The 57,671-nt window shown below is 33.6% G+C and carries 49 protein-coding genes, 2 tRNA genes and 1 other RNA gene (2 of these 52 only partly in view); 17 read left to right on the forward strand and 35 right to left on the reverse strand.

Annotated features, from left to right (window positions below):
• Window positions 1–56, reverse strand: the 5' portion of a protein-coding gene (locus HQN62_RS11070; RefSeq protein WP_173504396.1) for a hypothetical protein. 118 nt of this gene lie to the left of the window's left edge; the window shows 56 of its 174 coding nt (coding positions 1–56); its start codon is at window positions 54–56; its stop codon lies beyond the left edge, outside the window.
• 23 nt (window positions 57–79) lie between these two features.
• Window positions 80–553, reverse strand: coding sequence for a Dps family protein (locus HQN62_RS11075; protein WP_173504397.1), 474 nt, complete (start codon window positions 551–553; stop codon window positions 80–82).
• Between the two features lie 313 nt (window positions 554–866).
• Between HQN62_RS11075 and HQN62_RS11080 the strand changes: the two genes are divergently transcribed.
• Window positions 867–1,472 carry a 2,3-bisphosphoglycerate-dependent phosphoglycerate mutase gene (locus HQN62_RS11080; RefSeq protein ID WP_173504398.1) on the forward strand — a complete coding sequence of 202 codons (606 nt, stop codon included), beginning with the start codon at window positions 867–869 and terminating at the stop codon, window positions 1,470–1,472.
• A 222-nt stretch (window positions 1,473–1,694) separates the two neighbouring features.
• Here HQN62_RS11080 and HQN62_RS11085 read toward each other — a convergent pair whose 3' ends face one another.
• The 17 genes from HQN62_RS11085 to HQN62_RS11165 all read right to left on the reverse strand — a co-directional run bounded on the left by HQN62_RS11085 (window position 1,695) and on the right by HQN62_RS11165 (window position 29,683).
• Window positions 1,695–1,889, reverse strand: coding sequence for a hypothetical protein (locus tag HQN62_RS11085; RefSeq protein ID WP_111411367.1), 195 nt, complete (start codon window positions 1,887–1,889; stop codon window positions 1,695–1,697).
• Between the two features lie 187 nt (window positions 1,890–2,076).
• Window positions 2,077–2,511 (reverse strand): response regulator, encoded by a 435-nt coding sequence (locus HQN62_RS11090; RefSeq protein ID WP_173504399.1) that lies wholly within the window; start codon window positions 2,509–2,511, stop codon window positions 2,077–2,079.
• Window positions 2,508–5,399, reverse strand: coding sequence for a PAS domain S-box protein (locus tag HQN62_RS11095; protein ID WP_173504400.1), 2,892 nt, complete (start codon window positions 5,397–5,399; stop codon window positions 2,508–2,510). The genes HQN62_RS11090 and HQN62_RS11095 overlap by 4 nt, the downstream gene beginning before the upstream one ends.
• A 58-nt stretch (window positions 5,400–5,457) precedes the next feature.
• Window positions 5,458–6,003, reverse strand: a complete 546-nt coding sequence (locus HQN62_RS11100; protein ID WP_077377454.1) for a helix-turn-helix domain-containing protein — start codon at window positions 6,001–6,003, stop codon at window positions 5,458–5,460.
• 238 nt (window positions 6,004–6,241) lie between these two features.
• The gene (locus HQN62_RS11105; protein WP_173504401.1) at window positions 6,242–10,582 is read right to left on the reverse strand and encodes a CheR family methyltransferase; all 4,341 of its coding nucleotides are present in this window, start codon (window positions 10,580–10,582) and stop codon (window positions 6,242–6,244) included.
• A 195-nt stretch (window positions 10,583–10,777) separates the two neighbouring features.
• The gene (locus HQN62_RS11110; RefSeq protein ID WP_173504402.1) at window positions 10,778–11,455 is read right to left on the reverse strand and encodes a peptidoglycan DD-metalloendopeptidase family protein; all 678 of its coding nucleotides are present in this window, start codon (window positions 11,453–11,455) and stop codon (window positions 10,778–10,780) included.
• Between the two features lie 84 nt (window positions 11,456–11,539).
• Window positions 11,540–13,948, reverse strand: coding sequence for an alpha-ketoacid dehydrogenase subunit alpha/beta (locus tag HQN62_RS11115; RefSeq protein ID WP_173504403.1), 2,409 nt, complete (start codon window positions 13,946–13,948; stop codon window positions 11,540–11,542).
• A 187-nt stretch (window positions 13,949–14,135) separates the two neighbouring features.
• The gene (locus HQN62_RS11120; RefSeq protein ID WP_254454432.1) at window positions 14,136–16,862 is read right to left on the reverse strand and encodes a gluzincin family metallopeptidase; all 2,727 of its coding nucleotides are present in this window, start codon (window positions 16,860–16,862) and stop codon (window positions 14,136–14,138) included.
• A gap of 239 nt (window positions 16,863–17,101) precedes the next feature.
• Window positions 17,102–17,830, reverse strand: coding sequence for an LOG family protein (locus tag HQN62_RS11125; protein WP_173504404.1), 729 nt, complete (start codon window positions 17,828–17,830; stop codon window positions 17,102–17,104).
• A gap of 282 nt (window positions 17,831–18,112) precedes the next feature.
• Window positions 18,113–18,535 carry an endonuclease domain-containing protein gene (locus HQN62_RS11130; RefSeq protein WP_173504405.1) on the reverse strand — a complete coding sequence of 141 codons (423 nt, stop codon included), beginning with the start codon at window positions 18,533–18,535 and terminating at the stop codon, window positions 18,113–18,115.
• Between the two features lie 113 nt (window positions 18,536–18,648).
• Window positions 18,649–21,480, reverse strand: coding sequence for an excinuclease ABC subunit UvrA (gene uvrA, locus HQN62_RS11135; protein WP_173504406.1), 2,832 nt, complete (start codon window positions 21,478–21,480; stop codon window positions 18,649–18,651).
• A 299-nt stretch (window positions 21,481–21,779) separates the two neighbouring features.
• Window positions 21,780–23,573 (reverse strand): chloride channel protein, encoded by a 1,794-nt coding sequence (locus tag HQN62_RS11140; RefSeq protein ID WP_173504407.1) that lies wholly within the window; start codon window positions 23,571–23,573, stop codon window positions 21,780–21,782.
• A gap of 57 nt (window positions 23,574–23,630) precedes the next feature.
• Window positions 23,631–24,791 carry a S1 family peptidase gene (locus HQN62_RS11145; RefSeq protein ID WP_116798257.1) on the reverse strand — a complete coding sequence of 387 codons (1,161 nt, stop codon included), beginning with the start codon at window positions 24,789–24,791 and terminating at the stop codon, window positions 23,631–23,633.
• A gap of 147 nt (window positions 24,792–24,938) precedes the next feature.
• Window positions 24,939–25,607 carry a DNA alkylation repair protein gene (locus HQN62_RS11150; RefSeq protein ID WP_173504408.1) on the reverse strand — a complete coding sequence of 223 codons (669 nt, stop codon included), beginning with the start codon at window positions 25,605–25,607 and terminating at the stop codon, window positions 24,939–24,941.
• Between the two features lie 110 nt (window positions 25,608–25,717).
• Window positions 25,718–27,403, reverse strand: coding sequence for a gamma-glutamyltransferase (gene ggt, locus HQN62_RS11155; protein WP_173504409.1), 1,686 nt, complete (start codon window positions 27,401–27,403; stop codon window positions 25,718–25,720).
• A gap of 13 nt (window positions 27,404–27,416) precedes the next feature.
• Complete coding sequence (gene ggt, locus HQN62_RS11160) at window positions 27,417–29,102, reverse strand: gamma-glutamyltransferase (protein WP_173504410.1); 1,686 nt, start codon at window positions 29,100–29,102, stop codon at window positions 27,417–27,419.
• Window positions 29,099–29,683, reverse strand: coding sequence for an acyl carrier protein phosphodiesterase (locus HQN62_RS11165; RefSeq protein WP_173504411.1), 585 nt, complete (start codon window positions 29,681–29,683; stop codon window positions 29,099–29,101). Before HQN62_RS11165 ends, ggt (HQN62_RS11160) begins: the two co-directional genes overlap by 4 nt.
• A gap of 231 nt (window positions 29,684–29,914) precedes the next feature.
• On the opposite strand from HQN62_RS11165, the gene glmM reads away from it, so the two are divergent.
• Complete coding sequence (gene glmM / locus HQN62_RS11170; RefSeq protein WP_173504412.1) at window positions 29,915–31,303, forward strand: phosphoglucosamine mutase; 1,389 nt, start codon at window positions 29,915–29,917, stop codon at window positions 31,301–31,303.
• Window positions 31,304–31,344: 41 nt separating this feature from the next.
• Here the strand turns inward: glmM and HQN62_RS11175 are convergent.
• A tRNA-Pro gene (locus HQN62_RS11175) sits at window positions 31,345–31,418 on the reverse strand.
• 277 nt (window positions 31,419–31,695) lie between these two features.
• Here HQN62_RS11175 and HQN62_RS11180 point away from each other — a divergent pair.
• A complete protein-coding gene (locus HQN62_RS11180; protein ID WP_173504413.1) occupies window positions 31,696–33,183 on the forward strand; it encodes an aminotransferase class V-fold PLP-dependent enzyme in 1,488 nt (495 codons plus the stop codon).
• 130 nt (window positions 33,184–33,313) lie between these two features.
• Here the strand turns inward: HQN62_RS11180 and HQN62_RS11185 are convergent, their stop codons facing one another.
• Together HQN62_RS11185 and HQN62_RS11190 are read right to left on the reverse strand one after the other, a co-directional pair.
• Window positions 33,314–34,192 carry a lysophospholipid acyltransferase family protein gene (locus HQN62_RS11185; protein WP_173504414.1) on the reverse strand — a complete coding sequence of 293 codons (879 nt, stop codon included), beginning with the start codon at window positions 34,190–34,192 and terminating at the stop codon, window positions 33,314–33,316.
• 91 nt (window positions 34,193–34,283) lie between these two features.
• The gene (locus HQN62_RS11190) at window positions 34,284–35,159 is read right to left on the reverse strand and encodes a lysophospholipid acyltransferase family protein (RefSeq protein WP_173504415.1); all 876 of its coding nucleotides are present in this window, start codon (window positions 35,157–35,159) and stop codon (window positions 34,284–34,286) included.
• A 120-nt stretch (window positions 35,160–35,279) separates the two neighbouring features.
• On the opposite strand from HQN62_RS11190, the gene HQN62_RS11195 reads away from it, so the two are divergent.
• Entirely contained in the window at window positions 35,280–35,918 is a 639-nt protein-coding gene (locus HQN62_RS11195) for a rhomboid family intramembrane serine protease (RefSeq protein WP_173504416.1), read from the forward strand.
• A 31-nt stretch (window positions 35,919–35,949) separates the two neighbouring features.
• On the forward strand, window positions 35,950–36,639 hold the full coding sequence (locus HQN62_RS11200) for an SIMPL domain-containing protein (protein WP_116798247.1): 690 nt from the start codon (window positions 35,950–35,952) through the stop codon (window positions 36,637–36,639).
• Between the two features lie 52 nt (window positions 36,640–36,691).
• Here the strand turns inward: HQN62_RS11200 and HQN62_RS11205 are convergent, their stop codons facing one another.
• From HQN62_RS11205 to HQN62_RS11230, 6 genes are all read right to left on the reverse strand, one after another.
• Window positions 36,692–38,137 carry an amino acid permease gene (locus tag HQN62_RS11205; protein ID WP_116798246.1) on the reverse strand — a complete coding sequence of 482 codons (1,446 nt, stop codon included), beginning with the start codon at window positions 38,135–38,137 and terminating at the stop codon, window positions 36,692–36,694.
• 80 nt (window positions 38,138–38,217) lie between these two features.
• A tRNA-Tyr gene (locus HQN62_RS11210) sits at window positions 38,218–38,298 on the reverse strand.
• A 172-nt stretch (window positions 38,299–38,470) separates the two neighbouring features.
• Entirely contained in the window at window positions 38,471–38,809 is a 339-nt protein-coding gene (locus tag HQN62_RS11215) for a TlpA family protein disulfide reductase (RefSeq protein ID WP_243412131.1), read from the reverse strand.
• 66 nt (window positions 38,810–38,875) lie between these two features.
• Window positions 38,876–39,631, reverse strand: a complete 756-nt coding sequence (locus HQN62_RS11220) for a DUF4369 domain-containing protein (RefSeq protein ID WP_173504417.1) — start codon at window positions 39,629–39,631, stop codon at window positions 38,876–38,878.
• Between the two features lie 606 nt (window positions 39,632–40,237).
• Entirely contained in the window at window positions 40,238–40,678 is a 441-nt protein-coding gene (locus tag HQN62_RS11225) for a KTSC domain-containing protein (RefSeq protein ID WP_116798244.1), read from the reverse strand.
• 167 nt (window positions 40,679–40,845) lie between these two features.
• Entirely contained in the window at window positions 40,846–41,091 is a 246-nt protein-coding gene (locus HQN62_RS11230) for a hypothetical protein (RefSeq protein ID WP_116798243.1), read from the reverse strand.
• A 496-nt stretch (window positions 41,092–41,587) separates the two neighbouring features.
• Between HQN62_RS11230 and HQN62_RS11235 the strand changes: the two genes are divergently transcribed.
• Complete coding sequence (locus HQN62_RS11235; RefSeq protein WP_173504418.1) at window positions 41,588–42,133, forward strand: hypothetical protein; 546 nt, start codon at window positions 41,588–41,590, stop codon at window positions 42,131–42,133.
• On the opposite strand, the gene HQN62_RS11240 is transcribed toward HQN62_RS11235, so the two are convergent.
• Both HQN62_RS11240 and HQN62_RS11245 read right to left on the reverse strand, forming a co-directional pair.
• A complete protein-coding gene (locus tag HQN62_RS11240; RefSeq protein WP_116798241.1) occupies window positions 42,130–42,525 on the reverse strand; it encodes a response regulator in 396 nt (131 codons plus the stop codon). The two genes, HQN62_RS11235 and HQN62_RS11240, sit on opposite strands and share 4 nt — an antisense overlap.
• Complete coding sequence (locus HQN62_RS11245; protein WP_173504419.1) at window positions 42,522–45,218, reverse strand: PAS domain S-box protein; 2,697 nt, start codon at window positions 45,216–45,218, stop codon at window positions 42,522–42,524. The genes HQN62_RS11240 and HQN62_RS11245 overlap by 4 nt, the downstream gene beginning before the upstream one ends.
• 410 nt (window positions 45,219–45,628) lie before the next feature.
• On the opposite strand from HQN62_RS11245, the gene HQN62_RS11250 reads away from it, so the two are divergent.
• From HQN62_RS11250 to HQN62_RS11275, 6 genes are all read left to right on the forward strand, one after another.
• Window positions 45,629–45,781: a hypothetical protein gene (locus HQN62_RS11250; RefSeq protein ID WP_116798239.1), complete on the forward strand. Its 153-nt coding sequence runs from the start codon at window positions 45,629–45,631 to the stop codon at window positions 45,779–45,781.
• Window positions 45,774–46,022 carry a hypothetical protein gene (locus tag HQN62_RS11255; protein ID WP_254454433.1) on the forward strand — a complete coding sequence of 83 codons (249 nt, stop codon included), beginning with the start codon at window positions 45,774–45,776 and terminating at the stop codon, window positions 46,020–46,022. The genes HQN62_RS11250 and HQN62_RS11255 overlap by 8 nt, the downstream gene beginning before the upstream one ends.
• Before the next feature lie 18 nt (window positions 46,023–46,040).
• The gene (locus HQN62_RS11260) at window positions 46,041–46,421 is read left to right on the forward strand and encodes a YchJ family protein (protein WP_173504420.1); all 381 of its coding nucleotides are present in this window, start codon (window positions 46,041–46,043) and stop codon (window positions 46,419–46,421) included.
• Between the two features lie 29 nt (window positions 46,422–46,450).
• Window positions 46,451–47,239, forward strand: coding sequence for an META domain-containing protein (locus HQN62_RS11265; RefSeq protein WP_173504421.1), 789 nt, complete (start codon window positions 46,451–46,453; stop codon window positions 47,237–47,239).
• 244 nt (window positions 47,240–47,483) lie between these two features.
• A complete protein-coding gene (locus HQN62_RS11270) occupies window positions 47,484–48,602 on the forward strand; it encodes a vWA domain-containing protein (RefSeq protein ID WP_173504422.1) in 1,119 nt (372 codons plus the stop codon).
• A gap of 226 nt (window positions 48,603–48,828) precedes the next feature.
• The gene (locus tag HQN62_RS11275) at window positions 48,829–50,292 is read left to right on the forward strand and encodes an AAA family ATPase (protein ID WP_173504423.1); all 1,464 of its coding nucleotides are present in this window, start codon (window positions 48,829–48,831) and stop codon (window positions 50,290–50,292) included.
• A gap of 138 nt (window positions 50,293–50,430) precedes the next feature.
• Here the strand turns inward: HQN62_RS11275 and HQN62_RS11280 are convergent, their stop codons facing one another.
• Window positions 50,431–51,375: a nuclear transport factor 2-like protein gene (locus tag HQN62_RS11280; protein WP_173504424.1), complete on the reverse strand. Its 945-nt coding sequence runs from the start codon at window positions 51,373–51,375 to the stop codon at window positions 50,431–50,433.
• A 156-nt stretch (window positions 51,376–51,531) separates the two neighbouring features.
• On the opposite strand from HQN62_RS11280, the gene HQN62_RS11285 reads away from it, so the two are divergent.
• Entirely contained in the window at window positions 51,532–52,125 is a 594-nt protein-coding gene (locus HQN62_RS11285; RefSeq protein WP_173504425.1) for a 2OG-Fe(II) oxygenase, read from the forward strand.
• Window positions 52,126–52,128: 3 nt separating this feature from the next.
• Here the strand turns inward: HQN62_RS11285 and HQN62_RS11290 are convergent, their stop codons facing one another.
• The gene (locus tag HQN62_RS11290; RefSeq protein ID WP_116798232.1) at window positions 52,129–52,923 is read right to left on the reverse strand and encodes an RMD1 family protein; all 795 of its coding nucleotides are present in this window, start codon (window positions 52,921–52,923) and stop codon (window positions 52,129–52,131) included.
• 287 nt (window positions 52,924–53,210) lie between these two features.
• Between HQN62_RS11290 and HQN62_RS11295 the strand changes: the two genes are divergently transcribed.
• Window positions 53,211–53,564 carry a hypothetical protein gene (locus HQN62_RS11295; RefSeq protein ID WP_173504426.1) on the forward strand — a complete coding sequence of 118 codons (354 nt, stop codon included), beginning with the start codon at window positions 53,211–53,213 and terminating at the stop codon, window positions 53,562–53,564.
• 95 nt (window positions 53,565–53,659) lie between these two features.
• Here HQN62_RS11295 and HQN62_RS11300 read toward each other — a convergent pair whose 3' ends face one another.
• Window positions 53,660–53,956 carry a hypothetical protein gene (locus HQN62_RS11300; protein ID WP_116798230.1) on the reverse strand — a complete coding sequence of 99 codons (297 nt, stop codon included), beginning with the start codon at window positions 53,954–53,956 and terminating at the stop codon, window positions 53,660–53,662.
• A gap of 227 nt (window positions 53,957–54,183) precedes the next feature.
• Here HQN62_RS11300 and rnpB point away from each other — a divergent pair.
• The 3 genes from rnpB (at window position 54,184) to HQN62_RS11315 (ending at window position 55,914) form a co-directional block, all read left to right on the forward strand.
• An RNA gene (rnpB, locus tag HQN62_RS11305) (RNase P RNA component class A) lies at window positions 54,184–54,509 on the forward strand.
• A 41-nt stretch (window positions 54,510–54,550) separates the two neighbouring features.
• On the forward strand, window positions 54,551–54,958 hold the full coding sequence (locus HQN62_RS11310) for a DoxX family protein (protein ID WP_173504427.1): 408 nt from the start codon (window positions 54,551–54,553) through the stop codon (window positions 54,956–54,958).
• Between the two features lie 11 nt (window positions 54,959–54,969).
• Window positions 54,970–55,914, forward strand: a complete 945-nt coding sequence (locus HQN62_RS11315) for a ketopantoate reductase family protein (RefSeq protein ID WP_173504428.1) — start codon at window positions 54,970–54,972, stop codon at window positions 55,912–55,914.
• On the opposite strand, the gene HQN62_RS11320 is transcribed toward HQN62_RS11315, so the two are convergent.
• Complete coding sequence (locus tag HQN62_RS11320) at window positions 55,898–56,587, reverse strand: response regulator transcription factor (RefSeq protein WP_173504429.1); 690 nt, start codon at window positions 56,585–56,587, stop codon at window positions 55,898–55,900. The genes HQN62_RS11315 and HQN62_RS11320 overlap by 17 nt on opposite strands.
• Window positions 56,588–56,597: 10 nt before the next feature.
• On the reverse strand, window positions 56,598–57,671 hold the 3' portion of the coding sequence (locus tag HQN62_RS11325; RefSeq protein ID WP_173504430.1) for a sensor histidine kinase. It continues 285 nt past the right edge of the window; the window shows 1,074 of its 1,359 coding nt (coding positions 286–1,359); its start codon lies off the right edge, out of view; the stop codon is at window positions 56,598–56,600.

Genomic DNA, 57,671 nt, shown 5'->3' on the forward strand with positions numbered 1-57,671 from the left:
CCCACTTTGCAATGACTTTTGGAACTGAACCCTAATTCTTTTTCTACTTTATACATTTTTATAGTTTTTTTGTATTGACTTAACTTAAGTATCTTCTAAGTTTCCAGGCCATTGTTTCGTGCTCTTCCATTAAGCCAGTCAAAAAATCTGCTGAACCAGCATCATTATTTTCTTCAGCACAGACTGTTACATCTTTGCGTTGTTCAATAATAATGGTTTCATGATCTTCTAATAGTTCCAGTAGCATATCCTTTTGTGAAGGATATTTATTTGGATTTTCTTTAAGTCTTGTCAGTTCTGAAAATTCTTTCATGGTGCCAATAGCTTTGCCTCCCAATTTACTGATGCGTTCAGCAATTTCATCAATTGAAGATTCTAATTGTTTGTATTGGTTTTCAAATAATATGTGTAATTCCATAAAACTATTGCCAGATACATTCCAATGGAATTTTCGTATTTTTATATATAAAGTCATTTCATCTGCTAAAACTGAAGATAAGATTGCAATGCTTTTTTGTAAATTTTGTTTCGTAATTCCAATTTGTGGTTCCATGTTTTCTAGTTTTTAATGCTGTTTTACGACTATTTTTTAAAAAAAAATTCTGATCTAGATTATTCAAAATCAGAAACCTTTAGAGTACAAAGATGGAAACTTAAGTATGAAATACTGTTGTATAACTTTTGATAATAGTTATAGAATTTACAGACATTATTCGTTTTTATTTACTTATAAATCTATATTTTAGATTCTAAAAATAGAATTTATTTATCCTGCATTTCATAGAAATTTTACCGAAATTAGGATGTTGAATTCTCAATCAAATTCGCTGGTATTTCGGGTTTAAAAATGTAATAAAGAAATAAGTATGGCAATATTGACACTTATTCGGCACGGACAGTCGATTTATAATTTAGAGAATCTATTTACCGGTAATGTAGATGTGGCACTTACTCCTTTGGGAAAAGAAGAAGCAAAACAAGCAGGAATCAAGTTGAAGAATTTTGAATATAATATTGCATACACTTCTGTTCTAAAACGAGCAGAGGAATCTTTGAGAATAATTTTGGAAGTAATTCACCAAACTACGATCCCTATTATAGCAGATAAAGCTTTAAATGAAAGAAGATATGGAAGTTTGCAAGGACAAAACAAAGACGAAGTCTCAAAAAAATACAGTTCTGAACAAGTAGAAATTTGGAGAAGAAGTTATGATATTCGGCCGCCAGATGGCGAAAGTTTAGCCGATACTTACGATAGGGTAGTCCCTTATTTTAGAAAAGAAATAGAACCAAAACTTAGAACTGGACAAAATGTTTTGATAGTCGCTCACGGCAATAGTTTAAGAGCTTTAGTAATGTATCTGGAAGGTATCAGCAAGACTGAAATTGTCAGTTTTGAAATCCCTACAGGCTTACCAAGACATTATGTTTTTGATGCTAATCTAAAGATAAAGTCAGTTAAATATTTATAAAAAGCCGCAAAATATGCAATGGTTTAAAGCAAAGGAGAATATTTTTAACTGATTAACGGTTATCAAGCTCGTGTACCATTTCGTTGGTCATAGATGTAAGGTTGGAAAACTCCTATGTTCTTGATGCCGTTGCGCCAACCTGGCAAATCAGTAAAAAACACTATTGTTTTTTTTGATGGGAAATATATTTATAAAGAATTTTTTAGTTTGTGTTATACAAATCTAAGATTCATCTTTTGTAGTACGCACTAAACTAATTCCTGCTATAAAGAAAACAGTTCCTAAAATTCCATAGATGATTAATGCTTTAATGTCCCTTTCACTGCCAGAAGTGTTAGTAAATATTACTGCATCATAAATAAGCCCACCGATACCGAGTGCTGTTAATAATGCGCCGAAGATTCTTTTGATATTCATAATGTAGATATTTATTGATTATTATTGGTTGTATGTAATTCGCATATCGTCATTAGTGTTTATCTCATCGGTTACTATTTTATATTGGTATTCGATGATTTTCAATTGCGACCAATTTACGTTAATGCTCATTTCATGATTTTTATTTTTAAAATTTATAGTGCGATAGAATTTGAAATTATTTTAATTACATCCTGTCCATATACCAGCTTAGTTCTTTTTTCATTTTTCTAAACTCGTAAAGAGATGATATTATTTTTTGCAAACGAACAAAAGCCGTTTCGCTTTTAACCACATAATCAAAGGCCTGATGATGCATACAATCGATAGCTACATCAATTTTATCCTGAGAAGACAGCATAATCACAGCAATTTCAGGATTGAATGCTTTTATTTTGTCCAAGGTTGCGATACCGTTTATCGCATTTTTATCAATACCATCCAGATGATAATCCAAAATAATAACATCTGGGTTATTGGATAAATTGGCAAGGCAAAGTTCACCGGTAGAGTAGGTTTCTATTTCAAAATCAGCATGATCCAAAAACTCAATTTCCAAAGACTTCAAGAATAAGGCGTCATCATCGACTAAGAACAGTTTTATTTTGTTTGTGCTATTCATTTTAGGGATTTTTTTAGTGTTTCTAATTCTAGCTCTAATTCTTTACAGGCCTGCGTACATGCATCTTCAAGTTTCAATACCATACTTTCCATTTCATCATTTTGTTGTTGTATTGCCACAAATTCCTGAATTTTTTTTGCCATATTTTCAAAATCGGAATGCATTCCCATAATTGAAAATGAGGGAATCATTTTGTGAATGGCAGCATTTAGCATATTCCAATCTTGATCCAACAAACTTTGTTTTAATGTACTGATTAGCTCAGGCGTTTGTTCCAGATATAGCCCAATCATTTCAATCATCAATTTTGGATTGGATTTGGTGCGGTGGTTCAAGTAATCTAAATTGATGTATTTTACTTTTTCCACTTCTGAACCCCCTGTTTTGATAGTATTCTTTGGTTTTAAATTTTTAGGTTTTTGTATTAAACCTACAATTTTGCTGTATAATACTCTTTCATCAATGGGTTTTGCAATATAATCGTTCATGCCCACAGCTTTACATTTAGCCAAATCTACAGTTGTGACGTCTGCCGTCAGAGCAATTATTGGGATTGTCAATTTCAATGTTTCTCTAATGTATTCTGTGGCTTCAAAACCGTTCATTTCAGGCATTTGTAAATCCATCAAAACAACATCGTATTGATTTGTTTTGAGTTTTTCGATGGCAATTTTTCCGTTTTCGGCGATATCACGTTCAAAGCCAAAATCATCCAATACCGTTTTCATCAACAATTGATTGAGAGCCATATCTTCAACAACCAAGACTTTGATGCCTTTGATTTCATTGTCCAATTCCATAATTTCATTTTCTAGTTCTGCATCTTCTTTCGTTTTTAGAAAAGGTAAAGTAAAACTAAAACGGGAATACTCGTTTATTTTACTTTTGACCCTAATACTTCCTCCTTGAGATTCTACCAGTTGTTTTACAATAGCAAGTCCAAGACCTGTACCTCCATATAATCGGGAAGTTCCACTTGATGCTTGTTGGAAATTTTCAAAAATTCGGTCAATTTTATCTTCTCCTATTCCTATTCCGGTGTCTTTGACTGCAAATTCAATAATTACTTTTTCGTCGTCTTCAAACATTAAATGAACGCTTACGGTAATGACCCCTTTATTTGTGAATTTTACTGCATTACTAACCAAATTTAAAATAATTTGGTGCAAACGAATTGCATCTCCAACTAAGACTTCTGGAATTTTATCGTCGTATTCAGAAACTAATTTTAAGTTTTTTTCCTGAATTTTTGTTTCAAATAAATGAAGCATAGAAGATAATGATTTTTTTATTTTGAAAGGACTTTGCTCAAAAGTCATTTTTCCTGCATCTACTTTTGCTAAATCCAAAATGTCATTTATAAGCACGATTAGCGCATCGCCACTCATTTTTATGGCCATCAGATATTCCTTTTGTTTGGCTGATAATTCCGTTTTTAAGACCACTTTCGTAAATCCAATTATGGCATTCATCGGTGTCCGAATCTCATGACTCATGTTCGATAAAAATTGCTGTTTTGCTTTTACGGCATTTTCAGCAATTTTAGTAGCCAATTCTGCTTTACTTTTTGCTTCTTCGGCTATTACTGTTGCCAATTCAGCAAAGACTTTGGCTTCAAATAATTCTGTTGCAATTCGCTTTTGTTCGGTAATATCTCTGGCAACCACAACTGCACCAACCACATTTCCTAAATCATCTTTGTAAACCGAGCCGTTAAACAAAACATCGGTAAATTTTTCGTCTTTTATAGTTAGCGGATAATCGACGACAAAACCTTTTGAAAAAACTTTTTTATATCCATCCCGAGCTTTTTGAGGCTCTGTGAAATAATTAATAAAATCAGAACCTATAAGTTTTTCTCTGGATACACCAGTAACTCGAACTGTTGCATCATTGGTGTCCGTAATTTTTCCGTTTGGTGAAATGGTAAATAATGGATCCCGACTGGCTTCAATCAAACTCAAAGAATATTGGGAAGCCAATTTAAGGGAATAACTATGGGCTTCTAGTTCTTTGTTTGCGATTTCACGTTTCTCTTTCTCTTTGTTTTGAAATTCAAGTTCAAGATCTGCAATTACGAGTTCGGCTGCTCTGTTTTCTTTCTCACCTGTTTGAAAAATAAGCTCTTTGTTGGCAATGTATAATTCATCTGCTCTTTTTTCTTTTTCATCATTTTGAAAAGCCAATTCTTTGTTGGCAATAACTAACTCAGCAGCTCTTTTTTCTTTGACTTTATTTTGGTAGGCCAGCTCTTCATTTGCAATAACTAACTCTGCGGCTCTTTTCTCTTTTTCTGTATTTTGAAAAGCCAATTCCTTATTGGCAATTCCTAATTCATCTGCGCGTTTTTCTTTTTCATCATTTTGGTATGCCAATTCTTTGTTGGCAATACCTAATTCGGCTGCACGTTTTTCTTTTTCTTCGTTTTGAAAAGCTAATTCTTTGTTGGCAATGCCTAATTCATCTGCACGTTTTTCTTTTTCATCATTTTGAAAGGCCAATTCTTTATTAGCATTTCTCAATTCCAGCGCCCATTTTTGTTCGGCTATATCTCTTGCTACAATTACTACTCCCTTTATATTGCCATGATTGTCACGATATACAGAACCATTAAATAACACTTCTGTAAGTTTTCCATTTTTGTGGCGAAGTGTAAGCGGAGAATCAGAAACTGAGCTTTTAGAAAAAACTTCTTGATAAACATCGTGTGCTTTTTTTGGCTCAGTAAAATAATCTTTAAAATAAGTCCCTGTCAATTCCTCTCTCGATATTCCAGTAATATGAGTCAATGCTTCATTCATATCCGTAATCTTGCCTTCGGTACTAATGGTAACCAAAGGATCCAAACTGGCTTCTATTAAACTTCTGGCATATTGTGATTCTTGCATTAGGAAACGTGGTATTGTTGGTTAAATTTATAGTGGAATTTTAAAGATGAAGTTGTACTTAATTCCCAATTTCCTCAATTGGGCTTCGTCTTTTGTCTTTTAATTGTTTAAAGTGGGTAGGAGATAGGCCTGTTACTTTTTTGAACTGACTCGATAAGTGAGCTACGCTGCTATATCCCATTTTCCAAGCAATTTCAGTGATATTGAGTTCGCCATAAATAATCAATTCTTTAATTCTTTCGGTCTTGTGCGAAATGATAAATTGCTCGATTGTAGTTCCTTGCACTTCCGAAAAAAGATTGGACATATAGGTATAATCGTGATTTAATTTTTCATGCAAATAGTCGGAAAAATTAATTTTAATGTTTTCATCAGTATGATGTACCAATTCAATAATTACATTTTTTATTTTTTCGATAAGCATGGCTCTTTTATCATCCATCAATTCGAGTCCCGAATCGATTAAGCCTATTTTGAGTTGCTCTCTTTGATACATAGAAATAGTTTCCATGATTTCCACTTCGCCTAAATCAACCACAATAAAGTGCAGACCAAGTTTCTTCAATTCTTCTTTTACCGCCATTTTGCAGCGATTACTAACCATGTATTTGATGTATAATTTCAAGTTGTTCTTGTTTTAAAGGATAGAGTAAAGGTCGTCTAGAAATCAACAATCGATGTTATAGAATTTACAAGATTGTTGTATAATTCACTGATTGTTGCCTTTTTAAATATAAGCCATTAGCAAAATTTTAATTGCAAATCAAAAAAACTAGATGCATATAATTTTGTCTAGCATCTAACCTTTGTCAAAGTTGTAAACTTTGACAAAGGTTAGAGTTCTATTTCTTAGGAAGTGTTTTTTTAAGCTGTTTGACTATTTTCTCATACAAAAGCTTTTCATCAATGGGTTTTGAGATATAATCATTCATTCCCACGGTTTTTGATTTTTGTACATCTACGGTGGTCACATCTGCAGTAAGCGCAATGATAGGAATTTTGGAATTCATTGTATTTCGAATGAAATCTGTAGCCTCAAACCCGTTCATTTCAGGCATTAGTATATCCATTAAAATAATGTCATAGCTATTCTCTTTTAGCTTTGCAATGGCTACTTTACCATTTTCGGCAATATCACATTGAAAACCAAATTCCTCTAAAATGATTTTTATCAAAAGTTGATTCAACGGTACATCTTCTGCGACCAAAACTTTTACATTTTCTAATCCTTCGATTGTAGTGTAAATATTTTCTGTTTCTGCAGGAATTTCATCGCAGAATTTTTCAAAATCCATGACAAAACCAAATGTGGAGCCGATACCTTCTTCACTTTGTACAATTAATGTACCTCCTTGATGCTCTACCAGTTGTTTGACAATGGCAAGACCTAAACCGGTTCCGCCATACAATCTTGAAATTTCGGTAGAAGCTTGTTCGAAATTATCAAAAATAGTTGCCAGTTTGTTTTTTGGAATTCCAATACCTGTATCGGTTAATTTGAATTCTATTGTGGTTTTTTCTGAATCTTCTTTCAGCATTTGAACACTCAATATTATTTTTCCTTTTGAAGTAAATTTGATAGCATTGCTTATTAAATTTAAAATAATTTGTCGTAAACGCATACAATCGCCTACAATAAATTCAGGAATTCGACTATCATATTGTTGTTCTAATTTTAAATTTTTCTCTGAACATTTAGATTCAAACAAATAAAAGATATCGCCAATAGATTCAAAGATGTTGAAGTTTTTTTTGTCAAAAGTCATTTTTCCAGCATCTACTTTGGCAAGATCAAGAATATCATTAATTAAAACAATCAATGCGCTTCCCGAAGATTTAATAGCTGTGATAAATTCTTTTTGCTCTTTATTCAATTCAGTTTTCAAAACCACATTTGTAAACCCAATTATGGCATTCATCGGAGTCCTAATCTCATGACTCATATTCGACAAAAATTGTTGCTTAGATTTTAATGCATTTTCGGCAATTTTTGTGTTTTGTTCCGCTACGCGCTTTGCTTCGATTAATTCATACTTTAAATTAATATGAGCTGTAACTTCGTAAGCAATAACGGTTACCCCCAAAATGGTTTCATCAGCATCGAGATAAGGTTGATAAACAAAATTAAAATAAACATCCTCAAATTGGCCATTGCGTTTTATGGGAACAAGGAGTTCATATCCTTCTTGAGGAATACCTGTTGTATATACCTCGTCTAGCATTTTTGGGATCGGACCATCTTTTAATTCGGGCAAAACGGTAAGAATTGGCTTGCCTTCGATATCATTGCCTTTTCCCCAAATTTCTTTAATACTATCATTGGCAAGTTTGATGACCATCTCTTTTCCTTTTAATATGACAAAAGAGAAAGGAGAATGCATGAGCATCATACTATACCGTTTATTGCTGTCTTCAATGGCTTTAAGTGCTTTTTTCTCTACTTCAAGTTGTACTTCCAGTACTTTTTTCTCTTTGATTTGGAGTTCAATGGCAAGATTTCGAACATCGGTAATGTCAATAATCGTAAGAACAATTAATTCTTCATTTTCTCGTGCTTGGATGATCCGGTGTGCGTTGAGTAACATTATTTTTTTTCCAATAACCGGAAAAACATGTTCTACTTCAAAATCATGAAAGTTCTTGTTTTCAGAAACAATTTCTTCTATTAGCTTTCTTAATTTTGGAATGTTCCATTGGTTATTCCCTAATTTATATAATGATTTTCCAATGCATTCTTCTTCGGTTACATGAAATGTTTTGCAAAATGATTTATTGGCTGATTTTATTTTTATGTCTTTATCAAGAATGAGCACAGGTTCATGAACTGTAGAGAGTATGGCTTCATTATATTGGTTTAATTCTTCGACTTGCTGAATTCTGGAATGTAATTCCTGATTACTGGTTACCAATTCCTCATTGGTTGATTCAATCTCTTCCTTGGAGGTTTCGAGTTCTTCATTCAAGCTTTGCAATTCTTCATTACTTGAGACTATTTCTTCGTTGGCACTTTGCAGTTCTTCATTGGCGGCTTCCTGATCATGGGTGATAGATCCCATATCTGCACGCGCTGCAGCAAGTTCGTCTTCAAGTTTTTTTATTCGACGATCTTTAGCAATCGTGTTGTTTTCTTGCCCTTTTATTGAGTCTTCCTCTGTTTCATGTTCGATGTTTCCTGTAAAAATAACAATCAATAAAGGCTCTTCTCCTTCAATGTTAAGCGGAATAACCTCGAGATTTACAATTTGAATAGTTTTGTCTATCGGGTTTCGATTCATTTCAATCCCAATTTTTTGGATCGGAAGTTTTGTTTTAATGGCATGATGAATGGCATTTCGCAACTCAAATGTGATTTCTATATGTGCCATTTTCAAAATATTAAAACTGGCCTTACCAGGGGAATGCTGTAAATACAAAGAAGTAGATCCCCTAAATTGGAGAATTTCTAAATCGTAGTTGATAATGACACTGGCAGGTACATGATGTTCCAATAAAACGGCATCAAAAGCCATTCCGATAGTGCCGTTTACAGATGCAGATACTTTTTTGAATGTAGTAGGTGGTGTAGTGTTTTTATCAGGCATGGTAGAATGGGATAGACGTGAAGTAAGGTCAGGATTGGTGCGTAAATCTGAATTTTTTTTTCGGGAATAAAATTTGAATTTTTTATCGAGAATCGAAAAAAGCTGTGCTGTTGTTCCAATTGTTTCCGATTTTCCCAACATCAAACAACCTCCATCGTTTAAGGCATAATGAAAAGTGGAAATTGCTTTTTTCTGAGCAGTTGTGTCCAAATAGATTAGCATATTCCTGCAACTAATGAAATCCATTCTTGAAAATGGAGGATCCCGCAAAATGTTGTGTTTTGCAAATACACAAACATCTCTTAACTGTTTTGAAATACGGTATTTATTTTTGGATTTTACAAAAAAGCGAACTAATCTTTCTGGTGAAATTGTTGCCAATTGCGAAGCAGAATATTCACCAATTCGAGCAATCCGAATGGCTTCGCCACTGAGATCGGAAGCGAAAATTTGAAAAGGAATACTGTTAGGATTGTTTTCTTGTAATTCGAGTAATAATATCGCTATCGAATAAACTTCTTCACCGGTGGCACAAGCAGCAACCCATAAGCGAAGAGTCTCACCTGCAGTTTTCGCTTCGATTAATTTAGGCAGAATTACATTTTTTAAATACAAAAACGGTTCAGCATCTCTAAAAAAAGCGGTTACATTAATTAATAGATCCTGATAAAGAATATCGACTTCATTGCTTCGATTAGTAAGTATTTCGATGTATTCTTTTAAAGTTTTAATTTTATGAACTAACATCCTGCGAAGCATTCGTCTTTTGATAGTATTCATTTTGTAGTGACTGAAATCTACATTTTTTCTTTTGTGTAAAAGTTGTAGAATAACCTTCAACTCTGGATTGCTATTTTCTATTTCGGCTTCAGGGATTTTTTTTATGGCAGTATTGACTATTAAAGGATGCTGACTGATTCGTGTTAATTCAATTCCAATCTCTTTTGGAGATAATACAAAATCAACAATACCTTCAGCAATTGCAGAATTGGGCATGCTGCCAAATTTCGCCGAGTCATCCTGGGCGAAAGTAATTCCTCCGGCCTGTTTTATTTCTTTCAATCCTCGTGTGCCGTCGTTGGCAGATCCAGACAGAATAACACCAATAACATTTTCATGATGGGTTTCTGCCAAAGAAGAAAAAAGTAAGTCGATTGAGAAGTTTGAAGTTCTGTTTTTAGGTCGGGGAGTCAATTTTATATGTCCATCAATAACCTCAATTTCTTTATCATTGGGAATAACATAAAAATTATTGGGTTTCAGTAATTCCATGTTATCAATCAACTGGACCTTCATTTGAGTCACTTTAGATAAAAGTTTGTCAAGTAAACTTTTATGATCTGGACTTAGGTGTTGGACATATATAAAAGCCATACCTGTGGTAGGAGAAATGTTTTTCAATAATTGGGTTACTGCTTCAAGACCACCTGCAGAGGCACCAATAGCTACAACAGTAAAAGATTTTTTTTTGAGCTCCTTCTTTGAAAACGGTTTTTTTTTTGCAGGGACTTTCGAGACTTTGATTTCTTTCGTTGCTATTACTTTATTATTGGGTAGTGATTTAAGTAAACTATTATCTTCTATGGTCAAAATTGATTTCATGGTACCAATATTTACTTTGGACAGCAGTATTAAAAAGTAATATTCTTCTTAATACATCCATAAATAGGGTATATCCATATCAAATGTAGGTATAAATACAACCAATAACTATTAATATGGGATTTATCTTTTGGGAACAGAGATATATAAGTAGTCTGTTTATTCGTCTGAAAGATAATATTTAAAGAAACTTTATTAGTAAATTTTCAATAGCAGATTGGGATCTGGACAATTTTCCAAATAATAATCCAATTTGCTTTTACTGCAAACTCCTGGATAATCACCGAAATTTTCTTTTATGTCTTTAATAATCTGGAAATGCAAATGTGGGGAATAATCACCATTTACACTTGCATCGCCCAATGTTGCCAATTGTTGTCCTTTTGAAAAAAAATCACCAACTTTCAGATTCGCAATACTTTCTAAAGACAAGTGACCATATAAAGTATAAAAAACATGGTTTTCCAATTTGTGTTGTAGAATTATGGTAGGACCGTAATCACCCAGGTTATTGTTGTATTGAAAACTATGTACTTTTCCGTCTAGAGCAGCCAAAACAGCAGTGCCAGCTTTAATCCATAAATCCAATCCGATGTGAATGTTTCGTTCCTCTGTATTTAGATCATTAAAGACAGCACTTCGTTTATACAAATTACGAATTTCATTGTAACCACCATATGTGACTTTTGCTTTGTTTTTAGCTAATAAATGTTCGATATAAGCTTCAAATTGTGAAGAATCAGTAATATTCAGTTGATTCAATTCCAGATTGGAAGCCGATAAATCTAATGGTGTGTATTCCGAATAGGGAATAGCGCTATCGATTACTTTGATGTCATTTAAATCTAAAAATAAAGTTTCTAAGGGTGTCATTTAAAATGGTGATAATAGTTTTTGAATAAAGATAAAAAAAAATCCCAACCTGAAGATTGGGATTTTGATTAATGCATTTTAAGTTTAATACAAACTTGGATATTTTGAAGGATTTACTTCGTGCATCATTTCATATATTTTTTCGTAAATATCTTCCGCAGACGGTTTTGAGAAATAATCGCCATCTGTACCATAAGCAGGTCTGTGTGCTTTTGCGGTCAAAGTTTGTGGTTTACTATCTAAATGATTGTAAGCATCTTGTTGTTCTACAATTTGTTGCAAAATGTAAGCAGAAGCTCCACCAGGTAAATCTTCGTCAATAACCAATAAACGATTGGTTTTTGCGATACTTTTTACAATATCACTATGAATGTCAAACGGAAGTAAGGATTGTAAATCGATAATTTCACAATCAATGCCTACTTCAAATAATTCTTTGGCAGCTTGTTCTACCAGTCTCAATGTAGAGCCATAAGAAACAAGTGTTATGTCAGTTCCTTTTCTCAATGTTTCCACAACACCAATTGGTGTTTTGAATTCACCATAATTCAAAGGTGCTTTTTCTTTCAATCGGTAACCGTTCAAACATTCGATAACCAAAGCAGGTTCGTCACATTCCAATAAAGCATTGTAAAAACCAGCTGCTTGTGTCATGTTTCTAGGAACCAAGACATGGATTCCTCTAATGGCATTGATAATCATCCCCATTGGAGAACCGGAATGCCAGATACCTTCCAAACGGTGTCCACGGGTACGTATAATAAGTGGTGCTTTTTGTCTACCAACAGTTCTGTATTGTAATGTAGCCAAATCGTCACTCATGATCTGAATAGCATACAATAGATAATCTAGATATTGTATTTCGGCAATCGGACGTAGTCCTCTCAACGCCATTCCAATTCCTTGACCTAATATAGAAGCTTCACGAATCCCAACATCGGCAACTCGCAACTCACCATATTTCTCTTGCATTCCTTCCAAACCTTGATTTACATCACCAATATTTCCTGCGTCTTCACCAAAAATTAAAGTTTCTGGATATTTTGTAAAAAGTGCATCGAAGTTGTCTCTCAAAATCATTCTACCGTCAGTATCTTCTGTGACATCACTTGGATATTGAGGCAAAACTTCTTTAACAGAAAAAACATTTTTATCCGATTCAGAGAATAAATTACTGCTAAATTTCGGTTGTGTTTTTTTGATATAATTAGTGATCCAATTGGATAATTCAATTTTGTCTTCTTCATTGATAATCAAACGCAATGTTTTTCTTGCGATTACCATTATTTCCTTTTTCAAAGGTGATTTAATACTTTTTAATGCTGCAGCATTTCTAAGGATTTCCTCTTTTTTGGCACTGGTTATTGCTATTCTTTCCAAAATAGCGACCAATTCATTTTGCTCTTCAATTATTGGCCCAATAAAAGCATTCCAAGCGGCTTTTTTACCCTCAAAAACTTCTTTTTTGGCTTCCAAATCGATAGCGTCAATTTCTTCTGGTGACGCAATATTAATGGCAATCATCCATAATTTCATTTGACGAATACAGTCAAAATCTTTTTCCCATGCCAATCGGGCAGCATTTTTATATCTTTCGTGTGAACCAGAACTCGAGTGTCCTTGAGGTTGTGTCAGTTGATCGACATGAATCAAAACAGGAACGTGATTTTCACGGGCGATTTCTGCCGCTTTTTCATAAGTGGCAATCAAATCAACATAATCCCATCCTTTTACTTTTAATATTTCAAAACCATTCGTATTTTCATCTTTTTGGTATCCTTTTAAGATTTCCGAAATACTTTCTTTGGTAGTTTGGTGTCTTGCATGTACAGAAATTCCGTATTCGTCATCCCAAACACTCATCACCATAGGAACTTGTAAAACTCCGGCAGCATTCATGGTTTCAAAAAATAATCCTTCTGATGTGCTTGCATTTCCTATAGTTCCCCATGCAATTTCATTTCCTTCTATTGAAAATTGGTCTGCATTTGGAATTCCTGGAACGTTTCTGTATATCTTTGAGGCTTGCGCCAATCCAAGTAATCTAGGCATTTGTCCAGCTGTTGGAGAAATATCGGCACTAGAATTTTTTTGTTGTGTTAAGTTTTTCCAAGATCCGTCTTCGTTCAAACTATGGGTTACAAAGTGACCACCCATTTGTCTTCCTGCAGACATTGGCTCCAAATCAATATCAGTATGACCATATAAACCGGCAAAAAATTGTTCAATAGTCAATTCGCCAATAGCCATCATAAAAGTTTGATCGCGATAATATCCTGAACGGAAGTCTCCATTTTTAAAGCATTTGGCCATGGCAAGTTGTGGAACTTCTTTTCCATCACCAAAAATACCAAACTTGGCTTTTCCAGTTAATACTTCTTTACGTCCTAATAAACTACATTCTCTGCTTATTATGGCAATTCGGTAATCATTTAAGACTTCGGTTTTAAAATCTTCAAATGTTAAACTAGTATTGACTTTCTCTTTTATCATAATTTAAAAGTATAGCTTTAATGGTGCAAAAGTAATCAAAAACTACGTATATATCATTATGTGATTCTGTATTTTTATAATTTTTTATGAAATAATTTCCAGTAAATCGAATGTATTTTTATCATATATGTAATTTAAACTTAAAAAATTATGTAATAGTTTAATATTTTAAAGTTTTTATTTTGAATTAAAACCATTTTCGGGTAAAAAGATTAATTAATGATTTTGGATTAAAAATAAAGATAAATCGTATTTTTTCACCGTAATTTTTTTGGCTTGGTTCAAATCCATTCGAAGAATACACAGGAAAGAATAATTCGAAGTAATCTTGAACCAAATTTAGCCGTATTCCACTATCATAAACAAAGTTATTATGAAACCCTTTATTTTTTACAAAACCAAAATCAGCATACGCATCTACCCAATTCCATAATAGACTATAACTCAAATTTGTTGTTACCAGCCATTGATTGGATTCCGAAGGATTAACGAACGATTTAAGTCCTCCTTGGCCCATAACGTATTGCTGGCTTAATATTCCAGTTTCATCAGATCGTGCATAAAGAGGATAATCAAACAAATAATCATTAACTCTGGAAACTCCAAAATTATAGTTTTGGGTGTTGTTCGTGTTGTATAAAAAAGTACCAGCAAATGCACGAACATTAAAATAACGATTATCATTAAACAACTTACGATATTCCATTTCAGCTGATATTTTACCAAAATAACCTGAAAACTGTACATCGGTCAAGAATTTAACATGGCTGGCAACCTCCGTTTTTATATTGGAATATTTAAGGTTCAAAATGGAATAATTATCTGTACTATCAATCACAACAGCAGATGGTTCTTTGTAAATGATATTGTATTTTACAAATATGGCCTGTTTTCTATTATCTCTGTACCTAGGTTCCCGAAAGTATAATGACAAACTTGGATACAATTTTAAATAAGCGGCATCCTCGGCATAATGATAATAAGAACCATTCAAAGAATAGCGCATATTATATAGTCTACTTTCTCTTAAATAATGATTTAGGATTAATTGATAACTGCCCACAATTGATTTGGTATTGATGGAGTACATCGGATTTAAGGAAAACATGAACGGTTTGTCAAAGAAACTATAGTTGTAAAAACTGATACCAGGTGCAAACCCATCATATTTATTATAAAATAGTGTAGGTACATAAAATAATTGGGAACGATGCGGATCTTCTAAATCCTCAAAAAAAGTAAGTTTCAATGGACGGTTTAGTGAAAATGGATACAATGATTTCCAATTGTTTCTCAAATTAAACTCAGGTACTTCGTTATTATAATTCAATACCAGTTTATCAATGCCTTTTCTCTCAAAAATGAGTGTAGTATCTATTTCATTGGTTTCGATCCATTTTTTAAAAATAATTTGTTTGTTTTTGATACCAAATACAGGCATTGGAACCAATGGAACTCCTTTGTTTTTTACAGTAAAAATGATGCTGTCTTTTGTTTTGGAAAAATCTCCAAATTTATAGTCAATAGGTACTCGACTATCAATAATATATTTAAAAAACCAGTCAATATTTTTTGGCGCTTTTGATTTCAATATGTTTTCAAAATCATCCCTGTTCGTTTGTACCTCTTTATTAAGTTTGTAGAATTGCTGAATTCCGGACAAAACCAAATCATTTCTAAGGTAATCGTTTAGATATTGTAGGCTCAAACCAGCTTTGTATTTGTTCGCAATTTGCACATTGAATTTTATCAACGTATTTTTTGGCTCATTAAGTGCTTGATCGAGATTTTTACGTGCCATCAACATGTAATAGTAGCTGTATTGATCATTAAAATCAGTTTGCGCCATTTTGAATCCCCTGAATAGAAAGAACTTGGAAGCCGATCCCATCATCTTGCTGTCAGGATGATATTGTTCAATATAATTCATCATGGTAAATATCTGAATGCCATCATAAATCCAATTGTCTTTTCTGGAATCCAACAGCAAACTATTCTTGAGAAAATTATTCAAATAGGTTTTTAAAAATTTTATTTCGAATAAAAAATCAGAATGAAAAGGGCGCATAAATTTTGGCAACTGATTCAGACCATAAAACGGATTTTTTTCATAATCTTCCTCAGAAACGATGATTTTCCCAAAAGGATATTGTCCAATTTGAGTATTGGCAAAATCAACCACTCGCTTGATGATTGCTGTTTTCAATGAGTCATCAAATCTTCCCGAACTTAAATTGGTCATGACTTCAAAAGCGCCAATTTTATAACTTCTGTAACTCGATTCTTTTTCAATAATTAAATCAAAATCGGTTCTGTTTTTACCTGAAAGATTGACATTGGTTTCTTGTTCGGTTGCAGTGAAATTGTTAACAGTTAAATCCGTTGTTACTGCGTTTTTATTGGTAATTTTCAAATCAACATCAAAATCCGAAACTCCATTAGCAATATCGTCAAGGCTTTCATTACTGTATTTTATAAATTGATGATTTTCATAACGGACAGGGGTAAGGAACCAGTTTTTGAGATGCATGCCATATTTTTCAAAATGACCATATTTGGTAAATTTGTTGCTTGGAATCATGGAAATATAAGTAAGATGCAATTTTACTTTTTGGTTTGGAGCCAATGTATGATGTAGTAAAACCTCAATATAATCAGGATTTTTTTTGGTTCTTTCCCATGTAAAAACATTTTTATCGTTATCCTCGATAATTAAATTAACGGTTCCTCCACGATCTTCTGCTAGCGCCATGTGAAACTTATTGTAGAACTCGTCCGAAAAACGTTTCCCCAATGGGCTCTCTCTATCTGAAAAAGCATTGTTCCAATCATTCAACACTATAGAGGTTAAAGTATCATTAGTCTGGTTATAAAAGGTAATTTCTTGATCAACTGTCAGGGTATTAGAATTCATATTCACTGCCACAGACATTTTAGAGTGATGCTGTGCATATTGTTTGTGGAAAACCAACAAAACAATTAAGAATAGTATGATTTTACCGTGAGTTTTCAATCTGGGGTGATATATAAGTTTCTAAAAAAGTATAAATCTAAGACAATTTACAAAAAATTAAGAAAAGGCCAGTATTTAATAGTCAAAATACACTAATATGCGTTAAAAAAAAAGAACCGTTTGTAAAACGGCTCTCAGTATTAAAAATTAGGACTTAAATCGTACTTTTTATAGAAATTATCCAGTACCGCGACTACTTCATCTTCGGTATCTACTATTTTAAAGAGATTCAAATCATCTGGACTTATCGTGTGTTCTCTTTCTATCAGTACTGTTTTTATCCAATCAATCAAACCAGACCAAAATGCAGTTCCAACCAATATAATCGGGAATTTGCCTATTTTTTTGGTCTGAATTAGGGTAATCGCCTCAAATAATTCGTCCAAAGTTCCAAATCCTCCTGGCATCACCACAAATCCTTGCGAATATTTTACAAACATTACTTTTCGAACAAAGAAATAATCAAAATTCAAGTTTTTGTCTCTATCAATATAAGGGTTAAAATGCTGTTCGAAAGGCAATTCAATGTTAAGCCCCACCGAAGTTCCTCCACCCAAATGCGCGCCCTTGTTTCCAGCTTCCATAATTCCGGGACCACCGCCCGTAATCACGCCATAACCCGCCTTACTGATTTTGAAAGCAATTTTTTCAGCCAGTAAATAATAATGATCCTCCGGTTTTATCCTCGCCGAACCAAAAATAGTCACACAGGGTCCAATACGACTCATCGAATCATATCCGTTTACAAACTCTGCCATGATTTTAAAAATGGCCCAACTATCGTTTGTTTTTATCTCATTCCAAGTTTTACGCTTTAATTTATCTTGGATTACTCTGTCTTCGTCGTTGTCAAAATCTTCTAATCTCATATGTTTTGTTTTTTAGGAGCTATTTCCAGCTATCCGTTTCAATCTTATGAGCCGAACCCTGGCTCATAAGGATTTCCACTACTATCTGGGCTAGGGCATCTGTTTTTAATTCAACTTTAATCTTTGATAAACATGTTTAACTAAGATAACTCTTTTTTCAAAAACTGCGCCGTATTGCTTTTTTTTTAAAAAAAATTTAACGAGTTCCTGTCAACAAAAGTTGTTCGTTTGATTTCCCCTCCATTGGAGGGGTGCCTGAAAGGCGGGGTGGTTTTTAAATGTTCATCCAAATTCCTCAATAATATATTTTTCTAGTTCAATCATTACATTATTCAAATCATGTTTTACTCTTAAATCAGAGATTCTATAAACTTTTAACCCTAAAGAAACGAGATAATCTTCTCTCTTTTGGTCGTACTCTTCTTTGTTATCATGGCTCGAACCGTCAATTTCGATTACTAAGCCTAAGGTTTTTACATAAAAATCTACAATAAAATTCCCTATGATTCTTTGTCGGTCGAAATCTATTTTCCAAAATTTTGCTTTGTGAACTTGCATCCAAAAAATAACTTCTGACAGTACACCTGCTTTACGCAATGCTCGGGCTCGCGCTTTTAATTTTATGTTATAGGGTAAATCTTCGATGAAATTCCTATAGATAGGATGCTTGTCTATATAAGCTGTAATTTCTCTATTGTTTTCCATTTTATACTTTTTCTAATGAGACTTTCTTTAATGTGAAAGTACAAAAAAATATAGGAAAAATAATCAAAAAAAACCACCCCGCCCGTTGGGCACCCCTCCATTGGAGGGGAATTTTATAATAACTCTTTTTTCAAAAACTGCGCCGTATAGCTTTTTTTATTTTTCACAATTTCCTCAGGAGTTCCTTTGGCTACAAGTTGTCCACCGCCTTTTCCGCCTTCGGGGCCAATGTCAATAATGTAATCGGCTAGTTTGATTACGTCCATATTGTGTTCGATAATCAAGATGGTATTTCCTTTATCAACTAGTTTATTAATTACATCCATCAACACCCTAATATCTTCAAAATGCAAACCGGTTGTCGGTTCGTCAAGAATGTAAAATGTATTTCCGGTGTCTTTTTTTGACAATTCACCGGCCAGTTTGATACGTTGTGCTTCACCGCCCGAAAGTGTGGTACTTTGTTGTCCAAGCGTGATATACCCTAAACCAACATCCTGAATAGTCTTTACTTTTCTATAAATTTTAGGTATGTTTTCAAAGAAAGGTACCGCTTCGTCAACGGTCATGTTCAACACATCCGAAATGGATTTTCCTTTATAGCGAATCTCTAATGTTTCTCTATTGAAACGCTTTCCTTGGCAGGTCTCACATTCTACATACACATCAGGCAAAAAGTTCATTTCAATGGTACGAACTCCAGAACCTTCACAGGTTTCGCAACGGCCTCCCTTTACATTAAAACTAAAACGTCCCGCTTTATACCCACGAATCATACTTTCGGAAGTCATTGTATATAGGTTTCGTATTTCGGTAAAAACTTCAGTGTAGGTTGCAGGATTGGAACGCGGTGTTCGTCCAATCGGGCTTTGGTCGATATCGATCACTTTGTCGATATGTTCCAAACCTTCTATTTTTTTATACGGCATCGGAATTTTAACACCATTAAAATAATAGGCATTCAAAATAGGGTAGAGGGTTTCGTTAATCAATGTTGATTTCCCGCTTCCCGAAACTCCCGTAACGCATATCATTTTACCCAAAGGCAATTCAATTGAAACATTTTTTAGGTTATTTCCTGTAGCTCCGGTTAATTTCAGGAATTTTCCATTCCCTTCACGGCGTTTTTCGGGAATTTCCAATTTCATTTTGCCATTCAAATACTGAGCAGTAATCGTATCCGAAGCCAATGTTTCGGCCGGAGTCCCAATACTGATGATTTCCCCTCCGTATTTCCCTGCTTTTGGACCAATATCGATTACATAATCCGCGCGTTCGATCATGTCTTTATCGTGTTCAACCACAATAACAGAGTTACCAATGTCACGCAATTGCTCCAAAGAATGAATCAGCTTATCGTTGTCTCTTTGGTGTAAACCAATACTTGGTTCATCCAAAATATATAAAACACCCACCAATTGCGACCCAATTTGTGTCGCCAAACGGATACGTTGTGCTTCACCACCCGAAAGTGATTTGGAACTTCGGCTTAAAGCTAAATATTCCAATCCTACATTCATTAAGAAAGCCAAACGGTCTTTGATTTCCTTAATTACTTCGGTAGCAATTCTTTTTTGTTTGTCTGATAAATGTTTGTTTAAATCCAAAAACCAAGCTGTCAAATCCGAAATATCCATATCACACAACTCGGATATGCTTTTTTCGTTTATTCTAAAATAATTGGCTTCCTTTTTCAAACGGGAACCTTCGCAAACAGGACATTTTATTTCGTCCATAAATTCCTTGGCCCAACGCTTAATGGTTGTCGAACCACTTTCATCATGTTGGTTTTTTATGAAATGGGAGATTCCTTCAAAGTCAATTTTATAATCGCGTGCAACTCCTAAAACTTCAGAATTAATGGTGAATTTTTCTTTTCCGCCATTCAAAATCATTTCTATTGCTTCTGAAGGAATTTTTTCGATGGCATCGGTTAATTTAAAACCATATTTCTCACCTATAATCTCCATTTGTTTGAAAATCCAAGATGATTTGTATTCACCTAAAGGCGCAAATCCCCCAGCTTTGATGGATAATTTAGGATTCGGAATAATCTTGCCAACATTAATTTGATTGACAGTTCCCAATCCGTTGCAATTATCGCAAGCTCCTTTGGGTGAATTGAAAGAAAATAAATTTGGTTCTGGATTTTGATAGGATATTCCTGTAGTCGGACACATCAAGTTCCTACTGAAATAACGAACTTCATTGGTGTCCTGATCCAAAACCATCAAAACATTTTCGCCATGATGCATTGCAGTGTTGATACTTTCGGACAGGCGTTTTTCGTTATCAGGTGTGTTTTCAATCAGCATTCTGTCGACAACAATCTCGATATCGTGGGTTTTGTAACGATCCAATTTCATTCCCGAAACCAAATCCAGAATATCTCCGTTGACACGAACTTTTAAGAATCCTTGTTTGGTTATTTGCTGAAAAAGCTCGGCATAATGTCCTTTTCTTGCTCGAATAACCGGAGCGAGAATATTGATTCGTTTTCCTGTAAAATCCTGAATAATTAAATCTTTGATTTGGTCATCGGAGTAAGAGACCATTTTTTCACCGGTATTGTAACTGTAGGCATCGGCACCACGGGCATAAAGCAAACGCAGGAAATCATAAATTTCGGTGATGGTTCCCACTGTAGAACGCGGACTTTTACTGGTAGTTTTTTGCTCGATGGCAATAACAGGCGAGAGTCCGTCAATTTTATCGACATCGGGACGTTCCAAACCACCTAGAAATTGCCTCGCATAAGCTGAAAACGTTTCTACATAACGGCGTTGTCCTTCGGCATAAATAGTGTCGAAAGCCAATGAGGATTTTCCAGAGCCCGAAAGACCCGTTATGACTACCAGTTTTTCACGGGGAATGGAAACATCTATATTTTTTAGATTGTGAACGCGGGCACCTTGAACCTCAATCGTATTGTTTGTATCTAGCATAATTTTTGCAAAAAAGCAAAGTTACCATTTTGATTGCTACTTTTGATAGAACAGTATGGAAGATTGTGTTAAAAAAAGGAGGAACTTTTGATTTAAGATTAACGATTTTGTATTTCAGATTTGAAAAATTTAAAAGTTCTTGAAAAATGAAAAGACTTCGTTTTCTGTAAACTTCTTGTGTGTACGTGAGGGATAGAACAAGGCGCCATAGCGCTCGTGATAGCCCGACGCTATTGAGTAAATGGGCCTATAAGCGGCACTATAAATAAGCCCATTTACTCGATAGGGTCACGCCCAAATTATTCTATCGTCATAGATTTTAACTTGGTTCTATATGCTTCGAGCGCCACAGATTTGGATATAAAACCATAATATTTATCATTACTTATTACAGGAAGGAAGGCTTTTTTGGAAGCTTCAAATTTGTCCATGACAATTTCCATACTATTGGAAGGATTGACAATGGCAACTGGTTGCACCATGATTTCTTTGACTAAAGTGTATTTCACTCTATATGGATTGAAAATTATCTCCCGAATATCATTAAAATGCACAATTCCCAATAACCGATTGTCAGGTGAAACTACAGGAAAAATAACTTGATTAGAATGTGAGATTAAATCAACCAATTTTTCAAGATTTTCATCTGGAGAAATCTTCAGATAATCAGTTTGAATTATTGATTGTGTCTCTAATGTCGATAAGACGTTAGAATCTTTATTACTTGTAAACGCATGTCCTTTCTTGGCCAGGTTCTTAACATCTAAAGAATGTTTTTCAAACCGTTTGGAAATAGCAAAACTAATCGAAGCAACAATCATAAGAGGAATCATCAATCCATAACCTCCTGTTATTTCAGCAATTAAAAAGATTGCCGTTAAAGGCGCATGAAATAATCCGCTCAAAATTCCTGCCATGCCCACCATAGTAAAGTTACCGACCGGTAAATTTGTCAAACCTATTAGATTCAATAATTTTGAAAAGAAAAAACCAACATAAGAACCTAAAAAAAGGGAAGGGGCAAAATTACCTCCATTACCGCCACTGCCTAAAGTTATTCCAGTAGCAAAGGCTTTTAACATAAAAGAACAACCAACAAAAGCCAATAATGCCCAATTGTTATTTCTAAATCCGCTAAAAAAAGTATTTTCTAATAATTCTCCTGGATCACTACCAGACAAAGTCCTGATGCTCTCGTAACCTTCTCCAAAAAGTGTTGGAAAAATAAATATTAAAAGCGCCAATATAGAAGCGCCAATCAACGCTTTTGTATAAAGTGGATATCGAATATGGGCAAAAAAGTGCTCCGTTCTTTGGAAATTACGAGCATAAAATACCGATACAAAACCAGTAAATACACCGAGAAGCACATAATATGGCATATTATGGTAATTAAAAGTTTGTCTGCTTGGGAAATTTAATAAAATCGATTCATCTAAGGCAATTGCCGATACTAAAGCCCCTGTGGCAGCTGCTATCATTATTGGGGTAAAAGCCGAAATACTGACATCAACCAATAGAACTTCAATAGCAAATAGAACTCCTGCTATTGGGGCGTTAAATGCAGCAGCTATTCCAGCTGCAACTCCGCAACCAATGAGTAATGTTCTGTCTTTATAGTGCAGTTTATATCTTTGGGCATAATTAGAGCCAAAGGCTGCCCCGGTAACCACGATCGGACTTTCAAGACCTGCCGAACCTCCCAAACCTACGGTAAGCGAACTTGTCATGATTTGGGCATACATCTGTTTTTTTGGAATAATACTCGCTTTTTTGGCTACAGCATATAGAATTTGTGAAGTTCCTTTTTCAATAGTTCCTCCCAGAAAACGTTTTACGACAAATACCGTAAGCATAATACCAATTACAGGCAATAATATCTTTATAATTCCTATCTTAAAAAAATTGGTGTGAAAAGTTATATATGTCGCAAACCTGAAAACCCAATGGGCAAATGTTTTTAATACAATAACAGCTATAGCAGATGAAATTCCAACTAAAACACTGGATAAAAAGATAAATTGCTTTGGGCTGAAAGCAGATTGGGATAAAGCAAGCAGCTGTTCTATTTTTGAAAAAAACTTTTTAAACATTATCTCTTTAAAGTTGGTTTATCACAAAATTAAGCTTTTTAATGCAAAAAGTACAAACTATTCCATCAAAGACATAGCGTGTTTGGCAACAATTCCAAAATTATATCCTTGCGCTTCATCATAGCCTGCATAGTTGATTGCAATAAGTTGACCACATTCGTTAAATACAGGAGAACCACTCGCGCCATGAGTAGAAGTTACGTTATACTGTACACTAACACCGTCTGATTCTTTATTGATTTGTCCCTCATAAACTTGCACTTTTATCCCTCTGCGCGTGTTCGCCAATTGTAATCCCATTGGATAACCAATCAAAATGGCATTGGTTCCCGGTTTGATGCTTGCATCATCTTTTACGGCATCGTCTAAATCAACTATATCCGAAACCGAAGCTGGCAAACTTTCGCTTATCAATTGCAAAACGGCAACATCAACTTCATCTCCGTCGGCTATTTTGAATACTTTGCATTGTAACCAATTGTCTTTTGAACCGTGTAGCGCTATGCTAATTTCAACTGTTTTAGGAACGATTTTGATATCCTCAAGGTTTGTATATGTAATTTGGCTAGTTACAGCTTTTTCTTCTGTTTTATTATCTGCTATCAAATCATTTACTTCACTATTTACACTCGAAGAATCAACATTTGCAATAGGTGCATTGTTTTCTGCAGCAGCTTCTTCTTCAGAATAATCTCCTTCGCCTTCTTCATCGTAATAGTCATTCCAGTGTGATTCAAGATAAGTTTTATAGTCTTTTTTATCAATGGAATCAGGTAAAATAGATGCGATATGGTCTTTTAAATCGCCAAAATCTTCATTTTTAGATTCGGTATATTTCCAAGGTTCGGCAACGTGATGATTGGTAACTATTTTTCCATCCTCAGATACAAAAAATCCTGTTCCAGAAATTGTTTTTTCTCCCAATGAACTATCGTCAACAGCAATTTGAAAAGGTTCAGAGCCTTTGATTGAAATTTGCAAAGCGTATGTATGTTTGACAAGTACAACAGCATCTTTGTATTTTTCATAAATCTGAGTTTGATTATTAAGGCAGACAACTTCTTTTTTATTGAATTTGGCCCAAACTCTTGGAATTATTATTAACCCCAGAACAAATAGTACGCCAATAATTAATGCTATTTTTTTATTTCTTGCTTTGTTATTGGTTTGCAATGGATTTGTATTGTTATTTTCTTCTGAAGTTTGATTTTCTGACATTTTACTAATTTTTTGAAAGCAAATTTAGTAAAACAAAACGTACTAATTATATGCTGGTTTATTTAAATTGAAACAATTTTCACTTAAATATATAAGATTTTGCAAATCAAGTCATTGTGTTTATTTCAAGAATAAAAACATGCTTATTTATTTTATATTTTTCAAAGCTTCTTTTTCGCTCAATTTTTTTAGATTGGAAACGGATACAAAATCATTTACTGCTTCGGGATTTGTTTTGGCATATTCTCGTAATGCCCAACCAATGGCTTTTTGAATGAAAAATTCAGTTGAAGTTTTATGTTCCTCGCAGATTGATTTTAATAAATCAAAATTTGTTTTTTCTTTATAACCCAACTGGAAAAGAATAGCGCTTCGATTCAACCACATATTCTCGGAGTTTGAAAAACGACTAATGACAGCATCAGTTTCTAAAGGGAATTTACGCAAATAATCGCCCAAAATAAATTTAGCAATAACATCAACAGTATCCCACCAAGAGTTTGTAATTATAAGTTTTTCGATAAGCTGAATATCCTCTTTTATATAATTATCTTTTAGATTTTTTATCAAAATTTCTAGGGCGCAATAATGTAGCTCCCTTTCTTTTTTCGAATATAAAAACAAAGAAATTTCCCTTGGATTGTCGGAAACTTCTTTTTGGTTTTCGGTCCAAATAGTTTTGAAAATTCGTCTTCTTTCCTCTGTTTTTATTCCGAAAAACTGAAAATTATTTTTCATGTATTTTGACATAGCAACAGCATTTTCGGTATTGCTGTTTTCTGTAAAAGCTTTCTCTAAAAAAGGAATAAAATTCATAATAATTAAAAATTCAATGGCAATAGCAATGCCAATTTCAATGACAATGAGAAAATTTAAATTCCAAAATTAAATAGATAAACTGAAATCTAAATTCTAAAATCTGCATTCTAAAACCCTGCAGCCTTATCATCACCTCTGTAATCAGCACCTCCTTCAATTTTGCCATCAGGGAGAACCAAAATGGCATCTACTTTTCCAATTACAGGCGTTGTTTTTTCATTGATGATATATCCTTTGGCTTTTAATTTTTCAAAAGTCTTTGTGTCGAAAGTATTGGGCTCAAATGTAATGACATCCGGCAACCATTGATGATGAAATCTTGGAGCGTTTACTGCTTCTTGCATGCCTAAATGGTATTCATAAACATTCAGAATCGTTTGCAAAACCGAAGTAATAATGGTAGATCCTCCAGGGGAACCAACGACCATAAACAATTTACCGTCTTTTTCTACAATTGTGGGTGTCATGGAACTCAGCATTCTTTTTTGCGGAGCTATGCTATTGGCTTCATTTCCGACCAATCCAAACATATTTGGTTCGCCAGGTTTGGCACTGAAATCATCCATTTCATTATTTAAAAAAAAGCCCAACTCATCACAATAATACTTTGAACCATAACCGTCGTTTAAAGTTGTTGTTGCCGCGACTGCATTCCCAAATTGATCTACGATAGAGTAGTGGGTAGTCTCGGTGCTTTCATTATAAGTTACTTTTCCTTCCTTAATTTCAGATGATAAAGTAGCTTTATTTACATTAAAACTAGACATTCTTTGTTTTAAATAAGCATCAGCCATTAACGCTTTCAAAGGAATTTTTACAAAATCGGGATCACCAAGAAAATAACTTCTGTCTGCATAGGCACGGCGCTCGGCTTCTACAGTTAATTGAATCGATTCATCTGAATTGTGTCCCATTTTGGATAAGTCATAAGGCTCAATCATTTTTAAAATCTGTGCCAGACAAATACCACCACTGCTTGGAGGTGCCATCGAAATTATTTTTAAATCTTTATATGCAAAAGATAGGGGAGTTCTCCATTTGGCTTCATATTTAGCCAAATCTTTCATCGTAATAATTCCGCCTTTTTCTTTAAGGTATTTGACCAAAATTTTTGCGGTTTGGCCTTTATAAAACTCATTTCGCCCATTTTGGGAAATTCTTCTCAAAGTGGATGCCAAGGCTGGATATTTTATGGTGTCATTTTCTTTGTATAAAGTAGAATATAATGAACTTGTTCCGTTTATTTTAACCAGTTCATCATGATAATCACTCAAACGGTTTGCTTGTTTTTTAGTAACAATAACTCCTCTTTTGGCTAAAGCAATAACGGGTTTCAAAATTTCGGACATTGGCATTGAACCAAATTTTTTATGAACAGCAAAAACACCTGCTATAGTTCCAGGAACTCCAATAGCAAGCGGACTTTCGGTACTTTTTCCTTTAATTACTTTACCATCTTTGTCCAGAAACATATTTTTGGATGCAGCCAAAGGCGCTTTTTCTCTGTAATCTAAAGAACCTACTTCACCATTTGCTTTTCGAAATACCATAAATCCTCCCCCTCCAAGATTTCCCGCATAAGGATAGGCTACCGCCAAAGCCAATTCGGTGGCGACCATTGCATCAAAGGCATTTCCTCCTTTTTGCATAATTTCAGCTCCAATTTTGGAAGCTTCTTCCCGTGCCGAAACGACCATAGCTTTATCAGCAATAAGACCTGTGGTTTTTGTTATGCTAGTTTGTGCAAAACTGTTCAAACAGATAAATAGTATAAAAATAGATGCTTTTTTCATTTTCTTAAATCAATTAATATCCAGATGCGTTATTGTCTCCTCTTTTATCAGCACCGCCTTCTAATTTACCATTTGGAAGCACCAAAATAGCATCAACTTCACCAATAATTTGGTTGTTTTTTTCATTGATGATATAGCCTTTCTTTTTTAAATCTTCCAATAATGATTTTGAAAAAGAATTTGGTTCAAAAACAATTTCATCAGGCAGCCATTGATGATGAAAACGTGGAGCATTGACGGCTTCTTGCATGCTCAAGTCAAATTCGTAAACATTCAAAATAGTTTGTAAAACCGAAGTTATGATAGTTGATCCTCCTGGAGTTCCAACGACCATAAAAAGTTTTCCGTTTTTCTCAACAATAGTTGGAGACATAGAACTCAACATTCTTTTTTCGGGAGCAATGCTATTGGCTTCAGTTCCTGTCAGACCATATAAATTGGGTACTCCGGGTTTTGCACTAAAATCATCCATTTGATTGTTTAGAAAGAAACCCAATTCATCACAATAGATTTTAGAACCATAATTATCATTTAAAGTTGTCGTTACCGAAACCGCATTTCCCTTAGCATCAATTATTGAATAATGGGTTGTCTGCTTACTTTCATAACCTTGAATTGTACCGTGAGCAACATCTGAAGATTTTGTGGCTTTATCAAATGAAAAATTGCTCATTCTCTTTTTTAAATAGGTAGAGTCTTGAAGTTCTTTCATTGGAAGTTTTACAAAATCAGGATCGCCTAAGAAATAATTTCTGTCGGCATAAGCTCTTCTTTCAGCCTCGGTAATTACCTGAATCGACTTCATACTATTATGACCCATTTCGGCAAGATCATACGGCTCAATCATTTTCATAATTTGATTCAAACAAATACCGCCACTGCTAGGAGGAGACATTGAAGTTATTTTTAAATCCTTATATTTAAAAGTGATTGGGGTTCTCCATTTTGCTTGATATTTAGCCAAATCATCAAGACTAAAAAGGCCTCCTTTTTTTGCCATAAAAGCTACTAGTTTTCGTCCAGTTTCACCTTTGTAAAATTCATCTTGACCATTTTTTGAAATTCGTTTCAACGTTTCAGCCAAAGCCAAATATTTAATGGTATCTCCAACTTTATATACTTTCGAAAATAAACTATTTGGGCCGTTTGCTTTTATAAACGAAGCTCTGTAATCTGTCAAACTTTGTGCTTGAAATTGGGTAACCACAACGCCTCTTTCTGCCAAAGCAATTACAGGCTTTAAAATTTCGCTAATAGGTAAAGAACCATATTTTCTATGTACTTCAAATACCCCTGCAATTGTTCCTGGAATTCCGGAAGCTAAAGCTGTTTCGGTACTTTTACCCTCAATAACGTTTCCTTTTTCATCGAGATACATATCTTTTGATGCTGACAAAGGTGCTTTTTCTCTGTAATCTAGAGCACCCGTCTCACCATTGGCTTTTCTGAAAACCATAAATCCACCGCCGCCAATATTTCCTGCTTGAGGATGGCTTACGGCCAATGCCAATTCGGTGGCAACCATAGCATCAAAAGCATTTCCACCTTTCTGCAAAATTTCAACACCAATTTTTGAAGCTTCTTCTCGTGCCGAAACGACCATCGCTTTCGAAGTTACAAGACCTGTTGGCTCAACTATTTTTTCATTCGATTTGCAACTTAAGAACAGTATTGCAGCTAAGAATATTATTTTTTTCATAATGTCATTAATTTTTGTTTTGAATGTATTCTTACGTCTTCAAAGAATGTGATAAATTCGTGTTCGAACTCGGTATAGAATTCAATTAGTTCAGCAGATGAGAATCGCATTTTAGATTCATTTTTGGTTCGACTGTCCATTTGTGTCAGAATCCTATTGATTCCTTCTACAGTTTGGTAACTTACCAGCCAGTTGTATTCAATCATATAAGGCATCATTCCTTTGGTTCTTTCAGATAAAAAATCATGATTGTCTCGTAAAGATTGGTAAAAGCGATTTGTAAAATCAACCAAACTTTCATCGGAATAATTACTCCAGTTTTTTGCCAAAAAGTGATCATAAAAAACATCGACAATTACGCCTGCGTAATGATGATAGTTTTCGTGTAATCGTTTGGTGCTTTTCCTAAAGACAGGATGAGCATCAGTATAAGTGTCAATAAAACGATGTAGAATAATTCCTTTTTGTATTTCTGAAGGGTAACTTTCAAACTGTTTCCCTCTAATTCCATCAGCCATAAAATTCCCGATTTTTATCAAATCATTGTCTCCAGATAAATAGATGTGAGCTAGGAAGTTCATTTTTATTGAGTTGCTAAGGTTCTTAGAAGCTGAGATTCTGAGTTCTCTTTTGTAAATGTATAAACTTTTAAATTATTTAATTCAAAAATTAAACTTTCAATAAAAAGTTTGATTTTTTCTCATAGAAATTCAGAGTTCAAGAATCTAATATTATAAAAACTTAGAAACTTAGTGTCTCAGAAACTCAGTAACTTTTTTATATTTGTAACAAATAACCATTAATTAAAAAAAATGACTTTAATAAAATCAATATCCGGAATTCGAGGAACTATAGGAGGGAAAGTAGGAGATAATTTAACTCCAGTTGATGCTGTAAAATTTGCATCTGCTTATGGAACTTGGCTTAAAAATTATTCCAAAAAAGATAAACTAACAGTTGTAGTTGGTCGTGATGCCCGTATTTCGGGGCCTATGATTCATAATTTGGTTATCAATACACTTATAGGATTAGGAATTGATGTAATAGATTTAGGTCTGTCTACTACGCCAACAGTTGAAATTGCTGTTCCATTGGAAAAAGCAGATGGTGGAATCATTTTGACAGCTTCTCACAATCCAAAACAATGGAATGCATTGAAATTGCTGAATGAGAAAGGGGAATTCTTAAGTGGTGCTGCAGGAGAAAAAATCCTTGAGATTGCCGAAGCCGAAGCTTTTGACTTTGCAGATGTGGACAGTTTAGGCGAAATTACTGTAAATGATGCCTATATGGATATCCATATCGATGAAGTATTGAACTTGCCATTGGTGGATGTTGAAGCTGTAAAAGCTGCTAAATTTAAAGTGGTTGTGGATGGCGTGAATTCTTCAGGAGGAATTATTATTCCAAAATTATTAGAATTAATGGGTGTTGAAGTAGTAAAATTATACTGTGAGCCCAACGGACATTTTCCTCACAATCCAGAACCTTTAAAAGAACACTTAACAGATATTTCGGAGTTGGTGGTAAAGGAAAAAGCACACTTGGGAGTAGTCGTTGATCCAGATGTAGATCGTTTGGCATTTATTTGTGAAGACGGTGAAATGTTTGGTGAAGAATATACTTTGGTGGCTTGTGCCGATTATGTTTTGAGTAAAACTCCAGGAAATACGGTTTCGAATATGTCATCTTCTCGTGCACTGCGTGATGTGACCAACAAACACAACGGAAGCTACGAAGCCAGCGCAGTAGGTGAGGTGAATGTCGTGGAATTGATGAAGAAAAACAATGCGATTATTGGGGGCGAAGGTAATGGTGGAATCATTTACCCAGAATCACACTATGGGCGTGACAGTATGGTAGGTGTAGCTTTATTCCTGACTCATTTGGCGAACAAAAAAATGTCAGTTTCGGCATTGAGAGCTTCATATCCAGAATATTATATGAGCAAAAACAAAATTGAGCTGACTCCACAAATTGATGTAGATGCGATTCTTGTGGCGATGACAGAAAAATACAAAAATGAAGATATTACCACAATTGATGGGGTCAAAATTGACTTTGCCGATAATTGGGTGCATTTAAGAAAATCAAACACCGAACCGATTATTCGTATTTATACCGAGGCGTCCAGTCAGAAATTGGCAGATGATTTGGCCTTGCGAATTATCGATGAAATAAAAGCAATAGCTGGAATATAAAAACTAAAAACCGACTCGTAAGTCGGTTTTTTTATGCCTTGTCGGGATGACTGGATTCGAACCAGCGACCCCTAGCACCCCATGCTAGTACGCTACCTGGCTGCGCTACATCCCGGGTATCTTCGATTGCAAATATATTTTTTTATCGAAAAAAAAGAAAATTATAATTCGGATTGTTTGCAATCATAATTAAGTTTTATTACTAGAATATCCAATATTTAATGTACGAATTTTCAAGATCATATTTTGTATTATTCCTAAAATTAGTGACTTATACAAGTTGAAAATGATAATAGTTTGCTTTTACACTTGAAATACTTTCAAAAATGAAAAGATTGGAATGTTTATATTTTAATCAAAAAACAATATATTTGGTGCCAAATTAAAATGAAATGGCTTCAATTAAAGTAACAACTCAACTAGAACAATATTTTCAACAATTTCGAGATAATATTATTGGAATTAACCAAGAATTTGAATCTCCCTATGGGGCTCAAAAAATTATCTATACAGATTGGACGGCCAGTGGTCGTTTGTATCGTCCGATCGAAGAAAAGTTGATGAATGAGTTTGGACCTTTTGTTGCCAATACCCATACCGAAACTACCGTTTCAGGTACAGCAATGACCAAATCGTACCACCATGCCCGTAACATTATTAAGCGTCATGTAAATGCTAATTCAGACGATGTTTTGATAACGGATGGAACCGGAATGACTGGTGTAGTAAATAAATTTCAACGGATATTAGGTTTAAAAGTACCGGAGAATCTAAAAGATTATATCAATATTCCAGCCGAAAAAAAACCAATTGTTTTTATTTCGCACATGGAACATCACTCCAACCAAACTTCCTGGCTTGAAACGATTGCAGATGTTGAAGTTATTCCTTCCTGTGAGGAAGGGCTTTTTAGTATCGCTAATCTTGCTATTTTATTAGATAAATACAAAGACAGAACATACAAAATTGCCTCTATAACTTCATGTTCTAATGTAACCGGAATTAAAACGCCTTACCATGAAGCTGCTAAACTAATGCATCAGCACAACGGAGTTTGTTTTGTGGATTTTGCCTGTTCTGGTCCTTATGTAAAAATAGATATGCATCCAGAAGATTCTGAATCATATTTGGACGCTATTTTCTTTTCTCCTCACAAATTTTTGGGTGGACCGGGAACTTCTGGAGTTTTGGTTTTTAATAAAAAATTATACCATAATATGGTACCTGATTGTCCAGGTGGAGGAACTGTTTCTTGGACAAACCCTTGGGGTGAACATAAATACATTGACAATATAGAAGATAGGGAAGACGGTGGTACTCCAGGATTTCTTCAAGTGATCAAAACGGCTTTGGCTATTCAATTGAAAGAGCAAATGGGAATTGAAAATATTCTCAAACGCGAACACGAAATTGTGGAGTATGTTTTTGGCTCATTGGGAAATATTCCAAATATCAAGATTCTTGCAGGACAACATCACGATAGGTTGGGAGTAATTTCATTTTTTATAGAAGATTTGCACTTTAATTTAGGTGTAAAACTATTGAACGATAAATTCGGAATCCAAACTCGTGGCGGTTGTAGTTGTGCTGGAACTTATGGCCACTTCTTGTTGCACGTGGACCAAGAAGCTTCAAACAAACTGATTGATGAAATTAGTTTGGGAGATTTAATCAGAAAGCCAGGTTGGATCAGGATGTCAATACATCCAACAACCACTACGGCCGAAATTGAATATGTTTGCAACAGCATTAAATCTCTTGCCGAAAATCATAAAAATTGGGCATTGGATTATGATTATAATAAAGACACCAATGAGTTCTTACACAAAAACGCTCATGCAATTGAAGATACACTAGTTCATGATTGGTTTTCTTTATAAGAAGCCAAGAAACTAAGATAATAAGATTCTACGTTTAAAAAAAAAATCACTTAATCAAAACAGCTTGTCTTGAATAAGTGATTTTTTATTGAATCAAATTCCTGAAATCTTAATTCTAAAATCTTCAGTCTTAAATCTTATCTCTTCTGTACTTCCATCTCTTATGTGTCCATAAATAGAATTCTGGGGCTTCGTAGATTTGTTTTTCCAAAAGCTTCAAATACTGGTCAGTGAGTTCAAAGTTTGGAACCTCTTTAGGATTATCAGAAAGAATTTCAAGGGTCGCTTCGTAATGACCTCGTGATACTTTTTTGGTATTGAGATAAACCAGATTCATATTGTATCTTTTGGATAACATTTCGGCGCCTACATGAACAGGAACTTCAATTCCCATAAATTTTGACCAATGCATCGCCCCTTTTGCTTTAGGTGATTGGTCACTGGCAAAACCATACAAAGCCAATATGTTATTTTTATTATTATTTATAATCGTCGGGACCGTCTGTTTGGTCGTGATTAATTTGGCATTAAATCTGGAGCGAATCTTACGGACTAATTTGTCAAAATAGGGATTTTTTAATTGTTTGTAAATTCCGTACCCTACAAAATCCGAATAATAATTCATTGATATAATCCATTCGTAACTGGCATAATGCGAACAGATAACAGCTACACTTTTTCCCTGTTTTTCAAGTTCTTTATAAACTTCAATGTTTTTAAAAACAAATCTTTTGCAAATTTCTTCTTTCGAAATATTCATTGTTTTTATCATTTCAAGGAACATATCGCACATATGATGGTAGAATTTTTTTTCTACAATCAATCGTTCTTGGTCAGATAAATGGGGTAATGCCAGGATAAGGTTTTCACGAACCGTTTTTTTACGATATCGAATAACTCGGTATACGATGAAATAAACAAAATCAGAAAATAAATATAATAGTCGAAAGGGAAGCATCGAAATTACCCAAATTACTGGATAGGCTACTAAATATATGAGGTATTGCATTTATTAAAATTTAATGCAAATATAATTAAATAATCTTTTTCAGAATTGTTTGAAATTTGAGAATTACTAATTTTACGCTTTTATTCCATTTTTATAGCAATCGTTTATGTTTCCATCTTTTATGAGTCCATAAATAATATTCTGGAGATTCATAAATTTGCTCTTCAACTTTTTTCAAAAATAAATCGGTCAATTCATAGCAAGGGACTTCACTTGCGTTTTCTGAAAGCACTTCTAAAGTTGCCTCATAATAGCCACGCTTTACTTTTTTTGTTTTAAGAAAAACAACATTCATGTTGTATTTTTTAGCCAGCATTTCAGCGCCTGTATGAACTGGCACCTCAATTCCCATAAATTTTGTCCAATGGTGCGCGCTATTTTCTTTTGGAGATTGATCACTCGCAAAACCATAGACTGACAGTTTTTTATTTCTGTTATTCGTTATTATTGTGGGTATTGTTTCTTTGGTAGTAATCAAAGTTGCATTAAATTTAGAACGAATGGAATGAACTAATTTATCAAAATGGGGATTTTTTATTTGTTTGTAAATTCCGTAGCCGTGAAATTTTGTGAAGTAGTTCATTGACACAACCCATTCATAACTGGCATAGTGAGCACACATAATGGCTATACTTTTTTTCTGTTTTTCAAGCTCTGCATAGACTTCAAAATTTGTAAAAACATATCTTTTGCATATTTCTTCTTTGGAAATAGTCATCGTTTTTATCATTTCCAAAAACATATCACACATGTGGTGGTAGAATTTTTTTTCTATTACCAATCGTTCTTTATCAGATAAATGGGGTAGGGTTAGCGCTAAATTGTTCCGTACTGTTTTTTTTCTATAACCAATAAGTCGATAAACTATTATGTAAACAAAATCTGAAAAAAGATAGAGTAAGCGAAAAGGTAAGATTGAAATACACCATAGAATAGGGTAAACAATTAGGTAAACAATGTATTTCATTTGATATATTTCCCCAAATATAGTTTTTTAAATTTCATAGGGAAATAGTTTATGATTTCTTTATTAGGACAAATTATAATATTAAGTAGATTTACACTAAATTTTAAAAACCTACATTTTATGAATGCCATTTTGCTTGGAATTATTGTCGCCAATGTATTAATAAGTTATAAAGGATTTAATGATCTTTCTTTTTTTAGAAAATATGAATTCCATGTTGGCAGTATTCGCGCCGGAGAACAAATCCGAATGATTTCCTCTGGATTTCTGCATGTTGATATGACTCATTTATTGTTCAATATGCTTACTCTTTATTTCTTTGCTCCTGTTGTCACAAATTATTTAGGTAATGTTTCATTTATCATGGTTTATTTCGGCAGTTTGATTTTTGGCAGTTTATTAACGATGCTTTTTCACAAAGATGATTATAGTTATAGAGCTGTAGGAGCATCTGGAGCGGTAACGGGAGTTTTATATTCTGCTATATTATTGCAGCCTGATATGATGTTAGGCCTGTTTTTTGTGATTCCAATTCCAGCTTATTTATTTGGTATCATTTATTTGTTGTATTCAATTTATGGAATGCGATCCAAAAATGACAACATTGGTCATACAGCTCATTTTGGAGGGGCTATGGGTGGCTATTTGATTACTCTGTTGAGAAATCCTGAATTAATACAAGAACATGCTTTAATGACCGTTTTACTTGCAATTCCTATTGTAATTCTTTTTGCAATGGCAAAAATGGGTAAACTTTAAAATTTAATTTCAATCTTTAAAAATCAATATTATGAAAAAATCGATCTTGTTTGTTATCTGTCTATTTACTGTTTTGGCACACAGCCAAGAAATCAAACCTATTCCCCAAGTAAATGTATCAGGTGAAGGAAAAATCAAAGTAGTCCCTGATCAAGTTACCATTTTGGCTACAGTGGAAACTAAAGGTACAAATGCCAAAGAAGTTAAAAAGCAAAATGACCAACAAATGGAGGCTGTTCTAAAATTGGTAAAAAGCATGAATTTGGCTCCTGCAGATTATAAAACAAAAAGAGTTTCTTTGAATCCTCAATATGATTATGAAAAAAAGAAACATACTTATAATGCTACGCAAACCATCGAGATTCTTTTGAGAGATTTATCAAAATATGACGAATTAATGGAAGGCTTGGTTGATCAAGGAATCAATCGTATTGACAATGTAACTTTTCAATCATCAAAGTTGGCTCAATACCAATCTGACGCTCGCAAACAAGCCATGAAAGATGCTAAATTGAAAGCTGATGACTATGTGTCGGTTTTAGGGCAAAAAGTAGGAGCAGGGTTTACTATTACGGATAATTCACAAACGTATTATCCACAACCCGTATATGCAATGAAATCAATGTCTGTTGAATCTGATAATGCTGCTCCAAGACAAACCATGGCTGTTGGTGAAATCGAGATTATAGCCAATGTTAGTGTAAGTTTTAAATTGGAATAAAATCATATCCATTTATTATAAAAAAAGTGCTTGAAAATTCAAGCACTTTTTTTTATGATTTAGTTTCGTTTCGAAGTTTACTTCTTTTCTTGCCATAAAAGAAATAGATTATAAAGCCAATGGCCAACCAAACAAAAAGTCGCAACCAAGTATCAAATGGTAAAGAAACCATCATAACAACACAAGTAATAATTCCTAAGATAGGAACAACAGGAACGAATGGTGTTTTAAAAGGACGTTCTAAATTGGGTTCTTTTTTTCTAAGTATTAAAATTCCTAAACAAACCATTACAAAAGCCAATAAAGTACCAATACTGGTCATTTCACCCACAATGCTTATTGGAACTAATCCTGCAAAAAGGCTTATAAAAATACATAAAACAATATTTGATTTATAAGGTGTATTGAACTTAGGGTGCAATTCTGAGAAAACTTTTGGCAACAATCCATCTTTACTCATCGAATAAAATACACGTGATTGTCCCAATAAATCAACTAGAATAACGGAAGTATAACCAATTAAAATGGCTAAAATTACAGCAATTCCTAACCATTCATAAGGTGTATTTGCTATAGCAATGGCAACTGGTGCTGCACTATTCTTAAATTCGGTGTAATTAGCTAATCCTGTCATCACATAACCAAATAGAATGAAAAGAACTGTACAAACAAGTAAAGATCCAAGTATTCCGATAGGCATATTACGTTGCGGATTTTTCGTTTCTTGAGCCATTGTTGCAACAATATCAAAACCTATAAAGACAAAGAAAACCACACCGGCTCCTCGTAAAACTCCAGACCATCCAAATTCTCCGAATGTTCCCGTATTATTTGGTATGAAAGGGTGATAATTTGCAGGATCAATGTATTGCCAACCCAAAGCGATAAAAACAATCACTACACCTACTTTTAATGCCACAACTATTGCATTAAATAGGGCAGAGCCTTTTGTGCCACGAATGATGATAGAAGTAATTAAGGCAATAATTAAAATAGAAGGTAAATTTACAATACCACGAACAATACTTCCATCGGCTAATGTGGCGGTTTCAAATGGTGATAAAACCAATTGGGGCGGAATGAAAATGTCGAATTTTTCTAGAAATTTTACCAAATATTGTGACCAGCTTATTCCAACCGTCGCAGCACCAACCGAATATTCTAGGATTAAGTCCCATCCGATAATCCAGGCGAAAAGTTCTCCCAGAGTTGCATATGCATAAGTGTAGGCGCTTCCCGAGACAGGAACCATAGAAGCAAATTCGGCATAGCACAAAGCACTGAATGCACAACCAACAGCTGCTATAACAAATGATAGTATTACAGCGGGGCCAGAATTATTTGCAGCCGCAATTCCGGTTAATGAAAAAAGACCTGCACCAATAATTACTCCGACTCCAATGGCAACTAAATTAAGAGCTCCTAAGCTCCGTTTTAATGAATTTTCTCCTGTATTCGCTGCTTCAATTTTTAAAGCCGCAATTGATTTTTTTAGCATAATAAATAAATTATATAAACTATACGGATATAGTAGATTTTTAGATAAAAAAAAAGCCTCAATTTCTTGAAGCGATTTTGTGGGGAGAGCAGGATTCGAACCTGCGAAGTTCACACAGCAGATTTACAGTCTGCCCTCGTTGGCCGCTTGAGTATCTCCCCAAGCCTTATTTGGTAACGCTTATTGCGTTATCCGGGTGCAAATATAGAGACTGTTTTTAGTTTTACAAACTTTTTTTGCACTTTATTTTAGTATTATTTTTAATGCATTGGTATTGAATAAAATAAAAAATCTCCACAAGGGAGATTTTTTATTTTGGAATACTAAAAAGGATTATTTACCTAATAATTCTATGATTTTTGCTTTAAGTTCATCGCCTCTTAAATCCTGCGCTACTACATTTCCTGATTTATCAAGGATGAAGGTAGCTGGAATTGATTCTACTTTGTATTGCTTTGCAATCGGATCTTCCCAACCTTTAAGATTCGAAACCTGAGTCCAAACTAGTTTATCTTTTGCAATAGCTTCTTTCCATTTTGCAGGATCTTCGTCTAGAGAAACACCAATTATATTAAGACCTTTAGAATGCAATTCAGCATAAATAGCCACTACATTTGGATTTTCTTTTCGGCAAGGACCACACCATGAGGCCCAAAAATCAACGATTGTCACTTTTCCTAAACTTTCCTTTAGACTGATTTTTTTGCCTTGTGGGTTAGGAGCAGAGAAATCAGTCCTTCATTTAGCAGCTGGAGCTTGTGGCATTGCTGTAGCACCAACAGAAGGAGTTTTCAATTCAGCAAGTTTTGTTTTAAGAGCTTTACCTGGCTTAGAGTTTTTCAAAGACTCTTCAAGGCTATTGTACATAGTTTCAATTTTTTTAGAATCTACAGCTGGGTCATTGCTCATTCCTTGGATAATTAATACACTGATAAAAGATTTTGGGTGTGTATTTGCATAATCTACATATTTAGTTTTTGAAGTAGCACCAATTTCAGTTTGAATTTTAGTATACTCTTTCATTAAACCATTGATAGTTGCAGTATCTTTAGTTTGCTGTGCCATTTGCATTTTTTGCATGTTAGCTATTTGGAAATCCATTAAAGGTTTTTGAACTTTAGTGATTTCTTCGTTGAATTTCACATACTCATCATTGTTGTAAGTACCAGAAACTTTAGATTTTTGAATTGTATCTTTGTTTACAACGATTGTAATATCTCCATTTTCTAAGATAAATGGAATTTTACCTTGAGTTCCTTCAATTTGCAAAGTATGAAAAGATGGTTCAACTGCTTTTCCTTTAATTTCAAATTTACCGTTTTCTATTTTTACTGTATCTACAGCAATTAATCCCATACCTTTCTCATCTTGAGTTTCTAGGATTACTGTTTTACCGTTTTCAAAACCAGTAGCAGTTCCTGAGATAGTGTATTTGTCTTTGCTACAAGAAGTAAGTAATACTGTAGCAGTAAGAAATAAAATAATTTTTTTCATTTTTATTAGTTAATTGTTTTTAAGGTTACAAAAGTATTTAAAATTATAAATTAACAATAACTTTAGTCCCTAAATTTATGTTATAATTTTCTCGCTTCTAAAGTTCTTAGAAACCAGTAAAATTCAATGTTTATAATTTTATAAAAGTTTAAATATACATAGCCTGGAGAAGTATAGAGTATGTATAATTTTTTTAATTAATGAATTCAGGATTCGCATTGATGAATATGTGATTCAATATGTTCGATTTCATTTAATGTTATCTTAATATCTAAATTCACTGTTCTCAGATCTTTGTGCAAATGTGAACAAACTGGATTTGATTTTAATTTAAAATCAATTTCAGCCTTTATTTTTTCAAGCTTTTCATAGGTTTTCAGGGCATTTTTATATTGCCTCTGGTACCGATTAATATAATCATTCATGGTTTTTTGGGTTAAGTTAGTATTATTTGGGTATGCTAATTTATTAAAAAACCTGTTAAAAAAACGTTAAGTCACTTCAATTTTAATATTTATGAAAATATATGCAGCAATTTAGAATTAGTATGGATATAAAAAAAGCACTCTTTTGAGGGAGTGCTTTTGTGTATATTATATTGAAAAACTATTCTTGATTGATAGTTTTTCTCCAAGGAAATGCATTAAAGATATGTCTTTTTGCAAATCTTCCAGGAGAATCGGCATTTACCATTTTTACGTAAGTAGCTTTAGGAACACTAATGTATTCGTAAACACTTCCGTTTGAGAAATTGACAATCAATCTTCCTTCAACAAATTTGTAGTCTGTAATTGTTGATGTAGCGATTGTCTCAGTATATTCAGGTAAAAGTTGTTTAATGGTCTCTGCATTAATACTTACCAAGAAGTGATAAGCTTCGATTATTTTTTTACTGTTTTCTTCAGCTTCTTTTAAACCAGCTTCATCGCCCTGAAATTTGTCAGGATGAGCATCTTTCATTGCATTACGATAGATGGTTTTTAATTCTTTAAGCTCTACTGTTTTTTCTACGTTAAGTAGTTTGCGGTATTCAACTATTTTTTTCATAAATAAGGTAACTACTTGTCTTTTACTATCAAACCAAATGTATTTGGCTGGAAATTGACAATTTTTTGCAAAGGTACACTTTTTTTTAACTTTTTACTTTAGCTAAAAAAAAAAATCAAAAAAAGTACTTTTTTGATTTTTAAAAATAATTTTGATGAGCTAAAAGCCTATTGTTCAGGTTTCATATTAGCCTTGTCAAAGTTTTTTGATTTTTTTGGATATTTATTATAACTGATATCGCTTGGGTTTTCGATGACACTTTTTATGGTAATCCAATCACCAACGTTATGTTTTTGAGCCATTTTGAAGTCCAAAAGATAAATACCACAAAAATAATTGTTGTTTTCATCTTGCTCCATTATTCCTGTAAAAACGCCTTTTTGTAACATTCTTTCTTCTGATGCTTTGGTCATAATCTCTTTATTTTAAAATAATTCTGGGGACAAAGTTAGGAAATTAATCGGTAATTGATGTGAGATTACACTTGAAATCAGGGCAAATTCATTAGTTTTAAAAACAACCACAGATTAGCAGATTTATTCCTTGATAAGTCGAATTTTGTAATTTCAGAGAAACTAATTTGCGCTAATTCCTCGGAAAGCGGTTAATTTTGGATAGAAATTTTTACAAAAATCAACGAATCTTCGGCAAAAGGAATTCATCGTTTGTCCTGAGAGTTTAAATGCTTTTCGTAAAATGAATAGTTCATATTTATAAAAAATAGGATTGCGAGCTGGGTGAGGGATAGAAATAAGCTACCGAAGTAGCATGGATAGCCCGACAGCATAAAGGAAAGGAACCGCATAAGCGTTACGTGAATTAGGTTCCTTTTCTTTATGGTGACACCCCAAAATACTTGTTTTTGGAATTGATTTGGTACTTAGCGATGTTTGTGATTACCTTTGTTTTATGGAAAAAGTATTTCGCCCGAGCCCAAAATCATTCAAAAACACATTTTGTGTTTTTCATGAAGTGTTGCCTGATCGAATTGCGGGAATGCCAGTGCAATATGACAGTCAATCGGGGAGTAAATATTTTTACACCAGGGAAGGGATGTATCGGCTTTCCAATCATTGGGGGCGTTTGGCCAACAGCAAATGGCGGTTGGAGCCAATGGAACCAGAGACAGAATCCAAATTCAAAATAGGTTTTGCGGCCTGGAATGAATTTTATCCAGATAATACTGAAGAAGAATTATATTATCTGGAAGCCAATTACTTAAAAAAAACGGTTAACTACCAACACCGCAACAATCCAAATTACGATTCGAAAGCCATATTGAGAACCAGTTTTGCAACCGCAAAACGAATCAAGCAAATTCGGAACCTATTTGAACTTACTTCGTGGGCCAAGTATTTTGATTATGACAATCTTGATGATTTGCGCAGGGAAATCATACAAGAATTAATTTTTACCAATAAAACATTGGAAGAAATAAAAAGAGAATTCGTTTAGATGTTTGCCGCTATTAATATTAAATCATTGGAATCAATTGGTTTTGATAAATAGGCAATTATGTCAGAATAATTTTTTGCCTTACTTTTATCTTCTAAAGCAATAGATGAACTCACTATGTATATTTGTATGGGCTCACTGATTTGCGATTTTAGCTTAACCATTTCTTCCATAAATTCCCAACCGTCCATAATTGGCATATTAATATCCAGAAGAATTATATTAGGAAGTATTTCTCCTTTTTCAACTGATTTTTTTAAGACATCAATTGCATCTTTTCCATTTTTGAAACTGCTGGCACTTAAAAATAGTTCCGATTTTTTGATGATTTTATTTGCAATAATTTGATAAATAGGGTCGTCATCTACTACCCATATTGTTTTAAGACTCATACGATTTCAATTTTGAATGTTGTTCCTACATTGGGTTCACTTTCTACTGTTATAGTTCCACCCATAGCTTCTATTTGGTTTTTTGTAATGAACAATCCAACTCCTTTTGAAGTAGGATCATTACTAAAAGTTTTATACATACCGAAAATTTTATTTGCATATTTTACTAAATCAATACCCATTCCATTGTCGGAAATTTCAATAATTTTTTTATTTTTTTTAGTTATCCATTTAATGCTTATAATAATTTTTCGTTCTGAATGGCTGTATCGAATTGCATTTGAAATGATATTGTAAAGAATACTTTCCAGATACGCAGGATTGTAGTTGATTGTTAAATCTTCTGGAATATGATTAAGGATTGTAACTTCTTTGGATATAATTTGCTTAGAAAAGACTTTCATAACATTATCAATATACTCTTTTAAATTCAATGCTTCCGTTGCTAAGTCTATATTAGTACGGATATTAATCACTTCATTTAAGTGCAACATTGTTTCATTAAGCAAACTGGAAACCGAAACCAACAATTCCATCATTTGTTGTTTTTCCTGCTCTGTTTCAGCTTCCTGAAGTAATGTTACAATTGAGGCTATATTGCTGGTATGCGATCTTAAATTATGCGAAATTATATAAGAAAAATTCAATAATCTTTCATTTTGTTTGGAAACCAAAATAAATGAATTATTCAAATCATCTTCAATATTTTTTGATTTTGTAATATCAATCATTATTCCTTGCAAGCTTATCGCTTTGCTATTTTCATAAACAATATTTACCATATCTCGTAGCCATATTATAGCTCCGTTTTTGCAAATCATTCTATACTCTAAATCGTGATTTATGTGTTCATTTTTTTTTGCCACACAATATTCAGTAACCCATTCTCTATCTTCAGGATGGATATGATCTTTCCAAAAATTAGGATTACTTAACCATTCCTCTGAAGTATAGCCTAAAATTTGTTCAACTTTTTTACTAACAAAAGTAAAAGCAAAGGTTTGAATATCGCATTCCCAAACAATTCCGTCAATAGTGTTAATAATGGATTGTACTTTTTGTTGTGATTTAAGGATTGTTTTTTCATTTGTCTTTCGAAAAGTAATATCCTCGGTAGAAATAATCATGCGCTCCAATGTTTTTTCATACCCCTGTAATGCATTCCATCTAAAATGTATGTCAATAGTTTTTCCATCACTGCTCTTGATTTTGCTATCATATGTTAAACGATTGTTATTTTGTGTAATAGCAACCAACTGTTTAATAAAATCATTTAAAGTTTCTGTATCAAGAACTTGTTCTAAATTACCAACTAATTCCTGTTTTGTTTTTATTTTAAGAAGTTTAAGACATTCGTTATTTACGGCAATAATTTTGACAAGATTGAAACATGTAAGAACAGCATCATAATGTTCCAAAAAATATTTTTCGACCACTACAGGGTCTTTATCAAGAAGATTACGATCCTTCAAGTAACTTTTTATAAAAGATAAATCAACTTCCCATAAAGGAATAGGGGAGTTTTTAAAAAGGTTTTTAAATTGTTTTTCACTTTTTTTAAGATCCTCTAAGATTTGCTTTTGTAGAGTAATATCTTCCACAATAGCAATGTTTGTATTTTTATCTGATTTTTCATTTGCCTTGGAAAGTGAACTTACAATGATATTTGCCCAGATTTTTTTTCCGGATTTAGTTATATAACGTTTTTTTAAGTTGTAATCTTTAATTTGACCTTCATTGAGTGCCTTTTCATTTTCCTCATTTATTATTAAATCATGAGGATGCGTAATTGATTGGTAGTTTTTTGTTTTTATCTCATTTTCAGAATATTCCAGAATTCTACAAAATTTATTGTTGATTTCCAGAAAAGCACCTGTATCATTGTCTACGAGAGCTATACCTATTGGAGCCTGATCAAAAATAGTTTTAAATTTCAATTCGCTATTCAGTAACTTTTTTTGTTGAATATCGAGCAATTTCTGTAATTGTTTCGGTCTATTTAATAAGATGGTAACGAATGACCCCAGTAATAATGCTAGAAGAAAGCCTAAAATTGAAGGAAGAAAGAGAACTGAGTAATGATTATTTTGCTTTTTTGACAATAGATATAGTTTCCAGTTTCCATCTGGAATTTGTATTGAAATTTTTTCTTTGTCATAAATTCCTTCCTTGCGAGGAAGAAAAAACTCTTCGTTTTGAGTATTGGGGTTTATTTTTGAAAATTGAAAATAATATTTACTGGTATCAATTGAATTAATTCCAGAAATTTTTAATAAATCTCCCAATTTGATTACAACAGCAGAGAACCCCCAAAATTTATTTTTTTTGTAAACAGGCAATCTGCCAACAATTCCAATTCCGCCTTGTTTCAAAACTAAAGGACCGGCAAAATACATTTTTTTATTTGCTATCGATTTTAGTGCTTCACTTTTAACACTTGGAGTGCTAAAAAGGTTAAGATTTAAAGCAGATTCATTTCCCTGTAAAGGATAAATATATTTGACAACCCCATTTGGCACCAGTTGAACTGCACTAATGCAATTATTAGAAGCAAGAAGTTGGGATCCTATAGAGTCAAAATTATCGGGCGTACCATCGTCATTGATAGTTAATGCCAACGTAAGAGTTGTTGCGTAACAACTTTTAAGACATTGATCAATATTTTGATGTAAATTTTCAAGAGTTGATTGCATCTCTCGAAGTTTATTTTCTTTAATAATTTGGAAACGCTGAAAAATTGAAAATGCAACGCCAATACTCAGGATTAAAAAAATTAATACCCCTGTCGTCTTAGGCTTTGTTAAAAACCATTGAATAAAATTGGGCCATTTACCTTTGTATTCCATTGAAAATAATATTGTAAGGTTTCAAAAAAGCTGCCTTTTTTGAATAAAAAACCTAAGTTGTCTATATAAAGATACTATTTCTAATACACAAAAGTAAGAAATACTTGTTTCATTTTTAATATTAAAACATGAAGTAGATGGTTTTTCAACATAAAAATTTCAGTCATTTCAATAATAAACCCGAACTTTGTGGCCGTACTTTAGGGTAACGATTTTATAATAAGATTATTATTCAAATAAAAATCGAAAGAAATATAATGAGCAGAAACAACGAAGGGAACATCAAAAAACACAACGATAAACTGCACAAAGCGCAAGACAAAGCCAAGAAAGCAGCGATGGATCGTAAAGAAAAACTAAAACAAATCACTAAAAAATTCAATGAAGGAAAATCTTCGGAGAATGAATAAACGAGAAACCATGGATAAAAGTAAATTTATCGAATTAAAAAGTGGTGTTCAGGAAATAATTGATTTTATTGCCAGTAAAAACGCTAAGGACGCCAATAATAAGTTGGTTGATATTAGCGAGGAATTGGATGAAATGCTGGATCACGCCGAAGAGGATGAGGATCTTAGGGAGATCAGTAAATATCAAGTGTTATTGAACCAGCTACAACAAAGAATAGTCATGCTTGACGGGCAAATTTAATCCATTTTAAAATAGAATATGATTTCTAAAAAATGTTATTGCGGTTCTTCGGAATCTTTTGAATCCTGCTGTAATCTTTATATTAGTGAAGTTCAAAAAGCCCCAACAGCTTTAGCACTAATGAAATCGAGATACTCTGCCTATGCCACACATCAGGCTGATTATTTATTGGCTACAACACACAGTTCCGAAAGAAAATATTATTCGCGAGAAGAAATTTTACATTGGGCGACAGCCAATAAATGGCAAAAACTCGAAATTATCGCGGCTACTGAAAACACGGTGGAATTCAAAGCGTATTTTATTGATGAAAACAATACCAATCAAGTGCATCATGAGTTTTCTACTTTCAAGCAGGAAAACGGCAGTTGGTATTATGTGGATGGGAAGTTTAAATAATTTACAGTTTTAAAAGCGTATTAAAAATCATGAAGAAATGGATTCAATTTTTGCCAATTATTTTGCTTATAATTGGTTGCAAAAGCGCTGTAACAGCTCCGAATGAAACTGTGAAATCCGAACCTACTTTTGCCTATAAACAGCAAATGGAGAATTTGGAAAAAGGCATCTATTTCAGGGGAAATGGCAACGAACCGGATTGGAACTTAAAAATATCCGAAAATACCATTGAATTTTCTTCTTTGATGCCCGGTTTTGAAACATTAACCGGTAATCATGTTGAACCCCTTCGGGCTATGGATGCAAATGTAAAAATGTATCGAGTTACGGATAAATCAATCACAATGATTATCCAAATTATGCAGCAGGAATGTGTAAATACGATGTCTGGTGAGAAATCATCTTATTCCGTTCGAATTGAAATTGTAAAAGACAACAATTCCACATTTTTGAGTGGTTGCGGTAATTATATAACAGATCCCCGTTTGCACGATATTTGGGTTTTGGAACAATTGAATGGAAAAAAAGTAAGTTTAACAGATTTCACCAAGGAATTGCCCAATCTTGAAATAAACAGTACAACCAATCAATTCATGGGTTTCGCCGGTTGCAACAAAATGAATGGCACTATTTTCTTCGAAAGAGGACTGCTTCGATTCACCAATACCATAACCACAAGAATGGCTTGCAGTGAAAATAATAAAGAAAATGAATTCCTAAAAGCATTACAAAGCACGACCACTTATAAAGTCAAAAACTTACGATTGACGCTTACAAATCAGTCGGGTAATGAGTTGGTTTTTAAAAAAGTAGATTAGTTGTTTTAAATGATTAATTTAGAATATGTTCAACCAAAAAAAATCCACAGCAATAAAATGCAACACAGATTTCACAAATTCACACAGATAAAGTTGTGTAAATTTGTGAATTAAAAATCAGCGAATACTAAAAAAATATTGAGCAATGATCTAAATCTGTGTTTCTTTTCCTAAAAAGGCTTTTAACTTAAAATTATAAATTGTTAGTAGCAAGTTCATTTAAAAATAATCTAAATTTATATTTATGAACGATACGATAAAAAAGGGATTCTATTTTAAAAGCTACGAAGCTCCGTTTCAGTCTCCATTTGATAAACTTTTTGCCATTTTCAAAGAGCTTATTACACATACTTCAGGAGATTTTGATGAAGCTATCAGTTGGTTGCGCGAATTGGACAAAGAATACAAACTAACCGAGCCATCCTATACAATTGAGGATTTTATTGAGGATTTGAAGAAAAAAGGATATCTTCGGGAAGAACTCAAAGATGACGGAACGCAAGGTTTGGGAATTACTGCCAAAACAGAGCGAGCCATACGCCAGCAAGCTTTGGATAACATTTTTGGAAATATTAAAAAATCGGGGAGTGGTAACCACAAAACCAAGCACGTTGGTAATGGAGATGAACATACAGGAGAATTTAGAGAGTTTCATTTTGGAGACGCATTAGAGCGTATTTCGCTGACCGAAAGTTTGAAAAATGCACAAATCAACAACGGTGTGGCCGATTTTATGTTGACCGAAAATGATTTGGTCGTCGAGGAAACCCGATACAAATCCCAAATGAGCACCGTTTTGATGATTGACATCAGCCACAGTATGATTCTGTACGGAGAAGACCGTATAACTCCCGCCAAGAAAGTGGCAATGGCGTTGGCCGAATTAATCACTACCCGTTACCCAAAAGACACTCTGGATATACTTGTTTTTGGAGATGATGCTTGGCAGATTTCCATTCGGGATTTGCCTTACCTCAAAGTCGGTCCATTTCACACCAATACCGTTGCCGGCCTGCAATTGGCAATGGATTTATTGCGCAGAAAACGTAATACCAACAAGCAAATATTCATGATTACCGACGGTAAACCAAGTTGTGTTAGGGAAAAAGACGGATCTTATTATATGAACAGCAACGGTCTCGATCATTACATCGTCGAAAAATGTTATACCCAGGCGCAACAAGCCAGAAAACTCCATATTCCGATAACCACTTTTATGATTGCAAACGATCCTTATCTGCAAAAGTTTGTAAATAAGTTTACCGAAGCCAATCAGGGAAAAGCATTCTACACCGGATTGAAAGGTTTGGGCGAAATGATTTTTGAAGATTATGAAACCAATAGAAAGAAACGAATAAAATAGTTTAGGTATAGTTTGGAGCAGAAAGATTAGGCATTTTTGGAAACATCGTCCCGCTTTCCACTACAATCTTATAAGCCTAACCCCGGCTTATAAGGATTTCCGCTACAATCGGGGCTAAAAGGGAAAATTGCTTTTTCGCACTTATAAAACAAACAGAATTAATTAAACTTAGATTCTTAGAAACTTAGTCCCGATAACTATCGGGACAGCAACTTAAATAAAAAACATGAAGATAGAAAACATAAATACATTCGGTCAATTAAAGAAATCAGGATACGTAAGCAAAAGTATCAAAGATGAATTGCGACACAATTTAAGAACAAAAATCAAATCGGGAGAACCAACTTTTGAAGGAGTGCACGGTTTTGAAAACACCGTAATCCCTGAATTGGAAAGAGCTATTCTGTCGCGTCATAATATCAATTTGTTGGGACTTCGCGGGCAGGCCAAAACAAGATTGGCTAGAAAAATGATTGAACTGTTGGACGAATACATTCCGTATGTAACAGATTCTGAAATTAATGACGATCCTTTTCATCCTTTATCCCGTTTTGCTAAAGACATTATTGCTGTCAAAGGAGACGAAACCCCGATTTCGTGGTTGCACAGAAGCGAACGATTTTTCGAAAAACTTGCCACTCCAGATGTAACAGTCGCCGATTTGATAGGTGATGTCGATCCCATAAAAGCTGCGAATTTAAAATTATCCTATGCTGATGATCGCGTCATTCATTTTGGGATGATTCCGCGTGCCAACCGTTGTATTTTTGTGATCAACGAATTACCTGACTTGCAAGCTAGAATTCAAGTAGCGCTATTTAACATACTGCAAGAAGGCGACATACAAATTCGTGGGTTCAAATTGAGAATGCCACTCGATATGCAATTTATCTTTACCGCAAACCCTGAAGACTACACCAATAGAGGAAGTATTGTGACTCCTTTAAAGGACCGAATAGGTTCGCAAATCTTGACACATTATCCTCAAGATATCAAAACGGCTCGAACAATTACAACGCAGGAAGCAAAACTTGATACTGCCCAAAGCGATTTGGTTTATATTCCTTCTCTAGCGAAGGACTTATTGGAGCAAATCAGTTTTGAAGCGCGAGAAAGCGAATTTATTGACAATAAAAGTGGCGTTAGCGCCCGTCTGAGCATTACGGCTTACGAAAATTTATTGAGTACCGCCGAGCGTCGTGCTTTACGATCAGGAATAGATAAAACTACTTTGCGTTTATCTGACTTTATGGGGATTATTCCGTCCATAACCGGTAAAGTTGAATTGGTTTACGAAGGAGAGCAGGAGGGAGCGGCTATTGTGGCGCAACACCTTATAAATGATGCAATCCATACTTTTTTCCCAGCCTATTTCCCAAAAGTTGAGAAATTGGAAAAACAAGGAGAAAAAACACCATATACAGATATTTTGGATTGGTTTTTCACCGAAAGCGGTTTTGAATTATTGGATGACTGTTCCGATGAGGAATACAAAACTATTTTGGACGGTATTGTCCCTTTGGAAAAATTAATAGAAAAGTATCAACCACAATTAGAAAAACGAGATCGTTATTTTATGAAAGAGTTTGTTTTGTGGGGATTGGTCGAATACAAAAAACTAAGCAAAGGCCGTATATCCGAAGGGTATCAGTTCAAAGATATCTTTGGAAGTTATATCAGTAAATTATAACTAATTGGATTAGTAAAAGTTAACACGAATTACACTAATTAGCACAAATTCTTTGTATCGTTAAAAAAAGATACTAATTCGTCCTATTAGTGTAATTCGTGTTTTTTTTGGTTAAGATTTGAGTTATTGAATGTCCCATTATTTCACTTCTAATATTTTTTGGCTGTAATATGCTATTTCATTAGTTATTTTTCCTTTATCATCAAAAGTATCAATGAACATCATAGGCAAGACTATACTTTTTTTATCTGATTTTCTGATTAATCTGATTTTCCACCATGATTGAACAACTCTTGCATCATCCAATTCATAATGTAAATAATCAGGATATCCTACTTGATCAATACTTACAAGATCATATATTTCAAACATTTTTTTATCGTTTTCCTTTTGTTCTGCCAAGGTGTATTGTTTATTAATGTCTGGATTATTAATATCTATAAAAGTAGCTTTGTCATCATAATACTTATAAGCTTTATCAAAATCTTTGTTTTCAAATGCATACACCATTTTTCGCACAGAATTAATATTTTCATGATGATTGTAGATTTGACCATTGGTTCTCTCGGCATAACTTTCATTGATTTCATCGTTTACAGTACTGGTCGAATAGTTAATCATCATTTTTATTTTATTGTCTTTATTTACGGTGAATAAACGGTGGATTGGACGATCAATTTTTACGCCAGTTTCTTTCTGAACACCTTTTACGTCTTCCCAAGTTTGAACCCAAACTAAATCTTTTTGATCGGCATCTTTGTATTCTAGAGCATCAGGATAAGCGCCTTTGGATCTTTTGATACTTGGATAATCGATGTTGTCTTTCCATGTTTTAACCGTCTTTAAATAAGCCGCTTTATCCATTCCTTTGTCATCCTTATTGGTAGTTGTTCCGCTATAGTACTTAAAATCATCAGCTAAATAGCTAGCCACTTTATCGGCGTTTCCACTAACAAATGCTTGTGTCATGTCTTCTACTGTAGTGATAGCAGGATGCTCTACATAAATAGTACCATTCGGTTTTTTTTGGGCGTACGTGATGCTAGTCGCGATCAACAATACAAGTGCAATACAGTTTTTCATGTCTATTCAAGTTTTTAGTTAAAAAAAGAATTAAATTTAACAAAAATTTATTGATTATCAGTACTTTACGTGTTATTTATTTTAAATATAGCATTACTGATTTTAATTAGTCTACCTTGCCACGTTGGAACTATTTTCAGTCCATCAAAATTGGATATGGAGAATAGTTTTGAAGATTTGATTGCTACTTATATTGAAAATAAGGTAGGCATATCCGAACATTTTTTGAGTAATGATTTGGCTAATAACTTAAAGCAAAATCTACATAATTTAAATAAAAACAGCCAATTATCAGCTGCAGGGATTGGTAATTCAGAAAAGTTATCATACGATGGAGCCATTCGAAGTGATTCCATCTATTGGCTAGACAAAAAGAATAATAATGCGTTTGAGAATGAATTTTTTCTACAAATAGAAGCTTTTATACTTTATTTGAATGAAAGTTGTTATGCTGGAATTACGGGTTACGAATTTCATTATTCGTTATATGAAGCTGGAGATTTCTACCTGAAACATCTCGATCAATTCAAAAACAATCCCAGTCGAAAATACTCGATGATCAGCTATTTAAACAGTAATTGGCAGGAAAGTGACGGAGGTGAACTACTCATTCACCAATTGGATAACAATCAAAAAATCAGTCCAACACAGGGTAAAACAGTTTTCTTTAAAAGTGATGAGCTTGTTCATGAAGTTTTGGTTACCCAAAAAACCAGAATGAGTATTACTGGATGGTTAAAGAGCGATTAATTTTTAATGAAAAAGTAACGCTATCATTATTTCCAAAAAAATTAATATAATCACAATCCATTCCAATCGGGAGCTTTCACGTACATTCAAAACATCCGTAAAAAGTCTAAGATTGTCCTCTACGATATCCAATCTATAATCAAGATCCTTAAAACGTGGATTGATATCAAAATTAGCTTTTAGATGGCGATTTAAAAGATGGAGCTCTTCATTGTCCCAAACTAAATTGGGGTCATCGAGAATATAGAGATTATCAACAATACTGTTTTTGACGTTCAATACTTTTCCGATGTATTTCAGTAGATTTTTTTTTGAAATGCTTAGTTTTCCGTGCTGTTCTAATTCTTGTATGTATTTTTTGGAAGAAGTGATAAGATCATCTGTCAGCGCTTCATAATAATCCAATGCAACAGATTGGGCAATATTGAGCATTACGATTTTCATGACAGAAGCATCAACAAAAGGTACAGAGACATAATCATTTTTGATAATCACTTTTGGAGTGTTTGTATCAATTTCTATTCGATATTCCTCAAGCAATTCCAAATCAACAATTGTCGAAGCATAGTTTTTGACAAAATCAATGAATTCATTTTTCTCCGTAGCTGTGCAATTTGCAAATACAACTACTCCATAATCAAATATATAGATGTAGCGTTTTTTGTTTTTTAACGTATAAAAAATTTCAGAGGGTGAACTGGAATGTGCTTCAACTCCATATTCAGTTCTTATTTTTTTTATGTTAAAAACTTCTGCGATTTGAATAGCCTCAATTTTAATAAAATTATCATTTCCCATAATAGAAGTTTTGTTTTATACCATCAATGTAGCTTAAAGTTAGTTATTTCCATTTGATTAAATAATGCCGTAATATTTTTTTTGACTAAAAGCGAAGTAAAATCTAATTTTTTATTAAAAAAATGTATTGGTCATTATTGATGGTTATTAGTATCATTTACATCCTATTTTTAGAATAATACAATTCTGCATGGTGTTAAACATTAAAAAAAAATGAATAAATTGGGAGTAATATTTAGTTAGAATACGTAAATTAGTACATTGAAAATCAGTAAAATAAAGGTATTATGGGAGAGATGAAAAAAAATTCAGGAACAAATGGTTTAGAACAAAAAAAAGAAAACAAAAACAAGTTACCGGATTCTCTTTTGTATCCTCCGGAAGAAGATATTTATAGAAAATTCCATAAAGAAAGTGACATCGACCCTGAAGATATTTCGAAAAAGAAAATTCCTATCGAAATCAACAATATAAGCGAACTGAACCAAAAGGAATTTGATGAGGACATGTCTGGTGCCGATTTAGATATCCCAGGTTCAGAGTTTGATGATGAATACATTTCGACTGGAGAAGAAGATGAAGAAAATAGCCATTACAGCATTGGTGGAGACGATCACAATAATTTGGAAGAAAACACCTAAACTAAGTTATTCTTAGACCTAAAACGGGTATTTTGGGACATTTTAAGTTGGTTTGTTTTTTTATTATATTCATTAAAAATAAAAACAAGAGATGATTATTTGCTACTTTCAATAAATAGTTTTTCCAAAATTTTTGCCGCTTCATCATCAGAATTTGCTGAAAAACCGGACACAAAAACACCTTTTTTGCCAGAAATGGATATTATTCCATAAACAACTGATTCTTCATCTGGATCTGAGTCTCCTTCATAACGATATACATGTTCTACTGAGTAATCATCTGGATTCGATTTAATGGCTTCTGTATGAAGATTAAAATCATGGTGAAATCCTTTTTCTTTTAAATCTTCTAAGGCTTCCAAAACGGTGGTATAATGATAAGTTGGTTTCATATGTAGCTTTTTTTTATTGGTCATATGTAATTGCTTCGTCTGTTTGCTAACGTTCGAGACGCAATCATCATTGGTTTTTACGACCAATTTAGAGTCATGCCAATTTCATAATGACAGAAATTAATATTTAGATTAAAGATAACTATTTTGTTTGTAGTATGTTGCAAATGACTTGTTAAAGTAAAAGCTGTATTCTTGAAAAACCTTGATTAATGTTGTAGATTTGCACCGCAGACCGCCTTATCGTCGTCTCGATTAATCGGGAGGGAGGAAAGTCCGGACACCACAGAGAAGCATAGCGGGTAACACCCGTCGGTTGCGTTTTAGGACGTGATTAGGACAAGTGCAACAGAAAGTATGTACAGGTAATGCTGTAGTGAAACCAGGTAAACTCTATGCGGTGAAATATCAAGTATATCAGCATTTAAGGGCTTCTCGTCCGTTGCTGAAGGGTAGATAGCTTGAGTCCAACAGTAATGCTGGATCTAGATAAATGATAAGGTATTGTTAGTAATAACAAGAACAGAATCCGGCTTATAGGTCTGCATTTTTTTACTATTTTTCATGTTTATTTACTATTTTAGTCAAAAAAACATGAGAAATTTTCCTTTTTTATCTTCATCACAGTCACTTTTACTTTTTAGAATTACTCTACCATTATTTTTTGTGGCTCATGCGGTCACAAGGATTACCAATGGCACAATAGAACGATTTGCCGGGTTTTTATCTTCCAAGGGCTTCATTGCAACCACTGTAATGGTTTGGGGAATCACTGCCTATGAAATTATTGGAGGTATCGCACTGGCCTTTGGATATTATACAAAGTATCTGTCTCTTGGATTTATTTTGATGTTAATAATGGGTAATATTATCATCCATTATGAAAATGGTTGGTGGGTTGGTGAACACGGTGAAGGAGGAATGGAGTATAGCTGTGCTCTAATTTTGGGGCTGGTTGTTATTGCAGCTACGAAAAACCATAAAGAGACTCTTGAAAACTAATCCATTAAATAATGAAAACACGTATAGGAATTTTAGGTTTAGGTGGAGTAGGTGGTTATTTTGGAGGACTATTGGCCAGAGAATACACTAAATCCAATACCGTCGAAATTATTTTTATTGCTCGAGGCGAAACTCAAAAAAACATTGTTGAATCAGGATTAAAAATCCTCTCCGATGATGGTGAGACGATTGTTTTCCCGGATTTAGTTTCTGACAATCCTGAATTAATCGGAACACTCGATTACCTGATATGTGCGACCAAAACCTACGATATTGAAACTAGTTTTGAATTGTACAGAAAATGCATTGCACCCGATACAATCATTCTTCCACTTTACAACGGAGTTGATGCTACAGAGAGGATTAACAAACTATTTCCACAAAATATTGTTTTGCAAGGCTGTGTCTATATCGTTTCGATGATTGTTGCACCAGGAATAATCAAGAAAATTGGACCTTATGAAAAACTATTTTTCGGATCGAAATCAACTAAGGATTCTAGAATAACAACACTTCAATCTATTTTCGAAAAGGCAAAAATCGAAAGTTATTTTGTTGCGAATATTGAAGAAACCGTTTGGGAAAAATTCATTTTTATTTCGGCTCTTGCCTCAGCAACTTCTTATTTGAATCAGAATATTGGTCAGATTTTATCAAATTCAGAGAGTAAACAAGTTTATATTTCTTTGTTGAATGAAATTGCCTTGGTCGCTTCCGCGAAAGGGTTAAAAATGCCCAAAAATATTATTGAAGAAACTATTATCAAACTTGAAAAATCACCGCAAGAAGCAACTTCCTCAATGCATAGGGATTTTTTAGCCAATCATAAAACTGAAGTTGTTTCACTAACCGAATTCGTCGTAAAAGAAGGTCAGAAATATAGAGTTTCGACACCTGTTTATCAATTGATACTAGACAAATTGCAAAATAAAAACAGATTTAATTTTCGATTTTAAATTCCAATCCAATATTCCGGACACTTTCAATGCTTATTCTAGAATCGTCCTTGAAATATTTACGTATTTTACTGATGTAGACATCCATACTTCTGCCTGAAAAAAAATCGTCACTACCCCAAATCGTTTTCAAAATTTGTTCCCGTTTTACCATTTGATTTTTATGGATAAAGAAAAAATGAATTAGAGCCGCTTCTTTTTCAGTCAGTTGTTGCGTTACAGAATTGTTTTTTAGGCACAAACGTTTGGTATCGAATGAATAAGCACCAATTTCTAATTCCTCAATTATTGGTAAATGAGCCTGTTTTTGTTTGCTTCTCTTCAGGATATTGTTAAGTCTTAAAACAAGTTCATCAGCCTCAAAAGGCTTTACAATATAATCATCCGCACCTAATTTTAATCCAATGATTTTGTCTTCTTTTAGCTTTCTTGCCGTCAGAAAAACAAAAGGGACTTCAGGATTGATTTTGATGATTTTCTCGGCAAGGGTAAATCCATCCATTTTGGGCATCATAACATCAAAAACGCAAATATCAAAGCTTTCAATTTGGAAGATACGCAACGCTTCTTCTCCGTTTTCTGCCCAAGTAATCTCATATTGGTATAATTCTAAATATTGCTTGAGAACACTTGCGAAATCAGCATCATCTTCGGCTAAAAGTATTTTTTTCAATGGGAGAATATTAGACTTTAAACATAATTGTAAACTCAGATCCTTTACCTAAATCACTTATAACATCAATTGTGCCTTGATGTGCTTTTATAATTTGCTTTACATAAAAAAGCCCCAATCCTAATCCTTTTGTATTGTGTAAATTGCCTTCTTCGACTCTGTAGAACTTATCAAACAATAAAGAATGTTTATTTTTTGAAATTCCAATTCCATCATCTTTAATACTGATGTTAAATTGGTTTTTGATTAATTCGGTTTTAATTGTAATAGTATTACTTCCATATTTCACGGCATTTTCGAGTACATTTAAAAGAGCAGTCGTCAGATGGAATTTATCCAAAACCAAAGACGTTTCGTTTGTGTTAAAATGTGTTTCGATAGTCACTTTTGGAAACGCAATCTTAAAATCGGCAACGATATTTTTTAAAAATGATTCTGCATCGATTTTCTCTTTTTGCAATTCAATCTCATCTTCTCCCAAGGAATTAGCCATTACTTGGTCAATTAAGCTTTGCAGACGAGTATTTTGACGCGAAATAGTATTCAAAACACAGCTGAATTGCGCTTCATTCTCGCGAATGTCTTTTCGCTCTAATATTTTTGTGGAAATTCCCAAAGTAGTCAGAGGAGTTTTGAGTTCGTGAGTGATATTATTGATGAAATCGGTTTTGACATCACTTACTTTTTTTTGCTTAATTAATGCTTTAATCGCAATTACAAAAAGAGTTATTAAAGTTAGAATTGAAAGCAATGACAGCAGTAAAATCATTTTCATTCTTTCAAAAATGATCATTTCCCAATCGATTACAGAAACATACATGGAATCTTCTGTAAGTAATTTATAATCTTTTAATGATGCAGGACCATTTGTGGTGCTAACATAATTTCTAACCAAAAAAGCATTATTTAAAGACTTTAAATTACCGTATATTTTATTTTGAATAAGAGGCTTTTCAGAAAAAATAGTATCCGTTTTTCGATAACTATTATAAATGACAAATTTGTTCAGGACAATAGCAAAATCAATGGCGATATTGGGGAAATCTCTTTTAAATCGAAGTTGTAGTTTTCGTGTTAAGGCGTC

It is taken from the genome of Flavobacterium sp. M31R6, from assembly GCF_013284035.1.
Classification (GTDB): domain Bacteria; phylum Bacteroidota; class Bacteroidia; order Flavobacteriales; family Flavobacteriaceae; genus Flavobacterium.

Excerpts from the sequence above, each read along its gene's own strand:
- HQN62_RS11125 (WP_173504404.1), bottom strand. The coding sequence starts at position 17,830 with ATGAGATTAGAAGATTTTGACAACGACGAAGACAGAGTAATCCAAGAT.
- HQN62_RS11290 (WP_116798232.1), bottom strand. The coding sequence starts at position 52,923 with ATGGGAAATGATAATTTTATTAAAATTGAGGCTATTCAAATCGCAGAA.
- HQN62_RS11240 (WP_116798241.1), bottom strand. The coding sequence starts at position 42,525 with ATGAGTCTTAAAACAATATGGGTAGTAGATGACGACCCTATTTATCAA.
- HQN62_RS11200 (WP_116798247.1), top strand. The coding sequence starts at position 35,950 with ATGAAAAAATCGATCTTGTTTGTTATCTGTCTATTTACTGTTTTGGCA.
- HQN62_RS11250 (WP_116798239.1), top strand. The coding sequence starts at position 45,629 with ATGAGCAGAAACAACGAAGGGAACATCAAAAAACACAACGATAAACTG.
- HQN62_RS11185 (WP_173504414.1), bottom strand. The coding sequence starts at position 34,192 with ATGCAATACCTCATATATTTAGTAGCCTATCCAGTAATTTGGGTAATT.
- HQN62_RS11180 (WP_173504413.1), top strand. The coding sequence starts at position 31,696 with ATGGCTTCAATTAAAGTAACAACTCAACTAGAACAATATTTTCAACAA.
- HQN62_RS11255 (WP_254454433.1), top strand. The coding sequence starts at position 45,774 with ATGAATAAACGAGAAACCATGGATAAAAGTAAATTTATCGAATTAAAA.
- HQN62_RS11080 (WP_173504398.1), top strand. The coding sequence starts at position 867 with ATGGCAATATTGACACTTATTCGGCACGGACAGTCGATTTATAATTTA.
- HQN62_RS11235 (WP_173504418.1), top strand. The coding sequence starts at position 41,588 with ATGGAAAAAGTATTTCGCCCGAGCCCAAAATCATTCAAAAACACATTT.
- glmM (WP_173504412.1), top strand. The coding sequence starts at position 29,915 with ATGACTTTAATAAAATCAATATCCGGAATTCGAGGAACTATAGGAGGG.
- HQN62_RS11265 (WP_173504421.1), top strand. The coding sequence starts at position 46,451 with ATGAAGAAATGGATTCAATTTTTGCCAATTATTTTGCTTATAATTGGT.
- HQN62_RS11295 (WP_173504426.1), top strand. The coding sequence starts at position 53,211 with ATGGGAGAGATGAAAAAAAATTCAGGAACAAATGGTTTAGAACAAAAA.
- HQN62_RS11270 (WP_173504422.1), top strand. The coding sequence starts at position 47,484 with ATGAACGATACGATAAAAAAGGGATTCTATTTTAAAAGCTACGAAGCT.
- HQN62_RS11285 (WP_173504425.1), top strand. The coding sequence starts at position 51,532 with ATGGAGAATAGTTTTGAAGATTTGATTGCTACTTATATTGAAAATAAG.
- ggt (WP_173504410.1), bottom strand. The coding sequence starts at position 29,102 with ATGAAAAAAATAATATTCTTAGCTGCAATACTGTTCTTAAGTTGCAAA.
- HQN62_RS11315 (WP_173504428.1), top strand. The coding sequence starts at position 54,970 with ATGAAAACACGTATAGGAATTTTAGGTTTAGGTGGAGTAGGTGGTTAT.
- HQN62_RS11310 (WP_173504427.1), top strand. The coding sequence starts at position 54,551 with ATGAGAAATTTTCCTTTTTTATCTTCATCACAGTCACTTTTACTTTTT.
- HQN62_RS11150 (WP_173504408.1), bottom strand. The coding sequence starts at position 25,607 with ATGAATTTTATTCCTTTTTTAGAGAAAGCTTTTACAGAAAACAGCAAT.
- uvrA (WP_173504406.1), bottom strand. The coding sequence starts at position 21,480 with ATGCTAGATACAAACAATACGATTGAGGTTCAAGGTGCCCGCGTTCAC.
- HQN62_RS11190 (WP_173504415.1), bottom strand. The coding sequence starts at position 35,159 with ATGAAATACATTGTTTACCTAATTGTTTACCCTATTCTATGGTGTATT.
- HQN62_RS11120 (WP_254454432.1), bottom strand. The coding sequence starts at position 16,862 with ATGAATTCTAATACCCTGACAGTTGATCAAGAAATTACCTTTTATAAC.
- HQN62_RS11280 (WP_173504424.1), bottom strand. The coding sequence starts at position 51,375 with ATGAAAAACTGTATTGCACTTGTATTGTTGATCGCGACTAGCATCACG.
- HQN62_RS11110 (WP_173504402.1), bottom strand. The coding sequence starts at position 11,455 with ATGACACCCTTAGAAACTTTATTTTTAGATTTAAATGACATCAAAGTA.
- HQN62_RS11300 (WP_116798230.1), bottom strand. The coding sequence starts at position 53,956 with ATGAAACCAACTTATCATTATACCACCGTTTTGGAAGCCTTAGAAGAT.
- HQN62_RS11095 (WP_173504400.1), bottom strand. The coding sequence starts at position 5,399 with ATGCAAGAATCACAATATGCCAGAAGTTTAATAGAAGCCAGTTTGGAT.
- HQN62_RS11075 (WP_173504397.1), bottom strand. The coding sequence starts at position 553 with ATGGAACCACAAATTGGAATTACGAAACAAAATTTACAAAAAAGCATT.
- HQN62_RS11225 (WP_116798244.1), bottom strand. The coding sequence starts at position 40,678 with ATGAAAAAAATAGTTGAATACCGCAAACTACTTAACGTAGAAAAAACA.
- HQN62_RS11090 (WP_173504399.1), bottom strand. The coding sequence starts at position 2,511 with ATGAATAGCACAAACAAAATAAAACTGTTCTTAGTCGATGATGACGCC.
- HQN62_RS11130 (WP_173504405.1), bottom strand. The coding sequence starts at position 18,535 with ATGGAAAACAATAGAGAAATTACAGCTTATATAGACAAGCATCCTATC.
- ggt (WP_173504409.1), bottom strand. The coding sequence starts at position 27,403 with ATGAAAAAAGCATCTATTTTTATACTATTTATCTGTTTGAACAGTTTT.
- HQN62_RS11260 (WP_173504420.1), top strand. The coding sequence starts at position 46,041 with ATGATTTCTAAAAAATGTTATTGCGGTTCTTCGGAATCTTTTGAATCC.
- HQN62_RS11115 (WP_173504403.1), bottom strand. The coding sequence starts at position 13,948 with ATGATAAAAGAGAAAGTCAATACTAGTTTAACATTTGAAGATTTTAAA.
- HQN62_RS11275 (WP_173504423.1), top strand. The coding sequence starts at position 48,829 with ATGAAGATAGAAAACATAAATACATTCGGTCAATTAAAGAAATCAGGA.
- HQN62_RS11140 (WP_173504407.1), bottom strand. The coding sequence starts at position 23,573 with ATGTTTAAAAAGTTTTTTTCAAAAATAGAACAGCTGCTTGCTTTATCC.
- HQN62_RS11165 (WP_173504411.1), bottom strand. The coding sequence starts at position 29,683 with ATGAACTTCCTAGCTCACATCTATTTATCTGGAGACAATGATTTGATA.
- HQN62_RS11195 (WP_173504416.1), top strand. The coding sequence starts at position 35,280 with ATGAATGCCATTTTGCTTGGAATTATTGTCGCCAATGTATTAATAAGT.
- HQN62_RS11205 (WP_116798246.1), bottom strand. The coding sequence starts at position 38,137 with ATGCTAAAAAAATCAATTGCGGCTTTAAAAATTGAAGCAGCGAATACA.
- HQN62_RS11245 (WP_173504419.1), bottom strand. The coding sequence starts at position 45,218 with ATGCAATCAACTCTTGAAAATTTACATCAAAATATTGATCAATGTCTT.
- HQN62_RS11145 (WP_116798257.1), bottom strand. The coding sequence starts at position 24,791 with ATGTCAGAAAATCAAACTTCAGAAGAAAATAACAATACAAATCCATTG.
- HQN62_RS11220 (WP_173504417.1), bottom strand. The coding sequence starts at position 39,631 with ATGAAAAAAATTATTTTATTTCTTACTGCTACAGTATTACTTACTTCT.
- HQN62_RS11085 (WP_111411367.1), bottom strand. The coding sequence starts at position 1,889 with ATGAATATCAAAAGAATCTTCGGCGCATTATTAACAGCACTCGGTATC.
- HQN62_RS11230 (WP_116798243.1), bottom strand. The coding sequence starts at position 41,091 with ATGACCAAAGCATCAGAAGAAAGAATGTTACAAAAAGGCGTTTTTACA.
- HQN62_RS11105 (WP_173504401.1), bottom strand. The coding sequence starts at position 10,582 with ATGAAATCAATTTTGACCATAGAAGATAATAGTTTACTTAAATCACTA.
- HQN62_RS11100 (WP_077377454.1), bottom strand. The coding sequence starts at position 6,003 with ATGGTTAGTAATCGCTGCAAAATGGCGGTAAAAGAAGAATTGAAGAAA.